The organism is Pedobacter aquatilis, from assembly GCF_032678405.1.
GTDB lineage: Bacteria > Bacteroidota > Bacteroidia > Sphingobacteriales > Sphingobacteriaceae > Pedobacter > Pedobacter aquatilis_A.
The window spans coordinates 1-57,671 of the sequence record NZ_JAVTSJ010000002.1 but is presented as its reverse complement, the minus strand read 5'-3'; the positions used below and the strand labels follow the sequence as shown (position 1 = coordinate 57,671).

Below are 57,671 nucleotides of genomic sequence, written 5' to 3'. Positions count from 1 at the left end.
AAACCTGTTCCGGTTTCGACCATTAATTATGAGCAGTACCTCGAAAACAACAATAAACTGTATAACCCCAAGGGGCCTGAACAATATGTTATCTTAAGTTTCAAAGTTAAAAAGAACGGGCGGCCGGGAAATATCACCGTGATTAAATCGCTTAACAAAAAAGCTGATGCCGAAGCGAAACGGCTCATTCAAAATGGTCCTGATTGGGTTTTGCCAAAAAAAGGAACCGATTTAGTTGAATTAAGCGTTAAGTTTTAACAATCCTACACTCAAATATTTTCCAGTTATTATAATCTGTCATTGTTGGTTGCCTTATGCTTCTGCAATGATTAATAATCCATATTATGTATAAGTTACCATATTTCACAGCAGGCAATCAGGATGAAGTTCTTGAATTTATGCATCAAAATACATTTGTAACCTTAGTTGGTTTCGATGGTGAATTCCCCGTAGCCACTCAGGTTCCGGTTAAAACTGTTGTAAGTGAAAGCATAATTAAGCTAATTGGTCATGTTATGACCAAAACCGACCATTGCAGTGCTTTTGCTAAAAACCCTAATGTGTTGGCCATTTTTACCGGAGCTCACGCTTATATCAGTGCATCTGTTTATGAAACACCACAATCGGCGTCAACCTGGAATTATAAAACGGTTCAGGCTAAAGGAATGATAAAGCTATTAAGCAATGAAGAAACTTATCCGGTAATTAAAGATTTAACCGATAAATATGAAAATCCCCATACCAGTGCTGCAGCTTTTAATAAAATGGATGAAACTTATATTCAAAAGCATCTAAAAGCGATAACAGGTTTTGAAATTGCAGTAACAAATATCGACCATGTTTTTAAAATGAGCCAGAATCATTCTCACCAGAATAAAGAAAGCATTGTGGCTTATTTAGAAAAATCTGATGATAATCTCGCCCATGAAGTAGCAAATGAAATGAAAAAAAATCTGTAATCAGAACGGAATAGCAAAAAGGCCAGCGCTTTTCAGTGCTGGCCTTTTGCATATTTAAAGGATTTTGTTTTTACCTGAAATAATAAATTATGCCATATATGGCTGCTGCAAGTGTTGCGGAAACCGGGATTGTTAAAATCCATGCCCAGATCAGGTTAATTGTAACGCCCCAACGTACAGCCGAAACACTCTTAACCACACCTACACCCACAATTGAACCGGTAATTGTATGCGTTGTTGAAACCGGAATTGCAAAGTGTTCAGTTATACCCAACGTAACTGCACCGGCTGCTTCAGCAGCTACACCTTCGAGCGCCGTAACTTTTGTTATCTTAGAACCCATTGTTTTTACAATTTTCCAGCCACCACTCATAGTTCCAAGAGATATTGCAGAATAACATGCAACTGGAACCCATCCTGGCATAGCTTCGAAATCAGGAATAACTTTAGAGGCGATAAGGGCTGTAGCAATAATACCCATTACTTTCTGTGCATCATTACCTCCGTGGAAGAAACTTAATGCCGCCGATGATAATAACTGTAGCCTTTTAAACCATTTTTCTGCAGTTGCTGGTTTAGCATAGCGGCAAATGTTGATGATAATTAAAGTTAAAACTACTGATATCACCATACCAATAACAGGTGCCAGCACGATAAAGGAAACGATTTTAATTACATACTGCATGTTTACGGCATCAAGCGGGCTCGCTCCGGTAAGTAAAGCATGGGTCATACCCGCTCCGGCAAAACCACCAATTAAGGTGTGCGATGAACTTGAAGGAATTCCATACCACCAGGTTAGCAGGTTCCATATAATTGCCGCAAGCAAGCCTGCAAAAATAACATGAAGGGTAATGTAGTTCTCAATAACAGTTTTTGCAACTGTATTGGCCACTTTGTGATCTGTGAAATAGAAATAGGCAGCAAAGTTGAACAATGCAGCCCATAAAACCGCCTGAAAAGGCGTAAGTACTTTTGTAGAAACAATGGTTGCAATCGAGTTAGCGGCATCATGAAAACCGTTTATGTAATCGAAAGCAATAGCCAGAATTACAACAACAACCAATAAGGTAGTTACCATGTTTGTGTTTTATTAAGCGTTTTTAACCAAAATAGTTTCAAGCACATTCGCTACATCTTCGCACTTATCTGTTGCTTTTTCTATCGTTTGTAAAACCTCTTTTTGTTTAATTAATTCAATTGCATCAGTTTCGTATTCAAAAAGGCGGGCAACCGCTAAAGTAAATACATAATCAGCCTGATTTTCGCCGCTGTTAATGCGGATACATGCATCAGCAATTACACGGATATTTTTAAAACTGCGTAATTCTTTAATCGCTTTATCGATATCAGTACACATTTCAACCAAAAGCTCGGCAATTTTTACAATCGGCTCGCTAATGCTGTTCATGTTGTACATCTGCATGCGGTTTGCTGTGCCGTAAATGTAATCGGCAACATCATCAACCGCTGTAGCTAACTGGTGAATATCTTCTCTGTCAAAAGGCGTAATAAAGTTGCGGCTTAGCTCTAAAAAGATAGAATGGGTAATGTCGTCACCAACATGCTCTAAGCGCTCAATTTCTTTAAAAATAGTCTTTCTTGCTTCGGCATCGCCTGTGCTAACCATTTCTAATAACGTTTCGGCAATTTTCAATGCGTTGCTGCCTGCCTGCTCAAAAAGTGGATGAAACTTTCTGTCCTGCGGCGTAAAGAACTTAAAAATATTGTTCATGTTAATTTTTAATATGCTGCAAAGCTACAAGCTCAATGTTAAGTTAATGTTAAGTTCTTAATTATATTAAGGAATTTCCAATGAGATTTGGCCGTTTTCTGGAATTTTAGCTATTTGATAATGAACTATTAAGCTAAGAAAATGAACGCAAGTAGTTCTGCTGTACTGCAGTCCCGCTAAACGCTTTAGCCCTCATTGAAAAAATTCGGGGCTGCCGCTTATATCGGGTTTAGGTACGGGGGTATATTGTGCCTGGGAAAAAGCGATTGCCAGGAGGGTAGCAGGGCTAACCAACTTTTTGTAAGGTGAAAGCGAAAGTAGTGCCAATTCCGGGCGTGCTCCGAACCGAAATGGTTTGTTGGTGCGCTTCTAAAATGTGTTTAACGATAGCAAGGCCTAAACCTGTTCCGCCAACTTCTCTCGCCCTGTGTGTATCAATACGATAAAAGCGTTCAAACAATCGTAATAAGTGTTTTTCCTCAATACCGATGCCGTTATCCGTAACCTCAACTAAAAACTGATCGTGAAGCTCAAAAATTTTAATAGCCGTTTCACCGTTTTCAACACCATACTTAATGCTGTTAACCATCAGGTTAATTAAAACCTGGCGAATCTTTTCCCGGTCGGCATTTACCATGGTAAGGGCCGTATATTTATCTTTAAAGAAAAGCTTGATGTGTTTTGCCTTAGCCCGGTCTTCAAGGTTTTCCATTACCTCTTTAGCGAGCTGAACGAAATCGAATTTCTGGTAATTAATTGGCGATTCTCCTGTTTCCAGCTTCGAAATCACATCTAAATCATTAATTAAATAACTTAGCCTTTCAACATTGTTTTCGGCTTTCTTTAAGAATTTCATCGCCATTTCAGGGTCATCCTCAATACAATCCTGAAGTGTTTCTATATAGCCCTGAATAGCAAAAAGCGGTGTTTTAAATTCGTGCGATACGTTTGAAAGAAACTCCCGTCTAAACTGTTCCTGCTTTTTGAGCATGTCTATTTCCTTCTTCTTCGCACCTGCCCACTCTTTAACTTCTTGTTCAACATCATTTATCGGGTCAGAACTCACGTATTCACCAAGTGCATCCTTTAAATCTTTACCCAGCTTGAGGTTGTGAATCAGCTTATAAATCAGTTTGATTTTGGTGTAAATGTACTTTTCAAGCAGGTAATAGAATACAAGGAAACTGCTTAAGAAAGAAACACCAAAAGAAATGGCCAGGTAATACCAGCTGTGCTGAAAATAAAAGTTTACCATACCTATTGATAAGGATACGGCAAGGGCAGTAAAAAGAACCAGCACACTTAATTTCATGGTGCAATTTAGTGGTTTTTATGTTAATGCTATGTTAACTCAGCTGCTTTTCAGTTAAATATTTCCAATACCTTTTTGGTACATGTTTAATGTGAAGCTTTGTGTTTTTACGGGCAACAATATTGGCGCTTTTAAAATAATCTTTCCATAAAACTGAATACAGTTCTTCTTTTTCATCCAGTAAAATGGCTTGTGGGCTTTTATTGTTCACGCCATTGGTGAAATCGATGGTAATCTCCTCAACATTATTTAAATTATAATGCAGACCATATTTGCGTTTCAAATCGTAAATAATCCATTGCTGGTCGGCGTATCGGTTTCTGAAATGATTTGAAATTAACGGAAGTACATTAAAATCAGGGTCTATTCCGGTGTAGAAAATACCATCAGCCGTATGTTGAAAACGAATAAAGGCTTCCATTCTGTGTTTTTCCCGCTCTACACTTTTGGCATATTTTGATAAAGCAATAACATGTTCGTTGCCATAATTTGCTTCAGCTCCCCTTTCATTTTTGAATATATATATCGTAAACTGAAAAAGATGGTTGTATGCTTCCGGAATTTCAGATAAATAAGTACAATAAAACTTTCTTAACCACTCTTTCTTTAATTTTTTCTGTAAAGCGTTCCAAACCCTGTCGGCTTTTTCGTTATTTGTGGTTATCGTTAAACTTTCTGCAAAGGCTTCAGGCTGGAAAATTTCAACAGATTTAAGGACAGTTTTTCCAGGTTTTCGTTCAAACCATTCGAAAACTGCCGATAAAATACCTAGTAGTGAACCATCAAAAATGTAAGTCATTTACTTTGTGTTTCCTTGGTATGGTTTTAAAATAGAATCAATTGCTGATTATCAGTTTTTAAATATTTACTTTGGCTTTCGGCCAGAATAAAAGCTTTAATCTGTGTTCCCTGGTAATCTCTTAACTGATACGGACTATCTGCACACGTGATAAAATGTTTAGCCCTATTATAAGCCACCCCGATTTTCTTTAACTGATCTATTCGGAGTTTTCCGAATTTTCTGGCCTGTACAATTTTTTGTGCCGACATTACACCTATGCCCGGAATACGTAGAATCATTTTATAATCGGCCTTATTAATATCAACCGGAAAATGCTGCATGTTTCGTATGGCCCAGCTAAGTTTTGGATCGATATCAACATCAAGATTTGGATTGGCATCGTTTAAAATTTCCTGAACCTTAAAGCCATAAAAACGCATCAACCAATCGGTTTGGTAAAGTCTGTTTTCACGTAGTAAAGGCGGTTGTGTACCTAAAACAGGCATCCTCGTGTCGTTACTAATGGGCACATAACCCGAATAGTAAACCCTTTTTAAAGCAAAGTTTTTATAAAAAGCATTAGCAGTATACATAATGTCTTTATCGCTTTCTGGCGTAGCGCCGATAACCATTTGTGTGCTTTGACCCGCGGGAACAAATTTCGGGATGTGCTTTATGAGCTTTTTATCTTCGGCAAACTGCTTTATGTTTTGCTGTACAAAGCCCAAAGGTTTAATTACATCCTCATGGTTTTTTTCAGGGGCCAATAATTTTAAGCCTGCTTCGGTAGGCATCTCCAGGTTAATGCTCATCCGGTCTGCATATAATCCTGCTTCTTTAATCAGCTCGTCGCTGGCCCCGGGGATTGTTTTCAGATGGATATAGCCATTATAATTTTGCTCCAACCTAAGTTTTTTGCACACCAGAAGTAGGCGTTCCATTGTGAAATCGGCATTTTTGAAAATTCCTGAACTTAAAAATAAACCTTCGATATAGTTTCTACGATAAAAATTCATCGTTAATTCTACAACTTCATCAACAGTAAAGGCAGCACGTTTTACATCATTGCTTTTACGCGAAACACAAAAAAGACAATCGTAAATACAATGGTTGGTTAAAAGAATTTTTAACAGCGAAACGCATCGGCCATCTTCTGTATAAGTATGGCAAATGCCAGATGTATGACTGTTTCCCAATCCTTTGCTATCGTTTTTCCGGGTTCCTCCACTTGATGAACAGGAAACATCATATTTAGCAGCATCGGCGAGAATGTTTAATTTTTCACGAATTCGATCAAATGACATAAAGCAAGATTTACTAACAAATATAGTTGTTTTGGCTAAAAATATTAGTAATTTGTTGTAAAAAGGTACTCGCTTTAAGAATGATTGAAAGAAGTTTAAAACTTAAAATGAGGCTTTAGTTTTTTAGATTCACTAATCATGAGCGCCTCTTTAAATGAATCGAGTTCAGAAAAAAATGCATCGGCCTCGGTTTCCTTGTTATTTTGGGGGCTAAAATCAGCAGTTATATTTGGATTGGTAAATTTTATACGGTAAAAGTATTTCCCGGTAGCAGAGCAGAAAACCTCTGATATCCCGCGAACGTTTTCCCATTCAAAGAAAAAATCATATTGGTTATAAAAAATACTTTTCTTCCCGAGTTTAAAGTTTATCCCATTTTTGGAAAGCAGAACTTCACAAGGAACAAAAATCTGTTTGTCTATCATCCAATATAAGGCTGTAGCCACTAAAATTATTGATAAGGCAATTGCCGAAATGTTGATGATTCCAAAAGATGCTTTGGGCAAAAAAAGCAATATCGCTAGCAGCAGCATTGCGCCAACCAACGGAATGGTAATCATAACTGCTAAAAGAAGCAGATTTTTATGATAATTTAGGGTAAAGTTTCTCATTAGTTAAGGTTAACCAAAAGTAAGCTAACCTTCTTTAAACGAAAATACCCAAAAAGAGGTATTTTTAATAAGATCCCTTTACCCGCTTTTTGTTAATTTCCTTCCCACTCCTTATAAAACTGATCAAGATACTGAAGCATGAAATTGTGGCGTTTCAAAGCGATTTTCTTGCCACTCTTGGTATTCATCATATCTTTTAACAAAAGCAATTTCTCATAAAAATGATTGATGGTAGGGGCAGTTGTATTTTTATAGCTTTCTTTAGTTAAATGCTGGTCTGGTTTTATTTCAGGATCATATAAAACCCTGTTTTTAAAACCACCATAAGTAAATGCCCGGGCAATGCCAATAGCTCCAATAGCATCGAGCCTGTCGGCATCCTGCACTACCTGTAGCTCTTTTGAAGTAAAAACTTTTTTATCAAAACTGTTTTTGAACGACATGTTTTGGATAATCAGTTTTACGTGAGCAACAATATCCCGGTCAATTGAAAGCGATAACAAAAATGCTTCGGCAACATTTGGCCCCAGCTCTTCGTCGCCGTTATTAAACTTAGGATCAGCAATATCATGTAATAACGCAGCAAAAGCAACAACCAGGTTATCGGCTTTTTCGGTTTCATTAATATTGATGGCTGTTTTATAAACCCGCTCTATATGAAACCAATCGTGCCCAGCCTCAGCGTTTTCGAGTGTTTTTTTTACAAAATCTATGGTTTGCTGTATAACTTCCTGCATTTGATGAAAAATTTAACCAAAGATATTGGAATAAATGCAGGAAGTTAAAATGATTTTATCCCCAGACTTTATTTAGCAGTAATTGAAGGTTGCTCGTTCTCTGAAAGATTTTTAATTAGTTCACGGTGATCAAGGGTAAGCAAATGTGTAACATCGACTTCTAAAATTGAAGAAATCTGAAACAATCTTTCTATTGTAAGCTTGCTGTAACCAAGTTCGATTTTGCTATAAGCATTCTGCGATATTTTCAATTTCGCTGCCAGATAATCTTGAGTGTAATCTCTATATTCTCTAATTTTTCTAATGTTCCCGGCTACATTCTTCGTCTTTAAAGCCAATAGATCTTCCATAAAATGAGGATTTTTTTAATTACTAATACGATTAAGTACGAAAATTGTTCGGACAGGGATTTGTAAAAGTGCAACTTTTTGTAATAAAGTTGCATTTAGCGTATAATTAGACACTTAAAATGAAGTAAAAAAAATGTTATGAAAGGATTAAACAAACGAATTCAATATGACGTTCAGCTTTAATATAAGCCCCAATCGTCTTCAAATTCGTCTTTCTCGAATGATTTTACCCACTTGATAAATAACAGTTTGAATTTGTCTAATTCATCTAATACAATTTCGAGGTAATCGGGCTTGCAGATCTCGAACATTTCAGCAGCTTTAACCTGTGTTTCCAGCTCTTTACAGTTTGTACGGATTATGGAAGCATTTTCCATGCGAACAATGTAGATGTTGGCACCTTCTGCGCCAACAATTTTTGGGCACAACATCATAACATTCTGCATAATGAGGTTTGCTGTAATTTGTGCCATTTCACCTTCTAGTGTTTCGCAAAACAAGGCCGAATATTTATAAACAATTCTTGCCTGGTTGTACAAGTTTTTGGCCAATGAAACTTTCTTCGGTAAGGTTTCAGGAAATTCACTTTCCTTTTGCTCAAAATGACTGAAATGCTCCCATTCAGGCATATGATCCATGTTATCAAATTCCATATTTTCAAATAAATTGATTACGTTATGGTAACGTAGAGAGGCGTTAAACGTAATTATGCTTGTTCGTTTGATGGTGTTAAAGGTGCTCTTCGGCTACCGTCATACAGTTCATATTCCAGCAACCTGCAATCGAGCTTGCCATTATAAAATTCTATTTTTTTAGAAGCTTTTAACCCGATTTTCTTAGCCAGATCAGGATTACCGGTAAAAATATAACCCGAATAACCTTTACATTCTTTTTTCATGTAATCGCCCATGCGTTTGTAAGTAAGTTCGAGTTTGCTGTGCACACCCAGGCGTTCGCCATATTCAGGGTTAAAAACCACAACACCTTTTCCGTCTTCAGGAACCGGGGTTAATTCAAAATCGCAAACCTGAAAATCAATCAAAGTATCAACACCCGCAGTTTTTGCATTTTTGCGTGTTACATCAACCGCATCCTCAGAGATATCGGAAGCTACGATCTTCAAATCGATATTTTTGATAACTTGTTCCTTTAAAATCCTTCTTTCTGCGAAAAAAACTTCTTCATTATAGCCCATAATATGCATAAAACCATAATTCATGCGGTAAAGTCCTGGAGCACGGTTAGTAGCAATTAAGGCAGCTTCTATAGCTAAAGTTCCCGAACCACACATCGGGTTAATGAATGGCGATTTTTTATCCCATTGGGTAGCAAAAATTGCCCCCGAAGCAAGCGCTTCTAGCATAGGTGCTTTACCTGGGATTTTTCGATACCCGTGTTTTGCAAGCGTTTCGCCAGAAGTATCCATAAAAACATCCGCTTCAGCATCTTTCCAATACAGATGTACTACGGTTTTATTGGCATCGGAACCTGAATTAGGGCGGATGCCTTTTTTCTCCTTCAATCGGTCTACAATAGCATCTTTAACCTTTAAATTTGCAAAAAGAGGTGTTGTTATATTTGGATTATCAACATTTGATGTTACCGAAAAATAACCCGTAAAATCAATCAGTTCTTCCCATTCAATGGTTGAAATTTCCTTGTATAAATCATCCGGCGTAGCCGCCTTGAAACTTTTTATCGCATATAAAACCTGGCTTGCACAGCGAAGGTTTAAATTTAACTTAATACACTCGGTAAGGGTTATATTCAACTCTACACCAGTAGCAAAAGCCCTAACGATGGTATAGCCCAGAGCAGAAACTTCCTCTTGTAAATACGGCGAAAGGCGTTTGTTGCAGGTAATAATTACCTTGCTTTTATTGTGGAAAACTTGCATCATATAATATGCGAAGTTATCAATAAAATTATAGAGATTTGATTTTTATAGTACAATTAAGTAGTATTTGATATGGAAATTAAAGGAAAAGTACACGAGGTAGGTGCCACACAACAAGTAAGTGAAACGTTTAAAAAACGCGATTTAATAGTAGAGTACGCAGAAAACCCAACATATCCGGAGTATATCCGTTTTGAGGCTTTGCAAGATAAAGCGGCATTATTAGATAGTTTTAAAGCAGGCGATGAGGTTGAGGTTTTCTTTAATTTACGTGGTCGTCCATGGACAGATAAAACAGGAAAAACATCATACTTCAACAGTCTTGTTATCTGGAGAATTAATGCAATTGCAGCTGGCGCACCTGCAGCAGCGGCTCCGGCATATGCAGCACCAGCTGATGTAAGCAACGCACCTGGAGAAGATGATGATTTACCTTTCTAAATAAAGATTCTTTTTTAAGCAAACAATTTTTAACGGATGCCGGAATTATTTTCCGGCATTTTTTTGTGCCCGGTATTTTGTTACTGACCCGGTAGTCTTGTTAAATTATGTTAAATAGATACACTTCAGTACGTTATTAATTAATTTTACATACTAATTAGTTTTTCAGGGATAAGTGTATTTTACTAATCATACGGCTATCTCTGCCAAAGGGATTTAATGAAGAAAAGAAGTTTTTGGTTAATTACCGTATTAATGACGGTAGCTTTACTCGGTGTTTTTGTAATGCAGTTGTATTACATAAGGGAAGCTTATAACCTCAAATCGCAGCTTTTTGATGAGCAGGTAAATCAAACACTTACATCAGTAGTAAATAAAATTCAGCGTATAAATGCTGCTGATAGAATTAGCAGAAAAGACCTGGAAAATAAAATAAAGAGAAGCCAGGATTTAAGACAGCGCCAGCTCGATATTAAAGACCTTAGGCAGCAGTTTGTGGAAGCTGCCGATCTACGCCAGGCAGAACACGAAAACCAGATAGAAAACTACCTCAATCAGCAAGATAGTCTGATCCGTGGCCGCTATATTGCGCCAAAAGTAATTAGCGAGAAAGAATATGTTTCGCTGTATGGTGGTGCTAAATTAGATCTCCAAATGGATATTGCTGTTGATGTAAGAAGCAATATGGTTAAAGGTTATAGCTTACGCTCTAAGTTATTTCCGTCGGAGAATAAAACCTTTAATTTCAGAACACAGCAAAACCTACCGGATACAATTAGGTATCAGGTTTTCGATATGGCGGGATACCCGCGTTTTGTAAGCTTGCCAAAAATTTCAGACGATCTGGTAAAGAAGTTTAAACGCGAAGATGATATCGCAAAGAAGCAGCTGGCAATTAAAATAGCCGCTTTAGGGAAAGATACTTTGCCTTATAAAACCGGTTATAACTTATTGGAAGACGTAGCCAAGGAAATGAACGAAAGAAATGTTCCGCTTGCCAACAGGATTAATTTTTCGTCGTTAGAAGAAACCCTTCAGAAATCTTTCCTGGATCACAACATTACGTTAAGATACAATTTCAGGGTTAAACTTGCGCAAAAAGATTCTGTTTTGTACCTCCAGGCATCTTACCCTGAACAAAAGTTCTTGCCTAAAAATACATATAGAACTACACTTTTCGGGAATGACTTATTCAGAGACCCTGGAATATTGGAGGTAAATTTCCCAAATAAAAATTCGGCTATTGTTGGCAATTTAAGTGCAACACTTGCTTCTTCTGTTGGCCTTTTACTGGTTTTGGTTTTTATTTTCAGCTATACGCTTTATGCTATTCTAAAGCAGAAAAAAATATCGGAAATGAAAACAGATTTCATCAATAACATGACCCATGAGTTTAAAACACCTGTGGCCACGATTATGATTGCAAGTGAAGCGCTTAAAGACCCCGAAGTAACTGAAGATAAAGCAAGGCTGAAAAGACTGGCTGGAATTATTTACGATGAAAATGTTAGGTTAGGAAGCCATATAGAACGTGTTTTAAGCATCGCCCGGTTAGAAAAAGGTGAATTGAAGATGGAAAATACTGAGGTTGATATGAACGATTTGATTATGATTGTTCTTGATAGCATGAGCCTTCAGTTGCAAAAGAAAAATGCTATCCTGAATATAAATACTGATGCCGAAAATTCAGTAATTATGGGCGATGAACTTCACCTTTCAAATGTGCTTTACAACCTGATAGACAATGCTAATAAATACAGCAGAGATGTTCCTGAAATAACCATCAACACAAAAAATTCAGGTAAAAATTTAATTATCGAAATTACCGATAACGGAATCGGAATGAGTAAGGAACATACTAAACGGATATTTGACCAGTTTTATAGGGTCCCAACAGGCAATTTGCACGATGTTAAGGGCTTTGGACTTGGATTAAATTATGTTCAGGATATTATTAAAAAATTAAACGGAACAATTAAGGTAAGTAGCGAAAAAGATAGAGGAACAACTTTCGAAATATCTTTACCTTTATAAACGAGCAAATTAACTGTCGGTACAAACAGCTTCTTTGTCGATACATTACATCGCTGCGGATATAATTTAAGTAATATAGCTGAATAATTAATTTAACTATATCAAACTTAAATTAAACCGTAATGCAAAATCAGAATCAAACCTTTAGCGTGGGCCGTAGTGTTTACACCACTAAACAAAAAAAAATGAAAAGAATACTTTTGGTAGAAGACGATCCGAATTTGGGCTTGCTATTGCAAGATTATCTGCAGTTAAAGGGTAAGTTTGATGTTGTATTATGTACTGACGGCGAAGAAGGGTTGAAAGCTTTTAATAAGCAAAATTTTGACTTATGTATCCTGGATGTGATGATGCCTAAAAAAGATGGCTTTACACTTGGAAAGGATATCAGGAAAATAAATGCACATGTGCCGATGATTTTTGCGACAGCTAAAACCATGCTGGAAGATAAATCGGCTGCTTATGACCTAGGCGGTGATGATTATATTACCAAACCTTTCCGTATTGAAGAACTTCTGCTTCGTATAAATGCAATGTTTAAACGTGTAGCAAATAAGGCCGGTGGTAATGAAGACGCAGCCGAAAGCCAGTTCTCTATAGGCAAATATAATTTCGATTATACTACACAGATTATCACCCGCGAAGATCAGATTCAAAAATTATCAACCAAAGAAGCTGAATTATTACGTTTATTATGCCTGAAGAAAAATACAGTCTTAACTAGAGAAGAAGCACTGTTAACCATCTGGCATGATGATAACTATTTCAATGGCAGAAGCATGGATGTATTTTTAAGTAAGCTTCGCAAATACTTGCGTGAAGACCCTGCTGTAGAAATCATCAATGTTCACGGAAAAGGCTACAAACTTCTGGTAAGTTAAACTGAGGCATATAGATTATGCTCAAGAACAGGAATTAAATCCTTTTCCTGCGCCAGTTTAAATAACGTATCTATCGCTTTTTTGCCTTCTTCACCCAGGTCTATACTGTATTTATTTACATATAGTTCAATGTGCTTGTACATCACAGTTTCGTCCATTTCCTGTGCATGTGCTTTAATAAAATCGATACCCGATTTTGGATTGGCAAAAGCATATTCAACAGATTGACGGATGAGTCGGTTAACTTTTAGCTGAATTTCCTTATCCAGTTTTCGGTTGATTACAATTCCGCCTAAAGGAATAGCACAGCCCGTTAGTTTTTCCCAATAATCGCCCAAATCAACAATTTTATTTAAGCCCTTATCCTGGTAAGTAAAGCGATTTTCATGAATAATTAAGCCTAAATCTATCTTTTCATCCAACAAGGCTGATTCAATTTCTGAGAAAACCATCAGTTGCTTATCCTGCAGGTGTGGATAAGCAATGCCCAATAAAAAATTTGCTGTAGTATATTTTCCAGGAATACCCACTTTTAAAGCGGGATGTAATTCACCTTCAAATTTTCTTTTGCTGATTAGCAAAGGGCCAACACCAAAACCTAAAGCACTGCCTGCATCAAGTAAAGCATATTGATTGGCAACATAAGCAAAAGCGTGAAAACTTAATTTTGTAATGTCTAATTCGCCTTGCAGCGCCTTTTTATTCAGGGTTTCAACATCATCAAAATAAACCTCAAACTCTAAACCTTCTGTATCAATTTTATGGTGAATGAGTGCATCAAATATAAATGTATCGTTAGGGCAGGGCGAAAAACCAAGTGTTAGCTTCATAAGCCAAAATTAAGTGTTGCATTAAATTAGTTCGTCATAATCAATTCATATCTGACAGAAACTCGATAGCCCATTCATTTAAATTCTTTATGGCTAAACCAATTTTCCATTTATCCTTATTACGAGGTTCAACATAATTTGATATGCTGCGGATTTGTAAACAATCTATCCTTTCCTTTTCGCAGGCAAAAAGCACGGCAGCACCCTCCATACTTTCTGTTTTAGGGTTTAAGCGTTCAGTTAAATGTCGTATGTTTTTTTCGTTGCCGCTAACGCGGTTTACCGTAACGCCCGATACTTGTGGTAAATTAACTTTTTTACTGCTTTTTGATTTATAACTGTTCTCCCCAAAACCAAGGTCAGTTATAGTGAGGAAGTTCTCGCCATCATCTGCTCCGAGTTCTGCAAAAGTATCTTCAGTAATATTTACCAGGCTGCCCAGGGCAACTGTTCTATCGAATCCTCCTGCAATTCCCAGGTTTAAAACCAGGTTATATTTGTGCGATAAGTATTTTCCTAAAGCAAAAGCTGTGGCAACCATTCCAACTCCGGTAATTAATACATCGAAGTTTTTGTCTTCGATAAAATCGCCTTCGGGCAGGCTGAAATGCTGGTAGAAAAAGGTAAGCTCGGCTTTTGTAGCTGCAACAACTAATGTTTTCATATCGTAAATTTAATGCATTCTTATCATTAAAATATCTTTCTTTAAGCTTTGCCCTTTAGGCTTAATGCTTTATGAGTATATTTGCGGTTTAATTGTAATAATGATTTATATAACGAGAAAAGCGTCATTTAATGCAGCGCATAAGCTGGCCCGAACCGATTGGGATGACGATAAAAACACTGAAGTTTACGGTAAATGTGCCAATCCAAACTGGCATGGCCATAATTACTGGCTCTACGTTACAGTAAAAGGCGAGGTTAATCCCGAAACAGGATTTCTTGTAGACCTTAAATGGTTAAAGGATGTGATGAACGAATATGTTGTTGATAAGGTTGACCATAAGAATTTAAACCTTGATGTGGATTTTATGAAAGGTAAACTGGCTTCGACAGAAAACCTTGCCATTGCAATATGGGAGCAACTAATAGCGCCTATTTCAGAAGCCGGAGCTATTTTGCATGCCGTTAAAATTTACGAAACTGAAAATAATTACGTTGAATACTTTGGTTAAGCCTTAATGGAAAAGAAAGATATTTTAAAAGGAGAATCTAGGGATGGTTATGTAAAAATCGATCGCTACGATGAATCAAAAATTGAAGCCGTTGCTACTCATTACAAAGATATTTTAAGTCAGTTAGGTGAAAACCCTGAACGCGAAGGCCTGGTTAAAACACCAGAACGCGTTGCTAAAGCTTTACAATACCTTACGCACGGTTACGATTTAAAGCCAGATGAGATTTTAAAATCGGCAATGTTTGAAGAAGAATACAGCCAGATGGTTGTAGTTAAAGATATTGAAGTTTATTCAATGTGTGAGCACCATATGTTACCATTTTTCGGCAAGGCACATATTGCCTATATTCCCAATGGGCACATCGTTGGGTTAAGTAAAATCCCCCGCATTGTTGATGCCTTTGCACGTCGTTTGCAGGTACAGGAACGCTTAACCAACGAAATAAGAGACTGTATACAAAATACATTAAGTCCAATGGGTGTTGCTGTAGTAATGGAGTGTAAACATTTGTGTATGGCCATGCGGGGTGTTCAAAAACAAAATTCGGTTACCACAACATCGGCCTTTACCGGAACTTTTTTAAGTAACGATAAAACAAGAGCTGAGTTTTTAAGGTTAATTACAGCAAGTTTAGACTAACTACTAAGCTAATATTAATAATAAATTTAACTAAATATTTCCCCATAGGGGATTAAAGAATATGAAGGCATACGTTTTTCCCGGTCAGGGCGCACAATTTGTAGGAATGGGTAAAGATCTTTACGAAAACCCAAAAGCTGCTGAGTTATTTGAAAAAGCTAACGAAATCATTGGATTCAGAATCAGTGATATTATGTTTGGTGGTACTGATGAGGAACTAAAACAAACTAATGTTACACAACCGGCAATTTTTCTACACTCGGTAATTCTGGCAAAAATTTTGGGCGATGATTTTAAACCAGATATGGTTGCAGGGCATTCTTTGGGTGAGTTTTCTTCGTTAGTTGCTGCAAATGCTTTAAGTTTCGAAGATGGATTAAAATTGGTTATTGCAAGGGCAAACGCTATGCAGAAAGCCTGCGAAGCACAACCGTCAACAATGGCTGCTATTTTAGGGCTGGCTGACGATGTTGTAGAAAAAATTTGTGCAGAAATAGATGCTGTTGTTGTTCCGGCTAATTATAACTGCCCGGGCCAATTGGTAATTTCGGGTAGTATAGAAGGAATTGACCTGGCTTGTGCTAAGTTAACTGAAGCAGGAGCTAAAAGAGCCTTGAAGCTTAATGTTGGTGGCGCTTTCCACTCTCCTTTAATGGAGCCGGCAAAAATTGAGCTGCAGGCTGCAATTGAGGCTACCCATATTTCAACACCTATTTGCCCGGTTTATCAGAACGTTGATGCAAAACCGTATACTGACCCGGCACAGATTAAAGAAAACTTAATAAAACAATTAACAGGTGCTGTGCGTTGGACCCAGACAGTAGAGCGTATGCTTGCAGATGGTGCAACTGAATTTGTTGAGGTAGGACCAGGTAATGTTTTACAAGGCTTGGTTAAGAAAGTTAGCCGTGAGGTAAGTACAAGTAGCGCAACAATTGCTTAATCAAAAACATTTGAAATAATTAATTCGACGCCATAAACCAGCAGTTTATGGCGTTGTTTTTTATAATATTTAATATCTTTATCAATAGATGAAATTGAGCTTCGGGGTAAAAATAAGGTTTCTATTGCTTGTTTTAGGCTGCTGCCTCATTGCAACCTCAATTTCATTAAGTCGCTTTACAACCAAAGAAGAGCTTCTGGAGCGCGATGCAAAAAAGGTACAGGAAAACCTCATCGTGAAGGAAAATATTGTAGATGATTTTCTTTCCAATAAAAAAGAAGTAACCCAAGCCAAGCGATTTCATTTAGATGCCAACAGCGCTTTAAATTTCCTCGATTTTTATCGCAAAAACGGGATAAACCTTCAAACTTTTCAGCACAATAAACTGAAATACTGGAGTACAATTAAAGTTTCAGATATAAACCCTAGAAATATAAAGGAAGGAAAATCTGTTTTATATTTTTCTAACGGTTTCTACGAGGTTATAAAAAAAACCGACGGGGATTTTGTCCTCATTTTTTTTATATCTATTCAGTCGCGGTATTCCGTTCCCGAGAACAGGTATTTTAAAAATGATATGGATCCACAGTTGTCGGATTCAAAAATAATCACCCTGTCAGAATATAATGATAAGGAAGTCTATTCAATAAAGAGTAAAGACAACACCTTTCTCTTCGGCCTAAAAATAAAACCTGGCTATACTGATAATTATTATTCTGATACACAGTTATGGCTTTTTATTGCAGGGATTCTGTGCATTTGCATGTTTTTTAATTCATTAAGCTCATTAATTGCCAGGAAAGGCTATTTAATTTCCGGAAGTCTTTTGTTCCTTGCTTTTTTTGTTACCGCCCGTTTAACTGATATAAATTACGGCTGGTTTAACCATCATTTCCCTTTGGAATTATTCGACCCAAAAATATATGCGGCCAACGATTTCATGCCTTCATTAGGCGATTTTTTATTGAATGTTTTGGCTGGAACATGGTGGCTTTTGTTCGTTTATAATCACAAAGAGCAATATAAATTTCCTAACTGGATAACAAAAAGCAAAATACTGGGACTATTTATACAAAGTTTATTACTGATTAATATTTCGATGATGGCTTTTTTTGTTGATGGGTTGTTTTTTGGGCTTATCAATAATTCAAAAATAAACTTCGATATTATTAATATCCTGAAACTGAGCGGTAACAGTTGGGTAAGTATCGTTATTTTGTGTCTGGTATGGTTTCAGATTTACCTGATTACCGTTATTTCCATTGAAGTAAGTAAACAGCTTAATGTTTCGAATAAAGAAAGATTAATATTGTTTCTTACAGGCTTTGCAGGAGTGTTCATTTACAAGTTGCTCACCGATTTTACCGCCTTCTTTATTGTTTATGCCTTGGTTCTGCTTATCGTTGGAAGAATTTCATATATAAAGGAGAAGTATTTTTCTGTAGGCATGCTATCCATCATGTTTTTTTGCCTGGCATTTAACACCTCCATAAAATATATCAAATATAAAGATATTAAAGAACGCAGTGAGCGGGAATTACTGGCGAGGAAAGTGCAATCATCTGAAGATCCGAATGCAATTATCGCATTGAGCAAACTCGAGAGGCAATTACTTGAAGACGAGTTTTTGGTTAAGTACTTTACGAATTATCAAACGGCTAACTTTGCTGTTTTAAAAAATCATATCAGGGGTTATCTGGATGGTTATTTAGGACGATATGATTACAATATCTACGATTATAATAAGTTTGAAACGGCTATAAATAATGTTGAGGCGCAACCGATTGAGAAGTATAAACGCTTGGTAGAATCTGGGTCGGTAAAAACAGAAGCTTCAAACTTTTTTTATCAGGTTAATAATACTTTTGGTTATCAGGATTACTTTGGAATCATTCCAGTAGTTAAACAAAATAATCTGCTGGGCACATTAATTATCGAATTGCGATCTAAACCTTATAATTATAGTAACCGTTTACCTGATTTACTTGCCGACCAAAAGTATAGCAAGGACGAAGAATTTAAAAACTACTCAATTGCGCTGTATAGCAATAATAAGCTTTTAAATCAATCCGGAGCTTATACTTACCCTCTTGACGGCAGTATTTACAAAGGTAAGCTCGATGATTTTGTTATCAACAATGATGATGCACTCCGTTACAGCAACCTGATATTTAAACCCAGCAATAGTAAAATGGTGGTAATCAGTAAGGAGAAAGTTGGTTATGTTGAACGTTTGGCAGCACTTTCATTTTTCTTTCTGGTATTCATTATTTTCTGTATTATTCTTTATGGTTTGGTGTGGCTGATAAAGAACCTTGACGATGATAGGGTGGGCTGGTTTAGTATTAACCGGCATTTAATGATTAATGCCAATAAAATTCTTTATAAAACCCGCATACAGGTAACAATTGTTTTAACTGTTGTGGCTACCTTACTAATCGTTGGCTGGTCAACCTACTGGTATATGAATACCGAGTATCGCGGCCAGCAGGATGTTTTAATAAAAGATAAAATCAGAAAAGTTCAGCAAAACTTCGAAAAGCAGGTTTTTAATGAAGGTAAAATAAGTACTGATGAAAATGCAGTTGCTGATTTTAACAACTTTGCTGATATCAATAATGCTGATTTAACGCTTTTTGATACCAATGGTGATGTGATTATGACTACCTACCCTAAGTTATACAACTACCGGATAATTGGCCGGAAAATGGGTACGAAAGCATTCCTTAATTTAAGTGGACTGCAAAGATCAGAATTCATCAATCAGGAAGAAAAGATAGGTAATTTAACTTATGCTGCTGCTTATGCACCAATAAGAAATGCGCAGAATAAAACCATAGCTTATATCGGATTGCCAAATTACTCAAACGAGGATGAGTATAAAGATAAGATTGCACTTTTTGTAAGTAACCTGATTAACTTATATGCATTGGTTTTCGTTGCCATTGGTGTACTCGCCGTGTTTTTGGCTAACCAGATTACCAACCCGTTAACATTTTTGCAGGAAAGTTTCAGTCGTACCAAAATCGGGCAGAAAAACGAACCGATTGTTTGGCGCAGGCATGATGAGATCGGCTCGTTAATTAAAGAATACAACAGTATGATTGCTGCGCTCGAAGATAGTGCTGCCAGGTTAGCTCGTTCTGAAAGAGAGAGTGCCTGGAGGGAAATGGCAAAGCAGGTTGCCCATGAAATTAAAAACCCTTTAACGCCGCTTAAGCTAGGTGTACAGTTACTGGAGAAATCATGGAAAGAAAAAGATCCTAACTTTGAACTGAAGTTCAATAAGTTCAGTAAGTCATTTATTGAACAGATTGATAGCCTTTCTAAAATCGCCTCCGAATTCTCGAATTTTGCAAAGATGCCGGATACGCAGCTTGAGCAAACTGCTGTTCTTTCTGTTATTGAACAGGCAAGAGAAGTATTTAAGAGTGCAGAAAATGTAGATATTAATGTGATTAACAAATCTGTAATAAACATTTACATTCAGGCCGATAGGGATCAGCTTTTGCGTTCTTTCAATAACCTGTTTAAAAATGCAATTGAAGCTAACGACGACGAAGGCGCCTGTGAAATAAACGTAACTGTTTATAACGACAATCGAAATGCCTACATCGAAATTAAAGATAATGGGAAAGGTATTCCTGCAGTATTACACGATAAAATATTTGTGCCCAACTTTACAACAAAGACATCAGGTACAGGATTAGGTTTAGCCTTCGTAAAACAGGCAATCGAAAATGCAGGTGGAAATATCAGTTTTACTTCGATAATTGGAAAGGGAACAACTTTTTACCTGAATTTCCCTTTAATTTAGCTACCTTAATTCTATTTGCGCTTTACCCATGGTGGCACCATCTGTGTATAGGATAACAGTATAGATGCCTTTTATATAGGGCTTTGGATTTGCCCAGTCAATTGTGTAAACACTTCCGTCGTTATTGTAGTCGATATAAACGGAGTGGGTATATTGCATTTCCTGTCCGTCGGCTTCAAAACGGTTACTTTCTTCGGCAAGCAGGTTTCCTGCCGGATCGAATACCCTTAAAAATACGTTGTGATGGCCTTTTTCGGCTAGTTCGTTTGGCGTAACATTAAAACGGATGCTTAATTTTTCAGCGGTTGAGGATTTGGTAACTTCTATTTTTTTTCCGCTTGATTTTGTTCGGTAAGCAACGATCTCAGCTTTCTGAACCTTTAGCGCTGCGGCTATTTTAACTTTGGCATTTAAGTTTGAGTTTTCGTTAGCCAGGCTATTTACCTTATCGTTGGCACTTTTTACCGAGTTTTCAAGGCTATCTTTTGTAGATTTTAAAAATATATTTTCTTTTTGCAGCTGAATTACCTGGTCATTATAATTTTTAATAAAAACCTTTAGTTCTTCAATCTGTGTCTGGGCCTTATCAAGCTCTGATTGTGTAATCTTACCTTTTTCAAGGGCAAGTTTTAGTTCTGCTATCTTTTCCCGTGCAAGTTTTTGCTCGCCTACAAGTTTTTCATTTAAATCGAGGTTAAGTGCATTAACCTTATCTAATTCAACCTCTATTTTTTCTACTTCTAATCTAAGTTTATCCTTTTCGGTGCTCACCGTAACCAGGCGCTCGCCTTGCTGTCGGTCTTTAAAAAATAAGTATCCGTTTGTTCCAATTAGGGCTGCAATTACAATAATAAGGAAGTAAATTTTGTTTCTATCGCCTTTATTAACGTTTTGTGGTTCCATTTTAAATAATGCTCAGTTCGTTTCAGTTAATATAATTTATGTCTTCATAGGTAAATGGTAACACAATCAGGTTTCAGTAGAAACGGGGCGCAAATTATAATTTTTAATAAAATTATATGAGTTTTTAAAAAAAATCGTTTACTTGCTAATGTTCAAATTGTATTATAATAAGAACAAACACACATTTCGAATAAAAAAACAGACAGAATAATGCTTAAAAACTTTCTATACGCAATTTTATCTTTAACTATACTACCTTATATATTAAATGCACAACCAACATCAAAAATTGCACCAAAAAGAGAGTTTAGAGGCGTTTGGATAGCTACAGTGACTAATATCGACTGGCCATCTAGGCCCGGATTAACTGTTGATCAGCAGAAACAGGAGCTTATTGGCATTTTAGAGCGGCACAAGGAGCAGGGAATTAACGCAATATTGTTACAAGTACGCCCTGCTGCTGATGCTTTCTACGCGAAAGGCCGCGAACCATGGAGCCAATGGCTGATGGGAAGGCAAGGCCTGGCGCCTTCGCCGGGTTACGACCCGTTGGAGTTTGCGATAAAAGAAGCCCATTTAAGGGGAATGGAGTTACATGCCTGGTTTAACCCTTATCGGGCCAGTATGAGTATGACCTCGGCATTGAGCAGTGATCACATTACAAAAACGCATCCGGAGTGGTTTTTTAATTATGGTGGGAAGAAGCAATTCGACCCTGGAATCCCTGAAGTAAGAGAATATATTACGCAAGTGATTCTGGATGTTGTGAAAAACTATGATATAGACGGTATACACTTCGACGATTATTTTTATCCTTATCCAATTGCAGGGCAAAGAATTGATGATGGGAATACTTTTTATAAATACCCTAACAACTTTTCAGATATTAAAGACTGGCGCAGGAACAATGTTGATATGCTGATTAAAATGGTTGATGATAGTGTTCATCACTATAAAAAATATGTGAAATTTGGTATCAGTCCGTTTGGTATCTGGAGAAACAAGTATGAAACCCCAGAAGGTTCAGCGAGCAGCGGCCTTTCAAACTATGCCGAACTTTATGCAGATAGCCGGAAATGGGTTAAGGAAGGATGGGTAGATTATATCAATCCACAAATATATTTCAGTTTCAGTAAGAAGGTGGCTCCATTCGGAGTTTTATTAGATTGGTGGAGTAATAATGCTTACGGAAGGCATGTTTATGTGGGTCAGGCAGCCTATCTGGTGAACTCGAGAGCAGAAATGGCCTGGAGAAACCCTGTTGAATTACCTAACCAAATCCGTTCTTTGAGGGAAAATAACCGGATTCAGGGTAGTGTTTTCTTCTCCTCAAAATCGTTAAGTACTGTTGCGAGGGCTTTTGGCGATTCTTTGAAAACCGATTTATACAAATATCCTGCTTTACCTCCTCAAATGCCCTGGCTTGACGAAACCCCGCCTAACCAACCGCAAGTATTAACAGCTGATGCATTAAAGGATGGTGTACATCTGAAGTGGCAGATGCCAATGAAGGCCAAGGATGGTGAAACCGCTTCAGGTTTTGTTATTTACAGATTTGCCGAAGGCGAAAAGATATCAACCCTCGATGCAAAAAATATTTTAAGAATAAGTTTTGAAGATTATCTTACTTTTATTGATACCAGCGTTGAGAGTGGTAAACGTTACAGTTATCTTGTAACCGCACTCGACAGGTTGAAAAACGAAAGTGAGCCTAGTGGCCCAGTTGGAGTCGAAATTCCTTTAGCTAAAGAGTAGTTATACTTTTATAATAATATTCTTTTTATACATAACATAAAGAAGTACATAAAACCCCAAAACATAACTTATAGCCCATACCAGTGAAGCATTTATGGGTGAAAAGAATGGCGTGTAGCATGTTTCGTAAAAACGGACAAGAATTCCGGTTTTGGTACCATCGGGTTTAGTAACCTGAATCAGGTTAAGTACCCGCGGCATTAAACCTGCGAGGAAAAAAACTGTTATTGCATTTACGCCATAAACAACAAAAGGTGTAGTGAATTTTTTGTAACCCTGTACATCAATCACCCAATAACAAAGTGCCAATGCAACGGTAGCTAAACCTCCGGCATACAGTACGTAAGAGCTTGTCCACAGTGCTTTGTTTATAGGGAATTGTAAATCCCATAACAAACCTAAAATGATTGCAGTAATTCCGGTAGTAAATAACCAAGCCACTTTTGTTGGGTTATCTACATCTTTTCTGCGCATCCAGATACCAGTCAAAATACCGAACAAACAAGTCCCGATGGCTGGTAATGTGCTTAATACACCTTCCGGATCCCAGGTTTTAGATGATGCCCAGGTGTGTGCTTCTGTCAGGATGCCCCTGTCAATCCAGGCGGCAAGGTTCGTTTCCTTTTCCATATTCGCGTAGCCAATCCCAGGCACGGGAACAAAAGTCATTAAGGCCCAATAAACAGCAAGGATTACAATAAATGTTTTAAATATTGTTTTTGGCGATGCTTTTAGAAATATTACACTGCTAATGATGAAGACAATTCCAATGCGCTGCAGTACGCCTAATAACCTTACTGTTTGTAATGCATGTGCAGGATCGTTTAATAACTTGCCAAAAATTGCGAGGAAAAAACCAAGGAAGTAAAGAATTAATCCACGCTTAACCGCTTTAATAATTGTTTTTCTATGCGTAGCAGGATCAGCTTTGCTGCTGCTCATTGCAAAAGCAATAGAAACGCCAACAATCCAAAGGAAAAAAGGGAAAACTAAATCCGTTGGTGTGCAACCATTCCACTCAGCATGCTCTAAAGGAGCATAAATGTGCCCCCAGCTACCGGGATTGTTTACTAAAATCATGGCGGCTACGGTTAGCCCCCTTAAAAAATCAAGAGATAGCAAACGTTGTTTTGGCTGAGTCATTATCAGGAAAGGTTAGATTGAGAAACTAATTTAGAGTATTGTTTTTAATTTTACCAATAAAGTTGATTGGTCTTTATTGAATTCGTATGTATATATAAAGTGTTTTTAAATCAAAAAGCTGCTTAGAATTAACCAAGCAGCTTTTTCTAAATATTTCAAGTTTAAAATTTTAGAATTTCCAGCGAACGAAAGCTTCCATAGCCTCATATTCAGCCAAACCTAATGCGTCGTAAGCTTTAGCGGTATCACGATTGCGGTCTTCCGCTCTTTGCCAGAATTCCCTTGCATCATCACCCGGGAAAACAGCACGGTCTTTCTGACTTTGGTGTTTAAAAATTGCATATTTTTTGCGTTCCAGTTCCTGTGGACTAATTGGCACAGCCATTTCAATTTCATGGGTTTCAAATTCATGCCATGCGCCCCGATACATCCATAACCAGCAATCTTTCGCCCAGTCTTCGGTTTTACGGAGTTCAGTTAAAGCAGCAAGAATGATATTGAAGCAAACGAGGTGTGTACCATGTGGGTCTTCAAAATCGCCTGCGGCAAATACCTGCTGTGGTTTAACCTTTTGCAAAAGCTCAATAGTTAACTCCACATCAGCATGGGTTACAGGGTTTTTCTGGTTTTTACCGCTTTCATAAAATGGAAGGGCCTGGAAATGGATATGATCATCTTCGAGTCCGCAATAACGGGCACCCGCGATTGCTTCTCCTTTTCTGATTAAGCCTTTTACCGTCTGAATCTCTGGTGTATCTACCTGGTTTGGTCTCTTCTGCTCAATAAAAGCCCTCATTTTGTGGTAAAGATCTTTTAAATGCGAATTATCCATGCCCATTTTTTCAGTGAAATCTACGTTGAATTCCACAAAACGTAAAGCATCATCGTCCCAAACTGCGGTATTACCTGAAGTCTGATAAGCCACATGCACATCATGTTTCTGATCTACCAACCTGATAAATGTCCCACCCATCGAAATTACATCGTCATCAGGATGCGGAGAAAAAATGATAACCCTTTTTTTAGCAGGTTCCGCTCTTTCCGGGCGCTGCGAATCATCGGCATTCGGTTTGCCTCCGGGCCATCCTGTAATGGTATGCTGAAGTTTGTTGAAAATATGAATATTGATATTATAAACCGGCCCTTTTTCAGTGGCCAGTTGTGCCATACCATTATTGTTATAATCATCCTCAGTTAATTTAAGGATAGGTTTTTTAAGTGTGTTTGCTAACCAGATTACTGCTTTACGAATAAGCTCATCTGTCCAGATGCAATCTTTAACCAGCCATGGTGTATCAAATCTTGTTAAATCTGAAGCTCCCGGAGCATCTAAAATAAACTCAACATTATCTGATAACTGCAGGTAAGTGGCTGGCACTTCGCCAGAAATTTCGCCTTCAACCGCTTTTTTAATAATCGATGCCTTTTTACGGCTCCAGGCCATAAGTATAATTTCACGAGCCTTAAAGATTGTGCCAATGCCCATGGTGATGGCTTTTGTTGGTACAAAAGATTTTCCCCCAAAATCACGGGCAGCATCACGACGTGTTAAGTCATCTAAGGTTACTAAACGTGTTCCTGAGTTGGGTGCTGAACCCGGCTCATTAAAACCAATGTGTCCGGTACGACCGATACCCAAAATCTGAATGTCCAATCCTCCTAAATCACCAATCTTCTTTTCATAATCTAAACAGAATGCAGGAATATCTTCCAGTGCCAGTGTGCCATCCGGAATATGTACATTGTTCTTATCGATATCGATATGATCGAACAGGTTTTCGTTCATAAAAGTAACGTAACTCTGTGCCGCATTGGGCTGCATCGGATAATACTCATCCAGATTGAAAGTAATCACGTTTTTAAAACTTAAGCCCTCTTCTTTATGCAGTCGAACCAGTTCGGCATAAACTGCGATTGGGGTAACACCTGTTGCTAAGCCCAGTACGGCAGGTGTGTTGTTTGCTTGTTTTGTCTTGATAAGACCTGCAATGCGTTGCGCAACATTTACAGAAGCAATTTTAGGATTTTCGAACACGCTAACGGGTAATTTCTCGAAACGCGTCTCCTCCAGTAGATTTAATCTTGCCATTTTTTTTATATGGATTTTAATGTACGGAGCAGTAAATATAGAAACATATGCCCGGTTTTTAATAAAGGTTATTTACTTTTATTTAAACTATTTTGGCAAAATTGGCCTAAGAATACAAACAAACGTTTGATTCCTTTCAACAAATTAACTAATTATGAATCAGCAGATAGAAAAACTTTATTCAAAAACGAACAAGAAAGAAAGATTAATAATTGGCTTAATGAGCGGTACATCTATGGATGGTCTTGACATTGCACTGTGTAAAGTACAGGGAAGTGGCGCTGAAACAGTTATCGAAATACTTGAATTTAAGACAGCCGGTTTCACCAACGATTTCAGGGCAAGGATAAAGGCAGTTTTTTCTAAAACGGAGGTAAACTTGCAACTGGTTTGCCTGATGAACGAATACATTGCAACAACTCATGCCATTTTAATTAACGAAGCCTTAAAAGAGTGGGGATACAAAGCTGAAGCTATTGATTTTATCGCAAGCCATGGGCAAACGATTTTTCATGCCCCTAAATCATTACATAAATTGCCCGATTACCCAAACGGTACATTGCAAATTGGGGATGGCGATCATATTGCCGTTAAAACAGGTATCATAACACTTTCTGATTTCAGGCAAAAGCATTTAGCCGCAGGAGGAGAAGGCGCCCCATTAGCTGTTTATGGCGATTATCTTATATTTTCGAAGAAAGATGAAGACCGTATAATGCTTAATATCGGAGGTATTGCAAACTTTACCTACCTGCCAGGAAACCTGAATGCTGCAGAAATTTTTTCTACAGATGTTGGACCGGGAAATACATTGATGGATCAGTATGTGCAAAAACATTTCAATCTGTTTTATGATAAAAATGCCGGAATTGCATTAAAGGGAAACTTAAATCAAAATCTGTTAAATGCATTGCTTGATTTTGGTTTCTTTGAAGACGGTTTCCCTAAAACAACAGGCCCGGAGTTGTTTAACATAGAATACTTGGAAAATGCTCAAAAAAAATCATCAACAGAAAATATCAATAAAGAAGATGTAATGGCCACACTTTGCCATTTATCGGCCGAAACCATATGCAATGCCATAAAAAAATGTTTCGGTAACCATGCTGAAGCACATGTTTTTATGAGTGGTGGTGGGATGCACAATCCGCTATTGGTTAGCCTTTTGAAAGCGAAACTTCCAAACTCCATTTTTCTTACTACTGATGATTTAAATATAAATCCTGATGCAAAGGAAGCTGTTTTATTTGCCGTACTTGCCAATGAAACCCTTTGTGGAAGCCCAATAAACTTTGGTAACAGGCAAGGTGTACCATCGGTTTGTATGGGGAAAATTAGTCTTCCTGAATAAAATATTTGGTTTGTAAGGGATTTTATTAAATTTGTTTTAATCCTAATCTTTACTAAATCCTAATTTTATGGAAAAAATTTACCTTAAATGGTCATCAAGATTTTTTGCAGTTTTGATGATCCCATTTTTGCTGGTTATGTGTACCGATACGGCAAGCGCTCAGAATAAGCGTTATACCATTACCGGAAAAGTAACTGAGGCAGCAACTAAAGACCCTATACCTGGAGCGGTTGTGAAAATCTTAAATACAACGCTGGCTACCAGTACGGCGGCAAACGGAACTTATACTTTTGCTGTTGATTTAGCTCCTGGAAAATATCAGATTCAATTATCCTATGTAGGGTTTAAAACCTTGACCCAGGCCGTAGACCTGGGTAGTAGTGAGCAGGTTCAGCTCAATGGAGCACTTGCTACCGATGCCGTAGGTTTAGATGAAGTTATCGTTACCGGTACATCGCAGGGAACAACGCGTAAGCAATTGGGAAGTTATGTAAGTACGGTTAAAGGCGATGATTTAAATAAGGCACCTAGTGGAAATGTCTTATCTGCTTTGCAGGGAAAAACACCTGGAGCACAAATCAGCCAGAACAATGGAGATCCGGCGGGTGGTATGTCGGTAAGATTAAGGGGTATCAGTTCCGTTTATTCTTCTTCTGAGCCGCTTTATATAATTGATGGTGTTATCGCGAACAACTCAACTACACGTGTAACCAATACCTCTGCCAATTACGACGGGGGAAATTTTGTTGGTTCAATAGGGCAGAACAGGATGGTTGATATCAGCCCAGCTGATATTGATCACATTGAGGTTTTAAATGGTGCCGCTGCCGCCGCAATTTATGGTTCCAGGGCTAACGCGGGTGTTATTCAGATTTTTACCAAAAGAGGTAAATCTGGTGCAACACAAGTTAGTTTTAATACGGCGCTAACCATTAGTGAATTGCGTAAACAAGTTGAGGTAAATCAGGCACCAATTAAATTCGGTGGCTCTGTTAATACAGAAACGCAGGATATTTTAACCCCATCATTAACCAATACAACTCCGGTAACACGTTATAATTACCAGGATTACATTTTTCGTACTGGTGTTGGAACCGATAACTCCGTATCGGTTTCAGGAGGAAACGATAATACTAAATTTTACACCTCTGCAGGATATTTTAAAAATCAGGGGATCATAAAGAATACTGATTTTACCCGTTATAATTTCAAAGCCAATCTCGATCAGAAAATTAACAACTGGGCAAGAATGACAGCTGGTTTTAATTATGTTCATAGTGATGCAAATGAAAAACCTGATGGCAACTCTTTCTTCTCACCGATGAACTCTGTAACCATCATTGGCAACTTCCATGATATTTTTGCCCGTGATGCCCTGGGCAATCTACTTGCTGTTGGTGAGCGTGGAAGGGTTAATCCGGTTTCGGTTATTGAAGACATTAAGCAGCGACAGTTTTCTAACAGGATCATTGCAAATACCGGATTGAAATTAAATCCGGTTAAAAATTTAACAGTTGATTACACAATGGGCGTTGATAACACCATCCAGAATGGAACAACCTATATTCCTCCTTTTGCTTATAATGTAAGCACGGGCTTTTATGGCGGCGGCCCAACTTTAGATCCATCTTTAAATGGTTATGCTAGTGCTGCCAATGCAACTACAACATTGTTTAATAACGAATTAAACTTCACCTACGATGCGAAGTTATCATCTCTTTTAGGTTCAACAACACAGTTGGGTGGTTCCTATCAGTATCAAAAAGACTTATATAGTTTGTTAAATGGAAGAGGTTTGGCTCCTTTTGTACAAACAGTAAATGGTGCTAGTTCTATCTTACCGAATGTCGACAGAAGATCTGAATTCTCTATTTCTGGAGCGTATTTACAGCAAAACTTTAAATACAAAGATCATTTATTTGTTACGGGTGCTGTTCGTGTGGATCAATCGACAGTTTTCGGAGAGGATAACCGTACACAGTATTATTTAAAAGGTAATATTAGTTATGTTCCTTCGTCAGCCGATTACTGGAAAGATTTTGGTGTAAGTTCATGGTGGAATGCCTTTAAGCTCCGTGCCGCTTATGGCGAGTCGGGTAATTTAACCGGAATTGGTCCTTACGATCGTTTTAACGAGTATACTTCGAGTTCTTATGTTGGTAAAATATCATTGGTTTCAAGCGGGCAGCTGGCAAATACAAGTGTTAAACCAGAGCGCCAGAAAGAGCTGGAAATCGGTACAGACATGGCCTTTTTCAATAACCGCTTAAGCTTAACTTTTAGCTGGTATAATAAAAACGTAAAGGATTTACTTATTCCGGTAGTTGTTGCACCAACAACAGGTTTCTCAAGCTTACTTGATAATGCAGGCTCGATTAGAAACAGGGGTTTTGAGTTAATGGTAAGTGGTGTTCCTTTAAAAACGAAGGATTTTAGCTGGAATTCTACAGTAATTTTTAACCGAAACAGAAATAAAGCCGTGGGTACTGGTGGTTTACGTTTATTATCTACAAACCCAGGTGCTCCGGTTGCGATCATTGATGGACAGCCAATAGGCGTTTTCTATGGAACATTTTTCGCCCGCAAAGCCGATGGAAGCTTGCTAACCAATGCTGCCGGAATACCACAGCTGGAAAGAGGCGTGCAAACTTCCGCTACAACCTATACCGTTCAAAGAGATGCCAATGGTTTACCAACAGGTACAACACTTCGTAAAGTTTTAGGGGATCCAAATCCGGATTATACCGCATCATTTGTTAACGATTTTACTTATAAAAGATTAAGCTTACATATTCAGCTTGATGCTGTTCAGGGTGGTGAAGTTTGGAATGCCGACTGGCGTACCAGACAAGGGGTTGGAAATGGTAAAGTTGCTGAGCAGGAAGATCTGGGGCAATTGCCAAGGGGATATATCGCAGGCGTTTATGCAACAGAAGAATGGCGTATTGATGATGGCTCTTTTGTTAAATTAAGAGAGATTTCATTAAGCTATAATTTAGGTAAAGTTTCTTTTGTAAGAGATTTAACAATTAATGTGAGCGGACGGAACTTATTTAGCTGGGATAATTACAAAGGATATGATCCTGAGTTAAACTCAGGAGGCCAATCGACAATTTTGAGAAATATTGATTTTGGCTCCGTGCCAATTCCGCGTACATTTTCTTTGGGTTTACAGGCTAAATTTTAATTCCTAAAAATTAATTATTATGAAAAGAATCAACATAAAATATTCGTCTTTTTTGATAATGATTACAGCTTCATTCATGTTGTTTTCGTGCAAAAAAGAATACAAAGACCCTAATGGGGCAATGGCTACCGACGTGCTGGCATCATCAAAAGGTTTAACGGGCGTTTCTGTTGGCTTACAAAGGGTTTATACAGTTAGCAGGCCAGGTTTGCTTTTTAATTCAGTTACTGCCAATGGTTTTGTAACTAATGAAATTTTTCTGCTGAACTCTGGTAATATACCCGAATTACAATTAAGTACCGGAGGGAACGCAGTAGATGGAACCAACTCTATCCTGCTAAACATGTGGGCCAATGCAAATAAAATTATTTACGATGCTGATAATGTAATTACAAATGCCGGAACACTTGCCGACAAAAATTATGCTGCAGGTTTAATAGCTTATTCAAGTATTTTTAAGGCACTTGCAATTGGAAATATGTCTCAGTATTGGGAGAAGGTTCCGGCCTCGGTTGGAACGAATGTTAATTTTATTACCAGGGTTGAAGGCTTTAATCGTGCAATTTCAGTAATCGATAATGCGATTTCAGTAATTGGTGCCAATCCGGTAAGTGCTACTTTTCTGGCGCAAATTCCGGCAGGGATTGACATCACCAACACTTTATATGCCTTGAAAGCTCGCTATGCATTATTCGCAGGAAATTATTCACTGGCTTTAACAACGGCAAACCTCGTGGACTTAACCAAAAGATCATCATTTAATTTTGATGCAATTACTCTAAATCCGATTTTCGAGGTAGCTACATCAACAAATAATGTTTTCCAGCCAACAAATGCAAACTTAGGTTTAACAGGGGCAAATATCCCTGATGCGGCCGATAAACGCGTTACGTTTTATACCACAACAAATACGATTGCGCCAACAGTTCGCATTAGTGGCTTTGGGGCAGCAGCAGCAAGTGCATTTCCAATTTACCTGCCTGGCGAAATGACATTAATTAAAGCAGAAGTTTATGCTAGACAACCTGATTTAACCAATGCTTTAACCGAATTGAATAAAGTAGTTACTAAAACTGCAGCTTCTGATCCTTTCGGGGTGGGTGCCGCGCTTCCGGTTTTAACCGGGCCATATACGCAGCAGCAATTACTCGATTTAATTTACAAACATCGTTGTATCGAGCTTTATATGTCGGGCTTAAAGCTCGAAGATATGAGGCGATTTAATCAGCCCACGGCAGATAGGAAAAGAAATTTCTTCCCTTATCCATTCCAGGAGCGGGATAATAATCCTAATACTCCTGCAGATCCAACATTCTAATGAAATAAAAGGCGCTCTAATTTAGGGCGCCTTTTGTTATTTTAAGAAACAGTTTATAGTAATTCTTTCTTTATCATTCGAAGATTTAAAAAACGAATTTTTTAAAGGATATGCGTGTGCTTTACTCGATAGCTTTCTAGTGCCTCATCATCCTTATTGAGTTCGGTTACCAGATAACTGATGCTTTCAATGGGGCAAACCTTTAAACGCAGCGAAATGCCGATTTTTTCTGATATGCAAAGTACCGCCGATTTTTTTGAAGCCGCCAGCATCGCTTTTTTTAACTGGTTAATTTCCCAGTCGGTATCAGTTAATCCTTCTTCATGATGAATGGCACTGGTCCCCATGAGGCATAAATCGACTTTAATTTCTGCAAGTTGATTAATTACATGACCGCCATAGGTTATCTGCGAATTTTTTGAAAACAAGCCACCAATCAGGATTACTTCAATATTGCTGTATTTGGCCAGTTCTACGGCTACTAAAGGGCTTATGGTAAAAAATGTTGCTGCAAGTGTTTCTGGTAGTTGCTTTACAAACTCAAGAATTGTGGTGCCCCCACCGGTTAAAACAACCATTCCATCCTTTATTAAAGTAGTAGCTTTTTTTGCAATAATGATCTTGCTGTCCCTGGCATAAACTGTGCTATCATCAAATGAAGAATGATAAGATTTAGATAATGCACCTCCATGCACTTTAAAAAGAAGCCCCAAATCCACAAGTTCCTGTAAGTCTCTTCTGATGGTATCTTCCGATACGTTTAGTAATTGCACTAAATCGGATGTTAACACCCTGTTGTGCAGGTTAATCTGGCGCATGATGAAATCATGGCGTTCTTTCTTTAACATAATTAATGATTGGTCATTACTAATATATGAAAAAAAACAATTATTTGCGTTTTTGTGCGGTTTTGTGCAGCTATATTTTGCATGACGGCTTAAAATAGTTTGTTAAATTGTTTTTTTAATTAAAAACATTTATGATATTAGCTTAATATTGAAAAACGTGCGGTATTGTGCGTGTTTTTTGGCAAAACAAACTAACTACAAACAACTAAACATTTTACTAACCTAATTGGCAGTTTATGAAAAAAAAGCTACTCCTAATTTTTATTGGTACGTTTTTGTTGCTGGCTCATGCCATTGCGCAGCAAATAACCGTTACCGGTAAGGTTTCGTCATCTGACGGACCAATGCCAGGCGTTTCCGTTAAAGTTAAAGGAACCGCAGTGGTTTCTCAAACCAATGGAGATGGTACTTACTCGATTAAAGCATCCAGAACAGATGTTTTAACTTTCTCTTATATTGGCTATGCCACTACCGAAAGAGCAGTTGGTTCCAATACAGTTATTAACGTTACGCTTCAATCAGATGCTAAAGGCCTGGATGAAGTGGTAATTACCGCATTAGGTAATACCGTTAAAAAACGTGAGCTGGGTACATCACAGCAAACAGTTTCCGGTGCTGCAATTGCGGAAACACAACGTGAAAACTTTATTAATGCATTACAGGGGCGTGTTGCCGGTGTGGAGGTTACAAGTTCATCGGGTGTTCCAGGTGCATCATCATCAATTACCATTCGTGGTGTAAGTTCAATCAGCGGAAGCAACCAGCCATTAATGATTGTGGATGGTTTACCAATTGACAATAAAACATTAAACACTTCGGCATTTGTATCTGATGCAAGTTCTAACACTGCTTTTAGTAACCGTGGTGTCGATTTCACTAACCGTTCAGCAGATATTAACCCTGAGGATATCGAATCATTAGTGGTTTTGAAAGGGCCTGAGGCTGCTGCACTTTATGGTATTGATGCAGCGAACGGTGCAATCGTAATTACAACGAAAAGAGCTAAAGCTGGTGCTGGCGCTGTAAATTACAGTAACAGTTTCAGAGTAGAAACAACCAGAAAGTATCCTGAGCTTCAAAAGGAATATGGTTTGGGAGGTGCAGGTGTTCCAAATTCTGTGTCAACACTTAATAATATCTATCAATATTTTGGCCCGGCTTATCCTGCTGGAACACAGTTTTACGATAACGTTAAAGACTTCTTCCAGACGGGCTTTACGCAAAAACACAATTTATCATTTGAGGGTGGTTCTGACAAAGTAAATTACCGTATTTCAACATCATATACAGACCAGGGAGGTGTGGTTCCTAATTCAGCTTATCAGAGAATTAACTTAACAGGAGCTTCGCAAGGTATTGTTAACAGCTGGTTAAAAACAGATTTATCGATGAACTACAGTTATTCGGTGAATGATCAACCGCTTAAAGGTAGTATTGGTCCTTTGCTTGGTTTATTGGTTTGGCCACAAACAGATGATGCTACAAATTATTTAAATGCCGCCGGAACCAGAAGGTTGTTAGCTTTTGGTTCAGCAGGTAATGCAGAGATTGATAACCCTTATTTTAATGTCAATAAAAACATCATCAACTCTAAAACGAATCGTATTATCTCTAATTTAGGTTTAACAATTACACCATTTAAAGGAGTTAACGTTAAATCTAATGTAGGTGTCGATTCATACACCAATCAAAACTTAATTGTTCGTCACCCAGAAAGTGCTTCAGCTTTTAGCCGAGGCGGTACAATTGATGTTGCGAATGACATTACAAGAAACATTAATCTTCAGAATTTAATTAATATTGAAAAACAAAAGTTAACCAGCGATATCTCTTTCGATGCTACTATTGGTAATTCATTACAAAATTTAAAGTCGAATGTTGATGCAGGTTATGGTGAAGGATTTCTTGATCCAAATTTCAATTCATTGAATAACGTTGCTACGAAACTGGTTAGAACATCAATTAGTCAACGTCGTTTGGTAAGTTTCTTTGCAAGAGCAACGTTTGACTACAAAAATTATTTATTCTTAACGGGAACGATCCGTAACGACCGTACGTCTACTATTCCAATCGATCGTTATTCATTCTGGTATCCTTCGGTTCAGGGAAGTTTTGTATTTACTGATGTTCCTGCATTTAAAGGTTTAAAAAATATATTCTCTTATGGTAAATTAAGAGCAGCTTATGCTAACGTAGGTAAAGATGCAAGGCCATATGCTTATGTACCAACGCTAGAAAACAAAACAACATCTGGCGGAGGCTATGGATATGGTTTTACAGGGCCAAACCCTGGTTTAAAACCTGAATTTGCAAAATCTTATGAATTCGGAGCTGAATTTGCATTTCTTAATAACCGTTTAGGTTTGGATGTAACTGCATACCGTAAAGAAACAACCGATCAGATTGTAAATGATATCAGAAGCAGTTATGCTACAGGTTTTATTTTATTAAACCTAAATGGTGGCTCTACAAGAAATCAAGGTGTCGAAATTACTTTACGCGGTACACCTGTTAAAACAAAGAATTTCAACTGGGATGTGTTAGCGAACTTTGAATCGGCAAGAGGAAAAGTGCTTTCGTTACCTAACGACCTGCCTGAATCTTACGTTTCTGATACCTGGTTATATGCAAACGTGCGTAATGGTAACACCCCTGGATTTTCTACCAGATCTTTAACAGGGCTATTCTATTTACGTAATAATCAAGGTCAATTATTAATTAATCCAAGTACTGGAGTACCGGTTCGTTCAACAACCTTTATTGAAGGCGGTTATGACAGACAGCCTGATTTTTCAATTGGTTTAACGAACACGTTTACATACAAAAACATGTCGTTGTCATTCTTGCTTGATATCAGAAAAGGCGGGGATGTGTTAAATGCCACGCAGCACTTTTTAACAACTTTAGGCTTAAGTACGAACACTTTGGATAGGATGACACCTAGAATAATCCCTGGGGTGTTGCAGGATGGAAGAGAAAATACCGCTAATCCAACGGTAAATAATATTTCATTTGTTCCTTACTATCAAAATGGTTTCTACTCTACGGCCAGCGAAGAATTATTTATTGAAAAAGATATCAACTGGATTAGATTACGCGATGTTACATTCAATTACAGATTACCACAAACCATGCTTAGTAAACAAAAATTTATTAAGAGTGCAAGCATTTTTGTAACTGGTACCGATTTATTCCTGATTACAAATTATACCGGATTAGATCCGGTTGTAAATGGAAATACGGCCGCAGTAGGTGGTTCAGGAGCATCAGGTATTGACTACGGAAACTTCCCAATGCCAATTGGTTTAAACTTTGGAATTAAGATTGGATTATAATAGAAAAGATTATGAAAAAAATATATTTAATATTGTTAACCGGACTTTTATTCTCCGTTAGCAGTTGTAAAAAATATCTGGATGTAAATACCAATCCAAATGCCCCTCAAACGGTAACAGCCAATTTATACCTGTCGCCGATGATACACTGGATGGTAACCGCACCACAATACGATGGAAGATTTATTGGTAGATATACACAAAACTGGACCTCGACTACAGCGGGTACAACCTGGGACTTGCAAGGCTATGACCCTTCTTCTGATAATGGTGCGGAACTTTGGAGAGATGTTTATTGGAGCTTAGGCCAAAACCTAGTCGATATGAACACTAAGGCTGAAGCAGAGCAACGTTGGGATTTATTGGGTGTTGGCCAGATTTTGAAAGCATGGGGTTGGCAATCTATTACTGATGTTCATGGTGAAATTATTGTTAAACAAGCTATTGATCCAACTAAATACGTATTCGATTACGATACTCAGGAATATGCTTATCAAGAAGTGCAGCGTTTGCTAAATGCAGCCATTACTAACTTACAACGAACAGACGGTGCCGTTGATGCTGCCTTTTTAGGTAAAACCGATTTGATTTATAAAGGCGACCGTACAAAATGGTTAAAACTTGCTTATGCAATGCTAGCTTTAAACCTAAATCACTATAGCAATAAATCGACATATAAACCAGATGATGTAATAGCTGCGGTTGATAAATCTTTCACCAGTAATGCTGATGATGCGCTGATGGCTTATCCAGGTGTTACCGGTAATGATGATCGAAACTTTTTAGGTCCAACAAGGGGTAACATGCAAACTTATAGACAAACATCTTTCATTGTTAACTTAATGAATGGAACTCAGTTTACAGGCGTTACAGATCCACGTATGAGCAGAATGCTTGCGCCCGCACCGGATGGCGTTTATAGAGGTATTGTTACTGCTGCAGGAACAGGGGCTTTTACAGCAAGCCAATTGCCAAATAACTTTTGGAATCTAGCTTCAATTTCTGCGCCGGCAGCCAACACACAAGGAAGATATATCTTTTCTGATAAGTGTAAGCTACCGGTAATGACTTATTCTCAATTACAATTCATTAAAGCTGAGGCTGCATTTAGAAAAGGAGATAAAGCAACCGCTTTAATTGCATACACAAATGGTGTTTCGTCGCATATTGATTTCGTTAATGCAAGAAACATTGAGGATAACCAATCACCAACACAAATTACAAGTGCTGAAAAAACGGCTTATTTAAGCTCTCCTTTAATTGTGCCAGCTAATGCTGCCGATTTAACTTTAACACAAATTATGTGTCAGAAGTACATTGCGCAATGGGGCTGGGGTCATTTAGAAACATGGATGGACTTGAGAAGATTTCACTATACTGATGCAGATCCTGCTACCGGTAAACAGGTATATCTTGGCTATGTTTTCCCAACAACATTATATTCAGATAATGCAGGTAAACCAGCTTACAGAATTCGCCCACGTTATAATTCAGAATATGTTTGGAACCGTGCCGCGTTAAATGTTATTGGAGGTTTGGCAACAGATTATCACACTAAACAAACCTGGATTATTCAACCTTAATTAGCTAGTTATGAAAATAAAATATATAGGTATACTGGCGGTAACACTGGCCTCAGTTTTTAGTTTTTCATGTAAGAAAGACAACTCCATACAAGTGATTGATTTACCTCTGGATGTTGCAAACAATGCAAGGATTAAATATTTCAATTTTGCCGCAGGCGCACCATCAGTAAATTTTTATGCCAATGGTGTAAAAGTATCAGGCATTTTGAGCGCAACGGGTTCTGAAAGCACAGCAGGTACTGCTTATGGAGCTGTTTATCCGGCTTCAAATTATAGTGCTATCGCAGGAGGAACATATAAAATTAATGGCATTATTCCTTCTACCGCTGCAGCAAATGCAAATGTTTCCATTTCTGAAGTGAGCCCAACATTAACAAACGGTAAATATTATTCATTTTATACCAGTGGAATTTACAACAGCACAACTAAAATAGCCGAATCATTTGTTTTAGAAGATGTTTTACCTGCTGCTTCTGCTAGCAATACGGTTTCTTATGTACGTTTTGTAAATGCGATCCCAAATGGAACAGCAGCAATGAACCTTGTGATTAAAAATTCAGTTACGGCGGTTGAAACTGTTGTTGCAACAAATATTGGCTATAAAGCTGGTTCAGCATTTATTGCCGTTCCTATCGGAAGTTATGAACTGTACGTAAGATATCCTTCCTCATCAACGAATATCATTTCAAGAAATGGTACTACAAATGGTGTCGTTGCTTTTCTTGGCGGAAGAACTTATACTGTAGGGGCAAGAGGCGATATGACTGTAACTTCGGCAACCGCAACAAACAGACCTCTGCTTGATAATACTGCTAATCAGTAAACTGGTTGAATTAGCATTTTTAAGTCCTGATGTAAATCAGGACTTTTTTTTTACCTGATTTCAAAATATCGTATCTTGTTTTACTATGAAATTTGTTTGTATTTTATTTGTTTTGATTTCTTTCGGGATTCAAATAAAAGCTGCAACATTTACAGTTTTAAATAACTCAAATGCAGGTGCGGGCTCCCTTAGGCAGGCCATATCAGATGCCAATGCAAACGGCATAGCAACACTTGATAACATTATTTTTAATATACCTGCACTAACAATAGACGATGCAACAATCAGCTTAACAACAGAATTACCACCATTGAGTGCTAATTTAATCATTGATGCCACAACACAGCCTTCGGCATTATTTGGGAGTACGAGTATAAAAATTAAACTGGTGAGGGCTTCCGGCATTTTTTATCATGGTTTAGTAATTGATGGGGTAGAAAATATTCAGATTTATGGCATTTATTTCAGTAATTTTCTTTCTCAAACCGGTGTTCCGGCAGATGAGCGAAAAGCTGGTGTTTTTCTGAAAAATGCCTCGCACATCACTATTGGATCGCCAAACAAACAAAATTGTTTTGGGGGTAATTACACCTCAGTTATTTCGCCAGCAACGCCTAGCAATTTAGATGATATTACTGTATCAGCCAATATAATTGGTTTAGACCCAACAGGATTAATCGTAGCGGCAAATGTTGTTGGTATTGATTTAAGTTATTTAAAAAATTCAACTATCGGTGGTCTGGATGCAAGTTTCGGAAACTTAATCAGTGCCAATTCAAATGCAGTTTCACTGGGCGGCTTGAGTGGTACTATCAATGTATCATTTAATGTAATTGGACTGGATATAACTAAAACTAAAAATTTCCCTTCTGAACTGGCAACAGGGATTTTTGCAAATGGCCAAAATGCAAATGTTGTTATTACAGATAACATGATTGTCTCTCAGCAGAAGGGCATCATGATTGATAACATCAAAGGTGGGTATCGTGTTACAAGGAATACCATCGGTACTGCACTGGCGAATCAGGATTTTGGCAATACCAAATATGGTATCGAACTCTATAACTGTGGCGCTGGTGTAATTGGCGGAGCTTCAATAACAGCGCAAAATGTTATTGCTTACAATGAGCAGGCAATACAGGTTGATTTTTCTTACCCGGTATCGATTTTGAAAAACAGTATATTTTGTAATCGTAAATCGGCTATAGAATTTAAAGATTTACCCGATGGCAAAACAATTACACCATCAAGAATCAATACAATAACTGCAAATTCTGCTTCAGGTATCTACCTTCCAAATGCTACCGTAGAACTTTTTTATGATGATGAATGTCCGGATTGCCAGGGAAAGTACTGGATTGCCACTCTGCAAACTGATGCAAGCGGCAACTGGCAATATAATGGACCCTTAACCGGCGGTTTAACCAGTACAGGAACAAATCCTGATGGGGCAACATCAGGATTTTCGAAACCATTAATTTCCGATGTATCGAAAAAAATAGCCGATGCCTATTGTGGTGCTGCAAATGGGAGCATCACTGGTTTAACCATTAGCGATGCGAGCGTTTTTACCTGGCTCAATGCGGCTAACGAACAGGTTGGTAACACAAAAGATTTAACAAATGTCCCTGCAGGTACTTACTATTTAAAGGCTGGTCAGCCCGGTGGTTGCGATGTGCTTTCAGCAAGCTATACCATTAAAAATATTGCCGTAAATTATAAAGTAAAAGCAAGTACAATTATCCCTGCAAGCTGCAATGAAAAGAATGGAAGCATCACTGTTCTGGGCTATGAAACGGAAAGCCCTACTGTTTTTACCTGGAGCGACGAAAAGGGTAATGTAGTAGGAAATACCGAAATGCTCGAAAATGTTTTCGCCGGCAATTATACCTTAACGGCATCAAATGGGAGCAGTTGTACCAATGTGGCAGGTGTTTTCAGTGTAGGAATCACTTCGCCACCAATAATTAACCTTTCCAAAATGCAGCAATTTATTAGCTGCGACGGAAAAACAATCAGTACAAGCGGAATAGAAATTGTTGGTAACACAGCTCCATATGCTTATAATTGGATTAATGCCGATGGGAACACTGTTTTTGAAGGCTTGAATATTGAAAACATTAAACCCGACAAATATACATTAACGGTTACCGATAAATTCGGTTGTACAGTTAGCACAGAAAGTATTGATTTTACACAGCTTGAGAACAAAGTTTTGCTGGTGCCAAACAGTATTACTCCAAATGGTGATGGAACAAATGATACCTGGAAAATAGCAGGAGCAGCAAATTATCCTGATGCAGAATTTTACGTTTTTAACCGGAATGGTGATAAAGTTTTTTATTCCAAAGGCTACGGTAAAGAATTCGATGGCACACATAACGGCAAACCATTATCGGTTGGCGTTTATTATTATTTAATAGATTTAAAAACAACCTGCGGTAAGCTGACAGGTAGCTTAACGATACTGAAATAGTTGCTTAAACAAAAAAAGGCGGCCATTGGCCGCCTTTTTTTAAAAAATGTACATGCTTACAAAATTTTGAAACCTAAACTTAATTGGAACAAGTTTGGTGTTTGCTTATATTTTTCACTTTTGCTAATGTTGGTTAAGCCAGCCTCGTAACGTAAATCAACAGAGATAGCGCCAACATCTACACCAGCACCTGCCTGAAGGCCGAACGCCTGGTTTTTGTAATTGCTAAAATCGGTAGCTTGCTGGTACGCCGAATTAAACGTTGAGCTGTCATCAAGCACCAACGATAGCACAGGTCCGGCCATAACACGGAAATTCAGGTTTTTACTTCCAAATTTTGTACCCAATAAAACAGGAATATCTAAAGTGGTAAATTTTACTTTTCCTTCAGCAGCAATTTCAGTGTTGCTGTTGTTAGTAAAACTGATGAATTTATTGCCTTTACTGCCAATATAGGCTTCGGGTTGTACATAGAAACTGGCACCACCAATACGGGCCCAGGCACCGATCTGATAGCCTAAACGATTTTCTTCGCTCGCGAAGTCGGCATTTATTTTTGCAAGGTTAACCCCCGCCTTAACGCCAAGGTTAAAAGTTTGAGCCTGAGTTGTTGCCCAACCTATGGTTAGGAAAACAATAGAGAAGATAAGTTTTTTCATTGTGTCTAAGTTTTTGTGGGTTATATTTTTTGTTATAACGCACTTTTAACACAATTATCATGCTAAAGTAAATACGGGTTGATTTTTTTTCTGTTTTTGATTTAAAAACGTGTTAATCAAACATAAATATTTTTACTTTTGTAGCAAATCAATTTTAAAGATGGCAAACTTCCAATTAACAAAAGATAACGCAGAAAAGGTTAAAATTAAGTTTTTAAGAAAATACCGTGATCTTGTTGCCGAACCTTTGGATTTTACGCCTGGAAATGAAGATAAACTGGTTGATGATATTATGCGATTGGTAAAACGCGATCGTACTTATGTAGAGTTTACCCTTCAAAAAGCACTTGCCGATACTAAAGGCAACCGTCTTTAATTACTAACGATTAAATTACGCATCAGGCCATTTAGCCTGTTCATAATCTTTATCCCTTTTTGTACATTTACGGTGTATAATTTATTAATTAGGCTGAAAAGATCAATTTCTTATCAGCAGCTATAAAAAATTAAAAGGGATGAAAAAATTTAAATACCTAATCTTCGCGGCTGTTTCAGGCATTGCAGTTTTATCCTTTTCTTTCAAAGAAGATTTATTTCTGGTTTCCAAAAACCTAGATATTTTCGCTTCCTTATATAAAGAGATTAACATTAATTATGTTGATGAAACCAGTGCGCCTGATTTAATGAAAACAGGTATCGATGCCATGCTCGAGAGCCTTGATCCTTATACCGAGTATGTGCCCGAGTCGGAAATCGAAGATTATAAACTAAAATACGTAAGCACACAATATGGTGGTATTGGTGCAGGAACCGTTATTATTGATGGTAAACTTTTCGTTAATGAGGTAAGTGAAGGTTATGCCGCAAATAAATCGGATGTAAAGGCTGGTGATCAAGTCACAAAAATAAATAATATCGAAATTAAAGGGAAAGACCGTGCACAGATTAGCCAGCTGCTTCGTGGCCCTAAAGGAACCCCTGTCGATTTAACCATCATCCGCGATGGAAAAGAAATTGTTAAAAAAATTACCCGCGAGGAAATAAAACAACCAAATGTTTCTTATTATGGTATGGTTGGTGATGGTATTGGCTATATCCGATTAGATAAGTTTTTAGAAAATTCTGGTCAGGAAGTTAAGGATGCCTTAGTGAGTTTAAATAAGGAAAACCCTAAAGGCATTGTGCTTGATTTACGGAATAACGGCGGTGGTATTTTGCAGGAAGCCGTTAAAATCGTAAACCTTTTTGTAGATCGCGATCAGCTGGTGGTTACGCAGAAAGGCAAAAATGTAGAGAAAACCATCACTTATAAAACGCAGTTTCAGCCTATCTCGCCATCAGTACCACTGGTTGTTTTGGTTAACAGCAACTCGGCTTCTGCTTCAGAAATCGTTGCCGGTTCGTTACAGGATTTAGACCGGGCGATTGTAATTGGTCAGCGCAGTTATGGAAAAGGCTTAGTGCAGCAAACTTTTAACCTTCCGTACAACAGTTTGGTAAAAGTTACTGTGGCTAAATATTACACGCCATCCGGAAGGTGTATTCAGAAACTGGATTATGCTCATAAAAATGCCGATGGTATTGCCGAACGCTTTGCCGATTCGACGGTAACCATGTACCAAACCAAAGCAGGCAGAAATGTATATAGTGGAAACGGGGTATATCCGGATATTGTGGTTGATGCCGTAAAACTAAGCCCGATAACCATCGCCATGATTAATAAAAGCATGTTTTTTAACTATGCTAATCTGTATAAAAAAGAAAAACCAACACTGTCATCGGCGAAAAGTTTTCAACTTACCGACGCCGATTATACAGCTTTCGCAAATTCACTTGCTGATAAAGATTTAAGCTATCAAAGCCGGACAGAAAGATTACTAACTGAGTTACGTTACGAAGCGGATAAGGAAAACAAGACAGCTGAAGTAAAAGCTGATCTGGAGAACCTGAAAAACAAACTGATCTCGGCGAAAAAGGCCGATCTGGCGAATCATAAAGCAGAAATAAAAAGAGTGCTCGAAACACAGATTATTAGCCGGTATTTTTATGAAAAAGGCCGGATAGAACAAAGTTTTCAGTACGACAAAGAACTGGCTGCTGCAAAATCAGTTTTTAGCAATCAGAACCAGATGCTAGCTATTTTAAAAGGCGATGGAAATTATAAGGTAATTGGCAAGCCAATAAAGGAAACTGCAAGTATCGATTAATCTTTTAATATAAACCGATGAAAAGACTTTTGCTTATTGTTATCATATTAATAGGCTTTATTCATGTAAATGCACAGGAATATACGCCATCAGCACCAAATTTGAAACAAAGAGCATGGTTTAGCGATGCCGGTTTTGGCTTGTTTATTCATTGGGGGCCATTCAGTATCCCCGGCAGTGGCGAATGGGTGATGAACGACCGTAAACTTACTGTTCATAACTACACCAATTTGAAAGACTTTTTTAACCCGGTTGATTTTGATGCTGCCGCTTATGTAAGTATGGCAAAAAATGCAGGGATGAAGTACATAACGCTGATTACCCGTCACCACGATGGTTTTAGCATGTGGGATACAAAGTATTCGGATTTTAACATCATGAATTCGCCTTATAAAAAGGATATTGTTAAGCTATTTGCCGATGAATGCCATAAACAGGGGATACAGCTTTATTTATATTACTCATTACTCGATTGGCGTAGGGATGATTATCCGAGGGAAACCGGCAGAACAGGGCAATTTTCGGGAAGAACCGGTAAAAGCGATTATGCCAGTTACCTGCAGTTTATGAAAAACCAGCTTACAGAGCTGCTGACAAATTACGGCGAAATTGGTGGTATCTGGTTTGATGGGCATTGGGACCAAACACCACCAGAAGGAGCAACAAACCGTACTTCGAGGCTCGACTGGAAATATGATGAAATTTATAGCTTAATTCATAAATTACAACCACAGTGCATGATTGGTAATAACCATCATTTAACACCTTTTCCTGGAGAAGATTTTCAGATGTTTGAGCGTGATTTGCCAGGAGAGAACAGCTCAGGATTGAGTTTTCAAAAAGCTTCAGATAAATTGCCGCTCGAAACCTGCGAAACTATATCAAACTCCTGGGGCTATAACCTTAGCGATACCAGCTATAAAAGCGATAAAAAACTTGTAGGTATGCTTGTAAAGGCAGCCAGCCTTGGTGCAAATTTATTGCTTAATATTGGCCCGATGCCAAGCGGCAAAATCCAGCCCGAATTTCAAAACAGACTTGCCGGGGTGGGTGCTTGGTTAAAAGTTTACGGTGAAAGTATTTACGGTACAAAAGCGGGTTTCATTAAGCCACAAGCATGGGGAAGCGTTAGCCAAAAAGACAATAAAATATACATTCACATTCTTGATAGCAAAAATGCATCAGTTTTATTCGATCAGGTACCCTTTAAAAAAATATCCAAAGCATACCTGCTAAAAGATAAAACTCCGGTTAAGTATAGTTTAAAAAATGGATCTGCAGATATTACAACTGGTTTTACAAATAACGAAATCGATAATGTAATTGTACTCGAAGTAAGTAAATAAACTTATTAAAGCGTTTCTTTGCCTTTCCCTTAACTAAACCCGAAATGAGAAAAACCTTTACCATCTTATTAGTATTTCTTTGTTTTTTAGCTGCTGCACAGCAACGTTATGAATTAAATTCGGGTTGGCGCAGCGCCAATATTAAAGAAGTAAGTGCAAACGGCAATCAGATTTCTGATCCTGGTTTTTCTGTAAATAGCTGGATGAACGCCACAGTTCCGGGTACCGTTTTAACTACTTTATTAAACAACAAAAAAGTGCCGGATCCTTTTTACGGCATGAACAATGAAAAAATAGCCGATGTTTACAAAACCGGAAACGACTATTATACCTATTGGTTTGTAAAAGATTTTAATGAAAAGGCAACCGCCAACGAGCAGGTATGGCTACAATTTAGGGGAATAAACTATAAAGCAGATATTTACCTGAATGGAAAAAAGGTAAATCCGAATGTTATAGAAGGAATGCACCTGCGTTCACAGTTCAATATTACAAAACTACTCTCAGCAGATGGGAAAAACAGGCTTGCCGTTATCGTTCATCCACCCGATGTTGTGGGTAATCCGAATGGTGGCCAGGGCGGCGATGGTACCATAGCTAAAGGTTTAACTACCCAATATACCGCAGGTTGGGACTGGATTCAACCGATTCGTGACAGAAATACCGGTATCTGGGATAAAGTAATTATAGAGAAAACACAAAGTATAAACTTGCAAAATCCTCATGTGGTTACATTGGTTCCGGGCAAGCGCATGGCCGAAGGAAAACAAAAGCCGGCAACAATTAAGGTTTCGGTAGAAGTAGAGAACCCGACAAATAAACCAGTTGCAGGTACCTTACAATACCAGATTGGTGGTCAAACCATTCAAAAACAGGTTACTGTTAAAGCGAATCAACTTAAGGAAATTAATTTTCCAGATCTACTGCTTCAAAACCCGAGGTTATGGTGGCCAAACGGCTACGGAGAGCAGTACCTATACGATGCTCAGATTAAATTTATTAGTAATTCAAAAGTTCTCGATCAGGAAAATTTACAAGTTGGTGTCCGTCAGATTGATAATATCTGGAATGAGCATACTAAAAGTATGGGAGCTTATGTAAACGGGCAGAAAATATTCATCAAAGGTGGAAACTGGATTATTTCTGATGCGATGCTTCGTTTTAGCGATGCCCGTTACGATGCCGAGGTGCGCTACCATAAAGATATGAACCTGAATTTAATCCGGATTTGGGGAGGAGCGATTCTGGAGCGCCCGGAGTTTTACAATGCCTGCGATAAATACGGATTGCTTGTATTTCAGGATTTTTGGTTCAGCGGCGATTGTAATGGTCGTTGGGTTGACCCGATGAAAAAGGAAGACCAATGGACAAGAAGGAAATATCCGGATAACCATAATCTCGTTTTAACAGCTATCGAAGATCAGGTGAAAATGATCAGAAACCATGCTTCATTGGCTTTTTGGTGTGGCGGTAATGAAATTACACCACCTGAGGATATCTTACAACCTCTAAAAAATGATATTCTTCCCCGTTTGGATGGCACACGTATACTTTTCGATTTTTCGAATAGTGATGAGATGTCTTTTAATGCTTTAGGTGGAAATGGCGATGGACCATACGGTATTCAAAATCCAGTAAGCTTCTGGGCTAACAGAACATTTCCTTATAATTCGGAAGTGGGATCAGTAGGTGTTGGTGATTATGAGTCGATCGAGAGGTTTATTCCCAAAGAAAATATGATTGCTCCGCAGTTTAAAGAGAAGACCGATTCGGTATGGGATTATCACAAATACATAGGTTACGATGAACATATAGATCCTTATGGAAAAGCAAAAGATGCTAAAGATTTTGCCATGAAAGCACAGCTGGTTAACTACGAGCAGTACAGGGCTTTAATGGAAGGTTTTTCTGCCCACATGTGGGATTGGTATACAGGTTCGATTATCTGGAAAACACAAAACCCATGGACGGCTTTACGTGGACAGATGTACGATTATTACCTCGACCCAAATGCCTGTTTATATGGTTTGCGGAAAGGTAGCGAAGCACTGCATGTAATGATGAACCCAATTGACAGTATGGTTACCGTTGTGAATAATGGTTTTAAAAACCTGGATAATTTAATGGTGCAGGCTAAAGTTTATGATATGGATGGGAAAGAATATTTCTACTCGCAGGTTTTCAACTCAATCGGTGCTTCATCTGTACGGAAATTTTTCCCGCTGGGAAGTTTTATTAATAAACTGGATAAAAAAGAAGGTGTGTTTGTTTCATTACGTATTTTAAATGAACATCAGAAGATACTTAGTGAGAATTTATATTGGTTACCCTCAAAAGACGGTGAATACAAAGGCTTGCAAAAGATGAAGGCTATTTCGCCAAAAATTGAAGCGGTAGCTAGTGGAAAGGGAAAGGTTCAGGTAACGATGAGTAATGATAAAAATAATCCTGTAGCATTTTTTAATCGTATTGCATTAGTCGATGCGGTTTCAGGCAAGCGGATTCTTCCTGCCTTTTACGATGATAATTACATCAGTATTTTACCGGGTGAAAGTAAAACGGTAATTGTTGAATACAATGGAAATCAAAAAACAGCTGTAGAAGTATATGGATGGAACGTTGAAAGGACTAGAGTAGCAGTAAATTAAGGGATTTAGAATAATCCGTAAACAATAAAGGCGATGCATTTGCATCGCCTTTATTGTTTACGTTATTTTATCTTAACTCACGCCATGGAGTTTTACTTTTAAGCCATCCATGTTATTATTAAGTTGCAACTGGCAAGCTAAACGCGAATTCGGTAATAAATCAGGCAGTGTATCTAACATTGCATATTCATCATCTGTCATTTCGTTAAGCTTCTCTTCGCCTTCAAGTACATCTACACAACATGTTGCGCATAATGCCATTCCGCCACAAGTGGCTAAAATGTCGTACTCAGATGCTTTTAAAAACTCCATCAAACTCAAGCCCATATCGGTTGGTGCTTCGTGAGGCGTAACAGAGCCATCCGGCTCCTGCATGTATATTGTAATGTTGTTTTCCATTTGCTCGTTTAATATCGGATGCAAATATAAAATAAACTGCTTAAAATTCTGAAACTCCGTTAACGGTTGTATATTTCATAGTGTATTTAACACCTGGGTTCATATACGAATAAGCACTGTGGCTCATTAAAGCAGCTTCATGGAAACCACAAAGGATTAACTTTAACTTGTTTGTGTAAGTGTTAATATCGCCGATAGCATAAATACCAGGAATGTTTGTCGAATAATCATCAACATTAACTTCGATTGCACTTTTGCTGATGTTTAAGTTCCAGTCTTCAATCGGACCCAATTTAGGGCTTAAACCAAAAAGCGGAATTAAATGGTCAGCTTCAACAACGGTTTTTTCCATTGTGCGGTTCTGTACAATTTCAACCTTTTCCAATTTATCGGTACCATGTACGGCTTGAAGGTTACTATTTAAAATCAGGTTGATTTTACCACTTTCGGCTAAAGCCATCACTTTTGCTACAGAATCAGGTGCACCACGGAAGCTCTCACTTCTGTGTACCAAGGTTAATTCAGAGCATACTTCTGATAAGTAGATTGTCCAGTCTAAGGCAGAGTCACCACCACCAGCAATTACCATTTTCTGGTCACGGTATTTCTCCGGATCAAGGATCATGTAGTTAACACCTTTACCATTCTCGAAATGCTCTAAATTTTCGACAGCAGGTTTACGTGGTTCAAAACAACCTAATCCACCGGCAATTACCACAACTTTTGCTTCGATAATGGTACCCATGTTTGTTGTTAAAACGAAATCAGCTTCACCACGTTTTTCTAAACCTTCAATACGCTCACCCAAAGTAAAAGTTGGATGGAAAGGTTTTGCCTGCTCCATTAAATTATCGATAAGTTCCTGAGCTAAAACAGATGGATAACCCGGGATATCGTATATCGGCTTTTTAGGATAAATTTCAGACAGCTGACCACCAACCTGCGGAAGGTAGTCGATTAAATGACAACGCATTTTTAATAAACCGGCTTCAAAAATGGCAAATAAACCAACCGGACCAGCGCCTATTACGGCTATATCAGTAGAAATCATTCAGAAAAAATTTGATGCAAAGTTACAAAATAAACTATTACGAATGTGCTTATTTAGAAATATTCCAGATAATTAGGTAAAGTCTTTGTTTACAGTATTTTGTTTGCTCTAAATGTTGTGAAAGCAAAAATATGAGGTTTTTTATGTTATAAATCAAATTATAATTGGTCTATGGAATTAATAGATTATTGGCAATTTGGTAAGTCTTTTAATTTAAGTGGCTAAGAACCTATTTAGTATCATAAATTAAAACGGGATTAAAACTTCATTAAAACTTCATTTTTATTTTGTATCGACGCAAAAAAATCTATTTTTGCAACAACTATTCAAACCAACTAACTTATTTACCGAAATTTTGTAATGATTTCACTCCCCGGATGATTTTAATGCATTATTTAAAACTATAATGTGATAAAAACCCAACGGTATAAAACAATTCTGTTTTGTGCCTTTCTTAATCAACTTTTAGTTTGGTCAATTTCGTTTAACAGGGATGACTATGCCAATTTTTCAACTAATTTTTAACCTAAACCAATAAGCATGAAAAAAAAGTTACTTATTTTTATTGTATTTATTTGTTCTTTAATAGCTTTCGATGGCTATGCGCAGAGCAAAAAAATTATCGGAAAAGTTCTTGACAGTGATAACACCGGAATTCCAAGTGTTAGTATTTTAGTACAAGGAACAACTGTTTCAAGTCAGACCGATTTATACGGTAATTTCAGCCTGACTGTTAATAAAGGGGCAACTGTCGTATTTAAATCATTAGGGTTTCAAGATAAAAGCGTAGTAATTGGCGATGCCCTAAACTACACTGTTAAACTTCAGGATGCGGTACGTAACCTTGATGAGGTTGTTGTAGTAGGATATGGTTCTTTAAAAAAGGAAGCAATTACAGGTTCTGTATCATCGATCACTTCTGCGGATATTGAAAAAAGACCTGTTGCAAATGCGCTTGTTGCATTAGAGGGTTCTGCTCCCGGTTTACAGATTAACAACTCGTACGGCGAGCCTGGTTCTTCACCAAGTATCCGAATCCGTGGATTTGGTACAATTAACGGAACAGCATCTCCATTGATCATTCTTGATAACGTTGTGTATACTGGAAGTATTAATGATATCAACCCAAATGATATTGAATCGATCTCTGTTCTGAAAGATGCAACTTCATCAAGTTTATACGGAAGTAAAGGTTCAAACGGAGCAATCTTAATTACGACAAAAAAAGGTAAAAACGGTACATCAAGTCTAAACCTTAATGTAAACCATGGTTTATATACAAGAGGTATTCCTGAATATGATAAAGTAACTCCTCAAGAGTACATGGGGGTTGCATTTAAAGGATACCGAAATCAATTATTAACGGCTAACCCGAATTTAACAGTAGCGCAGGCTAATGCACAGGTAAATGCCAACTTAATATCAACCATTTTAAAAAGCAATATTTTTAACCTGCCAGACAACCAGTTATTTGATGCTAATGGCGATTTATTGCCAAATGCTCAGATTAAAGGTACTTACGCCGAAGATTTGGATTGGTTTGCACCAATGACGAGAAACGGACAACGTAAGGATTATAACTTAAGCGGACAGGCAGGAAGCGAAAAATCTAACTTATTTTACTCTTTGGGTTATTTAGATGAGCAAGGTTACATTAAAACTTCGGATTTCGAACGTTTTACCGGACGTGTGAGCGGTAGTATCAGCCCAAGATCGTGGATTAAAGCTGGTTTAAGCTTAAATGGTAACTACCAGGTTTCGAACAATACAACAGGAAGTGGAAGTGGATTTACCACACCATGGAATTACGCAAGAAACGTGGCGCCGATCTATCCGGTTCACTTACATAACTTAACTACGGGTGAGTATGTTCTGGATGCATCAGGTAATAAATTGTATGATAATGGTGTAGATTCAAGGCTGCAGTATTTAAATCGTCATGTAATCTGGGAAAATGAGTTAAACCTGGACAGGACTTATCAAAACTCTTTAATCACCCAGGGTTATGTTGATATCAACTTTCTGAAAGATTTCAAATTCTCTACAATTGCTACGAACTCATTAAGAAATTCAGAGCAAAGAACTTACAACAATGCTACAATCGGTGATGGTGCTGGTAACATGGGAAGGGGTTCGAGAACGATTTACAGAAGAAATGAGTTAACTTTACAACAACAGTTAACTTACAAAAAAAGCATTGGCGAGCATAATTTCGATTTCTTGGTAGGACATGAGAGCTACCTGTATCGTTATAACTATTTGTATGGTTACAAAACAACTGAAACCTTTGCCGGACAAGTTGATTTGGTAAACTTTAACCAGATTACCAACCTTACCGATTATGAACACAACGACAGAACAGAAAGTCTTTTAAGCAGATTACGTTATAACTACAAAGAGAAATACTTCCTTGAAGGTTCATTCAGAAGAGATGGAACATCAAGATTACATCCTGAAAACAGATGGGGTAATTTCTGGTCAGTGGGTGGAACGTGGTTAATCTCGAAAGAAGATTTCCTTTCATCATCTACTTATGTTAATGATTTAAAACTTAGAGGTTCATACGGTAAAGTGGGTAACATTGCCAGTGTAGGTTTATACGGATACTTGCCATTATACACAATTGGTCAGAATGCGAACCAGGCAGCTTTATACAAATCTCAGAACGAAGCCAGAGAATTACAGTGGGAAGGTCAGCGTGCAACATCAGTTGCCTTGGAAGGTCGTTTCTTTAAAAGGTTAAACGTATCTGCAGAATATTTTGATAAAGGTTCTGACGGATTAATCTTTAACGTAAACTTACCGCTTTCTGCTGGTGCAACAAGTACATCTAGCGGTGTATCAACCATTACAAAAAACATCGGTAAAGTTAGAAACAATGGATTTGAGTTTGCTGCAGATGTAGACATCATCAAAAACACTAACTTCACCTGGAACTTCGGTGTAAATGCAACCATACTGCGCAATAAAATCGTTTCTCTTCCAGATGAAAACAGAGCTAATGGTATCATAAGCAATCCATTTAAATATATGGAAGGACATTCTGTTTATGATTATTTCTTATACCAGTATGCAGGTGTTGATATGATGACCGGACAGGCTTTATATTATGCTGATGATGCTGCCTACAACCCATCAAACACAACAGGAGCGCATTACCCGTTTCTTGTAAACATAAATGGTGTTAACTACACACGTAATGCTGTTTATGCAAAACGTGACTGGAGTGGTACAGGTATTCCTGATGTATTTGGTGCATTTAATACAAGTTTCAAATATAAAGATTTCACGCTATCAACTTTGTTTAACTACTCAATTGGTGGAAAAGGATTTGATTATTCTTATATCGGCTTAATGAGTGTAACGTCTACGCCAAGTTCGGCTCATAAAGATGTATTGAATTCATGGAATGGTATCCCGGCTGGAATGACATTAACATCTCCTGATCGTATTAATCCAGGAGCAACACCTCAGATTAACTACACAAACAGCCAGTACAATAACAACAGTATCAGTAACCGCTTCTTATACGATAACTCTTATTTCGTAATTAAAAACGTAGCTTTAGGTTACAGCGTTCCAAAATCTTTCACCAAAAAACTTGATGTAAGCAAAATATCAATCAATTTCTTAGTTGATAACCTTGCTACGTTTACAAGAATGAAAGGCTTAAGTCCGCAACAAACTTATGGCGGTTATAGCGAGAACGAATTTGTGCCTGCACGTACATTCTCTTTAGGAATTAACATTGGCTTGTAGTATTTAAAAAACGATAGTATGAAAAATTTAAATAAATATATAAGTGCACTTATCATCATTTCGATACTTGCATCGTGTAAAAAAGATTATCTGGACACTGCTCCAACAAATGCCACAGCGCCAAATGTGGTGTTTGAAACTACAGCAAGTGCAGCGCTTGCGGTAAATGGTTTGGCAAAACTTATGACCCAGCAGAAAATTGGTAGCCAGGGTTTTAACGGAGAAGGCACTATAAAAATGTTTTATGGTAACTATGCCGGTAATCACTTCGGTGTGAATTTACCTGGATGGTCAAGCGTAATAAATATGGAATTCTACGCTAACCCTACAAGTACATATACCTATTATCCATGGTACCATTACTATGCTATTATTGGAAATGCAAATACCATCATTAACAGGATTGATGCTGCTTCTGGTTCAGAAAGTGAAAGACAATATATTAAAGCACAAGCATTAACTTTTAGGGCATATGCTTATACCATGCTGGCTCAGATATATGGCGACAGATGGTCTAGCTCAAATAATGGAGCAACAAAAGCCGTTGTATTAAGGATAGACGAGTCAACCGGTGATATTCCATTATCAACATTGGCGCAAACTTATGCTTTAATTTATAGCGATTTAAACACTGCAATTGGTTTGTTCACTTCATCAGGCAAAACCCGTGCGGCAAATCAGTTTTACCTAACGGATATTAATGTAGCTTATGCGACTTATGCAAGGGCGGCATTAAATAAACAGGATTATGCTACTGCTGAAAACTATGCGAATAAAGCAAGACAGAATTTTCCTTTGATGACGGTGGCACAATATAAAACGGGCTTTAATACGTCAAACAGCGAGTGGATTTGGGGTTCTTATGGTGCTACTGATGAAACACTTTATTTTTATTCGTTCCAGGCTTATATTGCCTATAATTCTACTGCTTCTACGGTTACATCAACCCCAAGGTACATGAGCAAAGATTTGTACAATAAAATTCCTGCTTCAGATATCAGAAAAGCCTTGTTTTTAGATCCGAAGAATAATGCGTATAACGCAACTACAGGAGAAGGAAGTGCAGCTTTAACCGCATCAGCACGTGCGCAGTATCCATCAATGGCCGCTGCGGCAAGGTCTTATCCGTATATGCAGTTTAAGTTTTCTGCAACTGATATGCCTGGTGTTGGAAATCTGAACCATTTCAGAAGTTCGGAAATGCTTTTAATTGAGGCCGAAGCAAAATATTATCAGAATAAACCTGCTTCTGAGATTCAGGGATTGTTAAATACTTTAACCAGAACGAGTTTAAGAGATCCAAACTACAACAGTACTGCAAACGGAACTGCGCTTTTGGATGAGATTAAAACTTACAGGGCAATTGAGTTATGGGGCGAAGGTTTCGATTTCTTTGATTTGAAAAGATGGGGAGATAAAATTCAGCGGAAAAGCTTTGCAAACGGAGGTAACTTTGTAAATCTTTTAGCTGTTACAATTGAACCAAATGAAGTTAATAACTGGAAGATTGTAATTCCTAACAGGGAGTCTGATTATAACAATGGATTAAATCCATAGTAATATAATTACAGTTTAAAACAAAAGGGCAATTTCTCGGAAGTTGCCCTTTTGTTTTTGTGAAAATTAATATAATAAAATGCATTTCCGCCTTTTGGCTTTTTTGAATTACCTTTGGCTTACCCATGAGTAAAAATATTTATTTCGCTTCTGATTTTCATTTAGGTATACCAAATTATAAGGAAAGCCGTGCCCGGGAAGAACGTATTGTGAACTGGCTTAATTTCATAACACCAGATTGCGCTGAATTATTCCTCATGGGCGATGTGTTTGATTTTTGGTTTGAGTACGAAAAGGTTATTCCCAAAGGCTTTATCAGGTTACAAGGAAAGCTGGCTGCTATGGCCGATTCGAGAATTAAAATCTATTTCTTTAAAGGAAACCACGATATGTGGGTTAGAAATTACTTTACCGAAGAAATAGGTATGGAAATCATCAGCGATGAGCTGATTATGGAAAGAAACGGTAAAAAGTTTTACCTGCACCATGGCGATGGGCTTGGGCCTGGCGACAGAAAATATAAGCTGCTCCGTAAAATTTTCAGAAGTCCGCTTTGTCAATGGCTTTTTGCCCGTTTGCACCCCAACTTTGGTATGGGTATTGCCAATGCATGGAGTGGAAACAGCAAAAAAAGGGCAGGCGCAGACGAAGCCTTCTTTGGCGAAAAGTATGAGTGGCTCGCAGTTTACTCCCGTGAAATTTTACAAAAGGAGCATTTCGATTATTTTATTTATGGCCACCGCCATTTGCCGTTGGATTTGGATTTAGGTAGTGGTAGCCGTTATGTAAATACAGGTGAGTGGTTAAAATACAATTCGTATGCTGTATTTGATGGAACAGATTTGAAGCTCGAATATTTTAAAGGTTAATCAGAAAATCTGCCTTTACTTTATAAACCCGATAAAGCGAAAAGCCCGGAGCCCGATATTTCTTCGGGCGAGGACTTGCAGCGATAGCGGGACTTTCGGCAGCCATTTTATACGAAGCCTCCATTTCCAAATCATTAAAGTAGGTTGTGTTTCTACTTCCGCTTGTTAGCTAAAACAAATTCAGCTTTTTTCCTTATTTTTGCATTTCCTTAAATTTTTGTTGAAACAAAAACCTGGGAATTCAATTTTAGTAAACATATGTTAGATAAATTAGAAGCGATAAAGCTGCGTTGGGAAGATGTAGAGGAGCAGTTAAGTAACCCTGATGTAATTCAGGATATGAAACGTTTTGCGGCTTTAAATAAAGAATATAAAGATTTGGGCAAAATTGTAGATGAGTATAAAATCTACAAAAATGTGATGAGCAATATCGAGGCGAACAGGGAGATTTTAACCGTTGAGAAAGATCCTGAAATGCGTGATATGGCGAAAGAAGAGCTCGATTTGCTTTTGAAACAGCAGGAAGAAATGGAGAGTAGTATTCGTTTAATGCTGATTCCTAAAGATCCTGAGGATGCGAAAAATGCATTGTTCGAAATTCGTGGTGGCACCGGTGGGGATGAAGCTGCATTGTTTGCAGGTGATTTATACCGGATGTATACCCGTTATTTTGAAACCAAAGGCTGGCGTGTAGAAACTGTTGATGTTACCGAGGGTACTGCAGGCGGTTACAAAGAGGTTATTTTAAAGGTTAGCGGCGATGATGTTTATGGTCAGCTGAAATATGAGAGTGGTGTACATCGTGTACAGCGTGTGCCTGACACAGAAACACAAGGACGTGTGCATACATCAGCCGCTTCGGTAGCCGTTTTGCCAGAAGCTGAAGAAATTGATTTGTATATTAATCCTGCCGATATTGAACTGCAGACCTCGCGTTCAGGCGGTGCCGGTGGTCAGAACGTGAACAAGGTTGAAACTAAAGTGCAGTTAACCCATAAGCCTTCGGGAATTGTTGTGGTTTGCCAGCAGGAGCGCTCGCAACTGGGTAACCGTATTATTGCGATGGAAATGCTGCGCAGTAAGCTTTACGATATTGAATTGCAGAAAAAGAACGGCGATATAGCTGCAAAACGTAAAACTATGGTATCAACCGGAGATCGTTCGGCGAAGATCAGGACATACAATTATCCGCAGGGTAGGGTAACCGAACACCGCATCGGATTGACGATGTATAACCTTCCAACCATCATGGATGGAGAGATTCAGGAGATTATCGATGCACTTCAGTTTGCCGAGAATGCAGAGAAGATGCAAGAAGGTGCTGTGAGTTAACGACTTATAATTATTTTAAAAAAAAGTTTGCGAATAACGATTTTGTCTCTATATTTGCAACCTCGAAAGGGGAAAGAGGTTTAAACTTTTAAAAAGCAAACAAAACGGAGTGGTAGTTCAGCTGGTTAGAATGCCTGCCTGTCACGCAGGAGGTCGCGGGTTCGAGTCCCGTCCATTCCGCAACAAAAGCCTTAACTTGCAAAAGTTGAGGCTTTTTTGCTTTACAGCGGCTAGCTAGGTTTCTTTGCCTGCTGGCAAGCCTTTCCGATTGCTTTCTTAAGACATCGAATCCTGTCTGAGAAGATCAAACCAATACCAATCGCCAATTAACCTAATTTTATGCGATGAAATCAAAACAGAAATGATTCTCGTAAATTTCAGTATAATAAACTGTGTAAAGCCTGTGCTTTGATTTCATTAAACATCAGCCCGTTTAAATAATCCTCAAATCAGGGGCTGATATTATGTAATAGCTTTATCTTCCTACCTTCTTTCAAAATTCTCACTTTGCTGGGGTTTGTCCATTATGTTCGGGTTGATATTACTTTAATCTGTTTTCCAGATCCAGGGTTATATTTGCT

Annotated in this window: 44 protein-coding genes and 1 tRNA gene (1 of these 45 running past the window's edge); 26 read left to right on the top strand and 19 right to left on the bottom strand. The window is 37.9% G+C overall.

Annotation, left to right across the window (positions count from 1 at the left end):
* On the top strand, positions 1–258 hold the 3' portion of the coding sequence (locus tag R2R71_RS05600; protein ID WP_316830272.1) for a hypothetical protein. 1,011 nt of this gene lie to the left of the window's left edge; only the last 258 of its 1,269 coding nucleotides appear in the window; the start codon falls outside the window, past its left edge; its stop codon occupies positions 256–258.
* 86 nt (positions 259–344) lie between these two features.
* A complete protein-coding gene (locus tag R2R71_RS05595; RefSeq protein ID WP_316830271.1) occupies positions 345–959 on the top strand; it encodes an FMN-binding negative transcriptional regulator in 615 nt (204 codons plus the stop codon).
* A 70-nt stretch (positions 960–1,029) separates the two neighbouring features.
* On the opposite strand, the gene R2R71_RS05590 is transcribed toward R2R71_RS05595, so the two are convergent.
* The 10 genes from R2R71_RS05590 to R2R71_RS05545 all read right to left on the bottom strand — a co-directional run bounded on the left by R2R71_RS05590 (position 1,030) and on the right by R2R71_RS05545 (position 9,686).
* Positions 1,030–2,040, bottom strand: a complete 1,011-nt coding sequence (locus R2R71_RS05590) for an inorganic phosphate transporter (RefSeq protein WP_316830270.1) — start codon at positions 2,038–2,040, stop codon at positions 1,030–1,032.
* 12 nt (positions 2,041–2,052) lie between these two features.
* Positions 2,053–2,694: a DUF47 domain-containing protein gene (locus R2R71_RS05585; protein ID WP_316830269.1), complete on the bottom strand. Its 642-nt coding sequence runs from the start codon at positions 2,692–2,694 to the stop codon at positions 2,053–2,055.
* Between the two features lie 286 nt (positions 2,695–2,980).
* On the bottom strand, positions 2,981–4,006 hold the full coding sequence (locus tag R2R71_RS05580; RefSeq protein ID WP_316830268.1) for a sensor histidine kinase: 1,026 nt from the start codon (positions 4,004–4,006) through the stop codon (positions 2,981–2,983).
* A 34-nt stretch (positions 4,007–4,040) separates the two neighbouring features.
* Positions 4,041–4,805 carry a TIGR03915 family putative DNA repair protein gene (locus R2R71_RS05575; protein ID WP_316830267.1) on the bottom strand — a complete coding sequence of 255 codons (765 nt, stop codon included), beginning with the start codon at positions 4,803–4,805 and terminating at the stop codon, positions 4,041–4,043.
* Positions 4,806–4,831: 26 nt separating this feature from the next.
* Positions 4,832–6,091, bottom strand: a complete 1,260-nt coding sequence (locus tag R2R71_RS05570) for a putative DNA modification/repair radical SAM protein (RefSeq protein WP_316830266.1) — start codon at positions 6,089–6,091, stop codon at positions 4,832–4,834.
* 95 nt (positions 6,092–6,186) lie between these two features.
* Positions 6,187–6,702: a hypothetical protein gene (locus R2R71_RS05565; protein ID WP_316830265.1), complete on the bottom strand. Its 516-nt coding sequence runs from the start codon at positions 6,700–6,702 to the stop codon at positions 6,187–6,189.
* Between the two features lie 92 nt (positions 6,703–6,794).
* On the bottom strand, positions 6,795–7,439 hold the full coding sequence (locus tag R2R71_RS05560; protein ID WP_316830264.1) for an HD domain-containing protein: 645 nt from the start codon (positions 7,437–7,439) through the stop codon (positions 6,795–6,797).
* A 68-nt stretch (positions 7,440–7,507) separates the two neighbouring features.
* On the bottom strand, positions 7,508–7,789 hold the full coding sequence (locus R2R71_RS05555) for a helix-turn-helix transcriptional regulator (protein WP_316830263.1): 282 nt from the start codon (positions 7,787–7,789) through the stop codon (positions 7,508–7,510).
* Positions 7,790–7,968: 179 nt separating this feature from the next.
* Positions 7,969–8,442: a hypothetical protein gene (locus R2R71_RS05550; protein ID WP_316830262.1), complete on the bottom strand. Its 474-nt coding sequence runs from the start codon at positions 8,440–8,442 to the stop codon at positions 7,969–7,971.
* A 53-nt stretch (positions 8,443–8,495) separates the two neighbouring features.
* Positions 8,496–9,686, bottom strand: a complete 1,191-nt coding sequence (locus R2R71_RS05545; protein ID WP_316830995.1) for a class I SAM-dependent RNA methyltransferase — start codon at positions 9,684–9,686, stop codon at positions 8,496–8,498.
* Positions 9,687–9,758: 72 nt separating this feature from the next.
* Here R2R71_RS05545 and R2R71_RS05540 point away from each other — a divergent pair, with 72 nt between their 5' ends.
* The 3 genes from R2R71_RS05540 to R2R71_RS05530 all read left to right on the top strand — a co-directional run bounded on the left by R2R71_RS05540 (position 9,759) and on the right by R2R71_RS05530 (position 13,042).
* Positions 9,759–10,127, top strand: coding sequence for a DUF3127 domain-containing protein (locus R2R71_RS05540; RefSeq protein ID WP_316830261.1), 369 nt, complete (start codon positions 9,759–9,761; stop codon positions 10,125–10,127).
* A gap of 219 nt (positions 10,128–10,346) precedes the next feature.
* Entirely contained in the window at positions 10,347–12,161 is a 1,815-nt protein-coding gene (locus tag R2R71_RS05535) for a HAMP domain-containing sensor histidine kinase (RefSeq protein ID WP_316830260.1), read from the top strand.
* A gap of 185 nt (positions 12,162–12,346) precedes the next feature.
* Complete coding sequence (locus R2R71_RS05530; RefSeq protein WP_316830259.1) at positions 12,347–13,042, top strand: response regulator transcription factor; 696 nt, start codon at positions 12,347–12,349, stop codon at positions 13,040–13,042.
* On the opposite strand, the gene R2R71_RS05525 is transcribed toward R2R71_RS05530, so the two are convergent.
* Positions 13,039–13,872 (bottom strand): 1,4-dihydroxy-6-naphthoate synthase, encoded by an 834-nt coding sequence (locus R2R71_RS05525; RefSeq protein WP_316830258.1) that lies wholly within the window; start codon positions 13,870–13,872, stop codon positions 13,039–13,041. The two genes, R2R71_RS05530 and R2R71_RS05525, sit on opposite strands and share 4 nt — an antisense overlap.
* A 40-nt stretch (positions 13,873–13,912) precedes the next feature.
* Positions 13,913–14,536, bottom strand: coding sequence for a futalosine hydrolase (mqnB, locus tag R2R71_RS05520; protein WP_316830257.1), 624 nt, complete (start codon positions 14,534–14,536; stop codon positions 13,913–13,915).
* Between the two features lie 100 nt (positions 14,537–14,636).
* On the opposite strand from mqnB, the gene R2R71_RS05515 reads away from it, so the two are divergent.
* From R2R71_RS05515 to R2R71_RS05500, 4 genes are all read left to right on the top strand, one after another.
* Positions 14,637–15,047 (top strand): 6-pyruvoyl trahydropterin synthase family protein, encoded by a 411-nt coding sequence (locus tag R2R71_RS05515; protein ID WP_316830256.1) that lies wholly within the window; start codon positions 14,637–14,639, stop codon positions 15,045–15,047.
* Between the two features lie 6 nt (positions 15,048–15,053).
* Positions 15,054–15,689, top strand: coding sequence for a GTP cyclohydrolase I FolE (gene folE / locus R2R71_RS05510; protein WP_316830255.1), 636 nt, complete (start codon positions 15,054–15,056; stop codon positions 15,687–15,689).
* 61 nt (positions 15,690–15,750) lie between these two features.
* Positions 15,751–16,632, top strand: a complete 882-nt coding sequence (gene fabD, locus R2R71_RS05505; protein ID WP_316830254.1) for an ACP S-malonyltransferase — start codon at positions 15,751–15,753, stop codon at positions 16,630–16,632.
* Between the two features lie 88 nt (positions 16,633–16,720).
* Complete coding sequence (locus R2R71_RS05500; protein ID WP_316830253.1) at positions 16,721–20,449, top strand: sensor histidine kinase; 3,729 nt, start codon at positions 16,721–16,723, stop codon at positions 20,447–20,449.
* Here the strand turns inward: R2R71_RS05500 and R2R71_RS05495 are convergent, their stop codons facing one another.
* Positions 20,450–21,352, bottom strand: coding sequence for a hypothetical protein (locus R2R71_RS05495; RefSeq protein WP_316830252.1), 903 nt, complete (start codon positions 21,350–21,352; stop codon positions 20,450–20,452). It lies immediately after the preceding gene.
* A 210-nt stretch (positions 21,353–21,562) separates the two neighbouring features.
* Here R2R71_RS05495 and R2R71_RS05490 point away from each other — a divergent pair, with 210 nt between their 5' ends.
* Entirely contained in the window at positions 21,563–23,107 is a 1,545-nt protein-coding gene (locus R2R71_RS05490; protein WP_316830251.1) for a glycoside hydrolase family 10 protein, read from the top strand.
* Here the strand turns inward: R2R71_RS05490 and R2R71_RS05485 are convergent, their stop codons facing one another.
* Positions 23,108–24,250 (bottom strand): DUF5009 domain-containing protein, encoded by a 1,143-nt coding sequence (locus R2R71_RS05485; RefSeq protein ID WP_316830250.1) that lies wholly within the window; start codon positions 24,248–24,250, stop codon positions 23,108–23,110.
* 169 nt (positions 24,251–24,419) lie between these two features.
* Positions 24,420–26,339, bottom strand: a complete 1,920-nt coding sequence (nagB, locus tag R2R71_RS05480) for a glucosamine-6-phosphate deaminase (protein WP_316830249.1) — start codon at positions 26,337–26,339, stop codon at positions 24,420–24,422.
* Between the two features lie 154 nt (positions 26,340–26,493).
* Between nagB and R2R71_RS05475 the strand changes: the two genes are divergently transcribed.
* The 3 genes from R2R71_RS05475 (at position 26,494) to R2R71_RS05465 (ending at position 32,195) form a co-directional block, all read left to right on the top strand.
* Entirely contained in the window at positions 26,494–27,690 is a 1,197-nt protein-coding gene (locus R2R71_RS05475) for an anhydro-N-acetylmuramic acid kinase (RefSeq protein ID WP_316830248.1), read from the top strand.
* A gap of 67 nt (positions 27,691–27,757) precedes the next feature.
* Positions 27,758–30,877, top strand: coding sequence for a SusC/RagA family TonB-linked outer membrane protein (locus R2R71_RS05470; protein WP_316830247.1), 3,120 nt, complete (start codon positions 27,758–27,760; stop codon positions 30,875–30,877).
* A 19-nt stretch (positions 30,878–30,896) separates the two neighbouring features.
* On the top strand, positions 30,897–32,195 hold the full coding sequence (locus tag R2R71_RS05465; RefSeq protein WP_316830246.1) for a RagB/SusD family nutrient uptake outer membrane protein: 1,299 nt from the start codon (positions 30,897–30,899) through the stop codon (positions 32,193–32,195).
* Positions 32,196–32,296: 101 nt separating this feature from the next.
* Here the strand turns inward: R2R71_RS05465 and R2R71_RS05460 are convergent, their stop codons facing one another.
* Positions 32,297–33,043: a DeoR/GlpR family DNA-binding transcription regulator gene (locus tag R2R71_RS05460; RefSeq protein ID WP_316830245.1), complete on the bottom strand. Its 747-nt coding sequence runs from the start codon at positions 33,041–33,043 to the stop codon at positions 32,297–32,299.
* Positions 33,044–33,279: 236 nt separating this feature from the next.
* Between R2R71_RS05460 and R2R71_RS05455 the strand changes: the two genes are divergently transcribed.
* From R2R71_RS05455 to R2R71_RS05440, 4 genes are all read left to right on the top strand, one after another.
* Positions 33,280–36,378 carry a SusC/RagA family TonB-linked outer membrane protein gene (locus R2R71_RS05455; protein ID WP_316830244.1) on the top strand — a complete coding sequence of 1,033 codons (3,099 nt, stop codon included), beginning with the start codon at positions 33,280–33,282 and terminating at the stop codon, positions 36,376–36,378.
* An 11-nt stretch (positions 36,379–36,389) separates the two neighbouring features.
* Positions 36,390–37,961: a RagB/SusD family nutrient uptake outer membrane protein gene (locus R2R71_RS05450; protein ID WP_316830243.1), complete on the top strand. Its 1,572-nt coding sequence runs from the start codon at positions 36,390–36,392 to the stop codon at positions 37,959–37,961.
* A 10-nt stretch (positions 37,962–37,971) separates the two neighbouring features.
* A complete protein-coding gene (locus tag R2R71_RS05445) occupies positions 37,972–38,787 on the top strand; it encodes a DUF4397 domain-containing protein (protein WP_316830242.1) in 816 nt (271 codons plus the stop codon).
* A gap of 85 nt (positions 38,788–38,872) precedes the next feature.
* The gene (locus tag R2R71_RS05440) at positions 38,873–41,263 is read left to right on the top strand and encodes a gliding motility-associated C-terminal domain-containing protein (protein ID WP_316830241.1); all 2,391 of its coding nucleotides are present in this window, start codon (positions 38,873–38,875) and stop codon (positions 41,261–41,263) included.
* 56 nt (positions 41,264–41,319) lie between these two features.
* On the opposite strand, the gene R2R71_RS05435 is transcribed toward R2R71_RS05440, so the two are convergent.
* Entirely contained in the window at positions 41,320–41,922 is a 603-nt protein-coding gene (locus tag R2R71_RS05435) for a porin family protein (RefSeq protein WP_316830240.1), read from the bottom strand.
* A 160-nt stretch (positions 41,923–42,082) separates the two neighbouring features.
* Between R2R71_RS05435 and R2R71_RS05430 the strand changes: the two genes are divergently transcribed.
* The 4 genes from R2R71_RS05430 (at position 42,083) to R2R71_RS05415 (ending at position 48,123) form a co-directional block, all read left to right on the top strand.
* Complete coding sequence (locus R2R71_RS05430) at positions 42,083–42,298, top strand: hypothetical protein (protein WP_316830239.1); 216 nt, start codon at positions 42,083–42,085, stop codon at positions 42,296–42,298.
* A 139-nt stretch (positions 42,299–42,437) separates the two neighbouring features.
* Positions 42,438–44,129 (top strand): S41 family peptidase, encoded by a 1,692-nt coding sequence (locus tag R2R71_RS05425; protein ID WP_316830238.1) that lies wholly within the window; start codon positions 42,438–42,440, stop codon positions 44,127–44,129.
* A 17-nt stretch (positions 44,130–44,146) separates the two neighbouring features.
* The gene (locus R2R71_RS05420) at positions 44,147–45,475 is read left to right on the top strand and encodes an alpha-L-fucosidase (RefSeq protein ID WP_316830237.1); all 1,329 of its coding nucleotides are present in this window, start codon (positions 44,147–44,149) and stop codon (positions 45,473–45,475) included.
* 44 nt (positions 45,476–45,519) lie between these two features.
* On the top strand, positions 45,520–48,123 hold the full coding sequence (locus R2R71_RS05415; protein WP_316830236.1) for a glycoside hydrolase family 2 protein: 2,604 nt from the start codon (positions 45,520–45,522) through the stop codon (positions 48,121–48,123).
* Between the two features lie 72 nt (positions 48,124–48,195).
* Here R2R71_RS05415 and R2R71_RS05410 read toward each other — a convergent pair whose 3' ends face one another.
* A complete protein-coding gene (locus tag R2R71_RS05410) occupies positions 48,196–48,522 on the bottom strand; it encodes a 2Fe-2S iron-sulfur cluster-binding protein (RefSeq protein ID WP_029204033.1) in 327 nt (108 codons plus the stop codon).
* 40 nt (positions 48,523–48,562) lie between these two features.
* Positions 48,563–49,573, bottom strand: a complete 1,011-nt coding sequence (locus R2R71_RS05405; protein ID WP_316830235.1) for an NAD(P)/FAD-dependent oxidoreductase — start codon at positions 49,571–49,573, stop codon at positions 48,563–48,565.
* A gap of 540 nt (positions 49,574–50,113) precedes the next feature.
* Here R2R71_RS05405 and R2R71_RS05400 point away from each other — a divergent pair.
* The 5 genes from R2R71_RS05400 to R2R71_RS05380 all read left to right on the top strand — a co-directional run bounded on the left by R2R71_RS05400 (position 50,114) and on the right by R2R71_RS05380 (position 57,270).
* Positions 50,114–53,332: a SusC/RagA family TonB-linked outer membrane protein gene (locus R2R71_RS05400; protein WP_316830234.1), complete on the top strand. Its 3,219-nt coding sequence runs from the start codon at positions 50,114–50,116 to the stop codon at positions 53,330–53,332.
* An 18-nt stretch (positions 53,333–53,350) separates the two neighbouring features.
* Positions 53,351–54,889, top strand: a complete 1,539-nt coding sequence (locus R2R71_RS05395; protein WP_316830233.1) for a RagB/SusD family nutrient uptake outer membrane protein — start codon at positions 53,351–53,353, stop codon at positions 54,887–54,889.
* Between the two features lie 125 nt (positions 54,890–55,014).
* Positions 55,015–55,758 (top strand): UDP-2,3-diacylglucosamine diphosphatase, encoded by a 744-nt coding sequence (locus R2R71_RS05390; RefSeq protein WP_316830232.1) that lies wholly within the window; start codon positions 55,015–55,017, stop codon positions 55,756–55,758.
* Between the two features lie 258 nt (positions 55,759–56,016).
* Positions 56,017–57,090, top strand: coding sequence for a peptide chain release factor 1 (gene prfA / locus R2R71_RS05385; RefSeq protein WP_316830231.1), 1,074 nt, complete (start codon positions 56,017–56,019; stop codon positions 57,088–57,090).
* 106 nt (positions 57,091–57,196) lie between these two features.
* Positions 57,197–57,270 (top strand) — tRNA-Asp (locus R2R71_RS05380).
* Positions 57,271–57,671: the final 401 nt, after the last annotated feature.

What these genes read in the sequence shown, in the direction of transcription:
- R2R71_RS05595 (WP_316830271.1), top strand. Translation starts at nt 345, where the DNA reads ATGTATAAGTTACCATATTTCACAGCAGGCAATCAGGATGAAGTTCTT.
- R2R71_RS05590 (WP_316830270.1), bottom strand. Translation starts at nt 2,040, where the DNA reads ATGGTAACTACCTTATTGGTTGTTGTTGTAATTCTGGCTATTGCTTTC.
- R2R71_RS05585 (WP_316830269.1), bottom strand. Translation starts at nt 2,694, where the DNA reads ATGAACAATATTTTTAAGTTCTTTACGCCGCAGGACAGAAAGTTTCAT.
- R2R71_RS05580 (WP_316830268.1), bottom strand. Translation starts at nt 4,006, where the DNA reads ATGAAATTAAGTGTGCTGGTTCTTTTTACTGCCCTTGCCGTATCCTTA.
- R2R71_RS05575 (WP_316830267.1), bottom strand. Translation starts at nt 4,805, where the DNA reads ATGACTTACATTTTTGATGGTTCACTACTAGGTATTTTATCGGCAGTT.
- R2R71_RS05570 (WP_316830266.1), bottom strand. Translation starts at nt 6,091, where the DNA reads ATGTCATTTGATCGAATTCGTGAAAAATTAAACATTCTCGCCGATGCT.
- R2R71_RS05565 (WP_316830265.1), bottom strand. Translation starts at nt 6,702, where the DNA reads ATGAGAAACTTTACCCTAAATTATCATAAAAATCTGCTTCTTTTAGCA.
- R2R71_RS05560 (WP_316830264.1), bottom strand. Translation starts at nt 7,439, where the DNA reads ATGCAGGAAGTTATACAGCAAACCATAGATTTTGTAAAAAAAACACTC.
- R2R71_RS05555 (WP_316830263.1), bottom strand. Translation starts at nt 7,789, where the DNA reads ATGGAAGATCTATTGGCTTTAAAGACGAAGAATGTAGCCGGGAACATT.
- R2R71_RS05550 (WP_316830262.1), bottom strand. Translation starts at nt 8,442, where the DNA reads ATGGAATTTGATAACATGGATCATATGCCTGAATGGGAGCATTTCAGT.
- R2R71_RS05545 (WP_316830995.1), bottom strand. Translation starts at nt 9,686, where the DNA reads ATGCAAGTTTTCCACAATAAAAGCAAGGTAATTATTACCTGCAACAAA.
- R2R71_RS05540 (WP_316830261.1), top strand. Translation starts at nt 9,759, where the DNA reads ATGGAAATTAAAGGAAAAGTACACGAGGTAGGTGCCACACAACAAGTA.
- R2R71_RS05535 (WP_316830260.1), top strand. Translation starts at nt 10,347, where the DNA reads ATGAAGAAAAGAAGTTTTTGGTTAATTACCGTATTAATGACGGTAGCT.
- R2R71_RS05530 (WP_316830259.1), top strand. Translation starts at nt 12,347, where the DNA reads ATGAAAAGAATACTTTTGGTAGAAGACGATCCGAATTTGGGCTTGCTA.
- R2R71_RS05525 (WP_316830258.1), bottom strand. Translation starts at nt 13,872, where the DNA reads ATGAAGCTAACACTTGGTTTTTCGCCCTGCCCTAACGATACATTTATA.
- mqnB (WP_316830257.1), bottom strand. Translation starts at nt 14,536, where the DNA reads ATGAAAACATTAGTTGTTGCAGCTACAAAAGCCGAGCTTACCTTTTTC.
- R2R71_RS05515 (WP_316830256.1), top strand. Translation starts at nt 14,637, where the DNA reads ATGATTTATATAACGAGAAAAGCGTCATTTAATGCAGCGCATAAGCTG.
- folE (WP_316830255.1), top strand. Translation starts at nt 15,054, where the DNA reads ATGGAAAAGAAAGATATTTTAAAAGGAGAATCTAGGGATGGTTATGTA.
- fabD (WP_316830254.1), top strand. Translation starts at nt 15,751, where the DNA reads ATGAAGGCATACGTTTTTCCCGGTCAGGGCGCACAATTTGTAGGAATG.
- R2R71_RS05500 (WP_316830253.1), top strand. Translation starts at nt 16,721, where the DNA reads ATGAAATTGAGCTTCGGGGTAAAAATAAGGTTTCTATTGCTTGTTTTA.
- R2R71_RS05495 (WP_316830252.1), bottom strand. Translation starts at nt 21,352, where the DNA reads ATGGAACCACAAAACGTTAATAAAGGCGATAGAAACAAAATTTACTTC.
- R2R71_RS05490 (WP_316830251.1), top strand. Translation starts at nt 21,563, where the DNA reads ATGCTTAAAAACTTTCTATACGCAATTTTATCTTTAACTATACTACCT.
- R2R71_RS05485 (WP_316830250.1), bottom strand. Translation starts at nt 24,250, where the DNA reads ATGACTCAGCCAAAACAACGTTTGCTATCTCTTGATTTTTTAAGGGGG.
- nagB (WP_316830249.1), bottom strand. Translation starts at nt 26,339, where the DNA reads ATGGCAAGATTAAATCTACTGGAGGAGACGCGTTTCGAGAAATTACCC.
- R2R71_RS05475 (WP_316830248.1), top strand. Translation starts at nt 26,494, where the DNA reads ATGAATCAGCAGATAGAAAAACTTTATTCAAAAACGAACAAGAAAGAA.
- R2R71_RS05470 (WP_316830247.1), top strand. Translation starts at nt 27,758, where the DNA reads ATGGAAAAAATTTACCTTAAATGGTCATCAAGATTTTTTGCAGTTTTG.
- R2R71_RS05465 (WP_316830246.1), top strand. Translation starts at nt 30,897, where the DNA reads ATGAAAAGAATCAACATAAAATATTCGTCTTTTTTGATAATGATTACA.
- R2R71_RS05460 (WP_316830245.1), bottom strand. Translation starts at nt 33,043, where the DNA reads ATGTTAAAGAAAGAACGCCATGATTTCATCATGCGCCAGATTAACCTG.
- R2R71_RS05455 (WP_316830244.1), top strand. Translation starts at nt 33,280, where the DNA reads ATGAAAAAAAAGCTACTCCTAATTTTTATTGGTACGTTTTTGTTGCTG.
- R2R71_RS05450 (WP_316830243.1), top strand. Translation starts at nt 36,390, where the DNA reads ATGAAAAAAATATATTTAATATTGTTAACCGGACTTTTATTCTCCGTT.
- R2R71_RS05445 (WP_316830242.1), top strand. Translation starts at nt 37,972, where the DNA reads ATGAAAATAAAATATATAGGTATACTGGCGGTAACACTGGCCTCAGTT.
- R2R71_RS05440 (WP_316830241.1), top strand. Translation starts at nt 38,873, where the DNA reads ATGAAATTTGTTTGTATTTTATTTGTTTTGATTTCTTTCGGGATTCAA.
- R2R71_RS05435 (WP_316830240.1), bottom strand. Translation starts at nt 41,922, where the DNA reads ATGAAAAAACTTATCTTCTCTATTGTTTTCCTAACCATAGGTTGGGCA.
- R2R71_RS05430 (WP_316830239.1), top strand. Translation starts at nt 42,083, where the DNA reads ATGGCAAACTTCCAATTAACAAAAGATAACGCAGAAAAGGTTAAAATT.
- R2R71_RS05425 (WP_316830238.1), top strand. Translation starts at nt 42,438, where the DNA reads ATGAAAAAATTTAAATACCTAATCTTCGCGGCTGTTTCAGGCATTGCA.
- R2R71_RS05420 (WP_316830237.1), top strand. Translation starts at nt 44,147, where the DNA reads ATGAAAAGACTTTTGCTTATTGTTATCATATTAATAGGCTTTATTCAT.
- R2R71_RS05415 (WP_316830236.1), top strand. Translation starts at nt 45,520, where the DNA reads ATGAGAAAAACCTTTACCATCTTATTAGTATTTCTTTGTTTTTTAGCT.
- R2R71_RS05410 (WP_029204033.1), bottom strand. Translation starts at nt 48,522, where the DNA reads ATGGAAAACAACATTACAATATACATGCAGGAGCCGGATGGCTCTGTT.
- R2R71_RS05405 (WP_316830235.1), bottom strand. Translation starts at nt 49,573, where the DNA reads ATGATTTCTACTGATATAGCCGTAATAGGCGCTGGTCCGGTTGGTTTA.
- R2R71_RS05400 (WP_316830234.1), top strand. Translation starts at nt 50,114, where the DNA reads ATGAAAAAAAAGTTACTTATTTTTATTGTATTTATTTGTTCTTTAATA.
- R2R71_RS05395 (WP_316830233.1), top strand. Translation starts at nt 53,351, where the DNA reads ATGAAAAATTTAAATAAATATATAAGTGCACTTATCATCATTTCGATA.
- R2R71_RS05390 (WP_316830232.1), top strand. Translation starts at nt 55,015, where the DNA reads ATGAGTAAAAATATTTATTTCGCTTCTGATTTTCATTTAGGTATACCA.
- prfA (WP_316830231.1), top strand. Translation starts at nt 56,017, where the DNA reads ATGTTAGATAAATTAGAAGCGATAAAGCTGCGTTGGGAAGATGTAGAG.